Genomic DNA, 57671 nt, shown 5'->3' with positions numbered 1-57671 from the left:
AAGTCGAAGCCGGCCACGCGCGGCTGCAGGTCCACCCGGCGCACTTCGCCTTCCGGGCCATGCAGTTCCCAGCGCTGGCGCGCCTCGTCCTCGCTGATGCTGAGGGTGACGTGCTGGGTCAGCTCTTCCGGCTCCTTCGGGCGGCCGGCGCGGTCCAGGTACTTCGGGCTGGCCACCAGCAGTTCCTGCACCTGGCCGAAGCTGCGCATCACCAGGCTGCCATCGTCGTCCAGGCGCGAGCGCACGCGCAGGGCGACGTCGTAGCCTTCGTTGATGATGTCCACGCGGCGGTTGCTGATGTTCAGCTGCAGCCGCACCTTCGGGTACTGCTCCAGGAACTTGGGCAGCAGCTTGGGCAGCTGCATCTGCGCCAGCGAGACCGGCACACTGGCGCGGACCACGCCGCGCGGTTCCGCACTGAGGCGGTCCACCACTTCGCGTGCGGCCTGTGCTTCGGCCAGCATGGTCTGGGCGTGACGGTGCACGCTGGTGCCGACGTCGGTGACCGCGAAGCGGCGCGTGGAGCGCTGCAGCAGGCGCACGCCCAGGTCGGTCTCCAGCTGGCTGATGCGGCGGCTCAGGCGTGACTTGGGGATGCCCAGGGCGCGCTCGGCCGCGGCGAACCCGCCGTGGTCGACCACCATCGCGAAGTAGTACAGATCATTCAGGTCATGCATACCCGAGTTCCATATCTAGAACAATACGTGGCATTCAACCACCTTTATTCCGCCTTTGCAACAACCTATCGTTCTCTCCGTCGGCGGCAAACCCGCCCTTCCTTCCAGAACATAGGTGACTGCCATGAAGCTTCTGCATCTCGACGCCAGCGTGCTTGGCGACAATTCCGTCTCCCGCCAGCTGTCGGCGGCGGTGGTGGCCCGGTTCAAGGACCAGATCGACGGCCTGCAGGTCGATTATCGCGATCTTGACGCCAATCCGGTACCGCATCTGCGCAGCAGCTCGCTGGCCAAGACCGATGCGGCCGAGGCGACCGATGCTGAACAGGTGATGCAGCAGTTCCTCGATGCCGATGTCGTGGTGATCGGCGCGCCGATGTACAACTTCAGCATCCCCTCCACCCTGAAGGCCTGGATCGACCGCGTGGCCGTGGCCGGCCGCACCTTCAAGTACACCGAGAATGGCCCGGTGGGTCTGGCCGGTGGCAAGCGGGTGATCATCGCCAGCAGCCGTGGCGGCATCTACACCGACTCGCCGGCCGACTTCCAGGAGCCGTTCCTGCGCCAGGTGTTCGCCTTCATGGGTATCAACGAGGTCGAGTTCGTGCGCGCCGAGGGCATCGCCTACTCGCCGCAGCATCGCGAAGATGCCATTGCCGGTGCACTGGCTGCGCTGCCCTCGCATGAGGCGGCGGAAGCGGCAGCGGCGTAACGCGTTCCAGCGTTCAGCGCCCCTCTCTCCTCGTCTGGGCGTTGAACGCGGGCCGGGATTCCCCTCCCCCCTCCCGGCCCACCCCGGCGGCCCCGCAATGCGGGGCCGTTTTTTTGTGGCCCGGTTCCCGCCCGCCGGGCATGGCCCGGCGCTACCACACCGATCGGGTAGCGCCGGGCCGTGCCCGGCGGCATTTCGCTTCCCCGCTGCGCTCGCCGGGCATGGCCCGGCGCTACCGTTACTTCTTCCGGTACTTCGGCACGAACACCTGGTTCACTGCGTCGGCCAGCTGATCCGGCGGCAGCAGGCCCTGGTCGAGCAGGAAGTTGTTGAACGCCAGGCGGTCGAACTTCGCGCCCAGTGCCAGTTCGGTCTGCATGCGCAGCTCCAGGATGCGGGTGTAGCCATAGAAGTAGCTGCCCGCCTGGCCGGGCATGCGCACGGTGTAGCGGTCCAGCTCCTGGGTGGCCATGGCCTTGGACAGGCCGACCTGTTCGATCAGCACGCGTTCGCCGTTTGCACGGTCGGTCAGGCCGAGGTTGAGCATCGGATCAAGCATCGCGCGCGCGGCGCGAAGCAGGCGGAACTGCAGGGCGATCATCTGCCCGTCCAGAGGCTCGTACGGCACCATCTCCGCTTCGGCGTACAGCGCCCAGCCTTCCACGTTCACCGAATTGAACGCGAACATGGTGCGCGCCAGCGAGACGCCCCGCTCGACCATCGCGGTGAACTGCAGCTCATGGCCGGGACGGCCCTCATGCGCGCTCAGGGTCCACGCGGCCGCACCGAAGTTGAAGTCGTCGTACTGGGCGCCGGCACCGGCCGCCGGGTTGCCCAATGGCAGCACGAAGGTGCCCTGCTGTCCGGTGTTGTTCACCAGCGGTGCCGGCAGGAAATGCGGTGCCGGGCTGGCGGCGCTCTCGGCAGCCGAACCCAGGCGCATCTGCATGGCGCGCTTGGGCACGTCGACAATGCCATGCTCGCGGATCAGTGGATCGATGGCGTCGATCACCTTGCGATAGTGGCCTTCGAGCTGGTCGTCGGCGATCTTGTCGGCCTTCAGTGCGCGGATCACGGCGACCGGATCGGTGGGATCGGCGACCTTCAGGCCCTTCTCCTTCACCACCAGCGGCGCCAGCTGCTGCATCGCCGAGCGGGTTTCCATGAACTCCAGCTGGGCACGCTGCATCAGCAGCTTCGGGTCGATGTCGATGCCAACCTGCTTGAGCTGGTATGCGTAGAGCGGCGCCGGCAGGCGCGTGTCGGTACGCGCCTTCGGCAGCACCTCCTTGCGCGTCCAGGCCGCGTACTCCTTCATCTGCCCCGCCAGGGCCCTCATCGCTTCATCGGCACCGCTGATCTGGTACTTCTTCAGCAGCGACTCGATGCCGCTGATGTAGGTCTCGACGTTGTCCAGCGACTGCTGCACTTCGATCTTCGTCGGCTGCAGCAGCGCGCTGTCCTTCAGGCGTTCTTCGTAGCGCTGGCGCGCCAGCGTGGTGAAGGCGGTGCCGCCCGGCGTCAGCCCGGCGTACGCCTTGAGGCGATCAAGCGCCTTGGCCCGGCGCTCGGCCGGCACCTGGTCGGACAGCAGAAGATTGAGGCCGCTGAACACCGTCTGCGGCGCATCGGTCCACGGCAGCAGGTACTTGTCGTTGAGCTCGCTGCCCTCGATGTTCTGGTTGGCGGCGTGGATCATGATCTGCAGGTCCTGGCGGACGTTGGGATCCTTCTCCGTAGCCAGCCGGGTCTGCAGCTCGTCGCGCGCCTTGGCTGTCGCGGCGCGGTAGCGCGCGCCATTGTCCGGGCCGAGGTCGGCCACCTTGTCGTCGTAGCCCGGCACGCCGAAGAAGCCGGTCTGCTCGGGCTGGAACGGTCCCTGCGCGTCGAGCAGGATCTGCGCCAGCGCATTGCTGCGCGCGACCCAGGCGGGGCTGGCAGGCGTGGTGGCCTTGGCGGCCGGTGCGGCCAGGGCCGGGGGGGCGGACAGCAGCTGTGCAGCGGTCAGGGCCAGGGCGACGGCCAGCGCGATCGGCTTCATGAAGCACTCCAGGACAGGGTTGCCCGCACCCTACGCGCTCATGGCGATGGCGACAATCGGTGGGAAGTCATGGCGCCGGTCAGAACGCGGCCGTCATCGGGCAGCCACCGCGCTCGCGGCAGGCCTGCAGTTCACACTCCTGCGCAGCCTCCTCATCGTCCAGCGCGGTCAGATCGAAGGTCTGTTTGTCCGCACCCAGCACATACATCACCGGGTAGTCCCAGACATCGTCGCGGCGGATGCCCTGCACGAACAGGCGACCGTGCGCATGGGCCCCTTCCAGCGACACGGTCAGGCCCACATCGCGCTCACCGGTGATCGCGGTCTGCATGCTGCCCAATGGCAGCGAGCCGGCGCGCAGCGGTTCGCCGAAGGCCTCCACCAGCTCGATGCTGCATCCGGCGCGCCGCATCGCCTCACGCATCGGCGGACTCTCGCGTGCGGCTTCGCCCCAGCGCATCACACTCCATGCCGCGGAACCGCCCAGTACGCCCAGGAACACCACCACGGTCAGTGGCATCGCCCATCGCCAGTGACGGCGCCACCAGCCGGGGGGATGGGCGGGATGGCCAGGAACAGGGGGGGGCAGGTGGTTCATCGGCGGGCTCCTTCCCGGTTGTGACTCAGGGTTTCAGGCAACGTCCCAGGAACGCTTCCGCCACACGGTAGCGGTGCAGCGCATCGGCACCGGACAGGCCATGCTTGGCGCCCGGGTAGGTCATCAGTTCGAAGGGCTGGCCGCGCTTCTGCAGCGCACTCATCAGGCTGGTCGAATTGGTGAACAGCACGTTGTCATCGGCCATGCCGTGGATCAGCAGCAGGGGTGAGCGCAGTCCGTCGATGTGGGTCAGCACGCGCGCTTCGCGATAACCGGCCTCGTTGCGTGCCGGCAGATCCATGTAGCGTTCGGTGTAATGGCTGTCGTACAGCCCCCAGTCGGTGACCGGTGCACCGGCCACGCCGCAGGCATAGCTGTCGGACGCCTTGGCCAGCAGCATCAGGGTCATGTAACCGCCGTTGGACCAGCCCTGCACGCCGATGCGCGCGGGGTCGACCCAGGGTTGCTGCTTCAGCCATGCCACGCCGCGCAGCTGGTCGGTCACCTCCACCGTGCCCTGCCTGCCATAGAGCGCGCCGCCGAACTCACGGCCACGCCGTGGGGTGCCACGGTTGTCGAGCGAGAACACCACGTAGCCCTGCTGCGCCAGGTACTGGTTGAACAGATGATCGCCACGTCCGGGCCAGCTGTCGGTGACGGTCTGGCTGGCCGGGCCGCCATAGACGTACACCGCCACCGGATAGCGCTTGGAGGGATCGAAGCCGGCAGGCTTGATCAGGCTGTAGTTGAGCGGCGTCCGGCCATCGGCAGCGGTCAGGGTGCCGAATTCGACCGGTCGCTGCGCATCGCGATAGCGCGCGTAGGGATGCTTGGGATCGGCCAGATCATTGTCCACCAGCGTCGCGATCTTCTCACCGTTGGCGCGGTACAGCTCGATCTGCGGCGGTGTGGTGCTGTTGGACCAGCTGTCGACATAGACACTGGCGTTGCGCGCGAAGCTGGCGCTGTGCATGCCCGGCGCCTTGGACAGCCGCTGTGGCGCCTGTCCGCCCTGCAGCGGGACGGAGTAGATCTGGCTCTCGCGCGACGTCTCGATGCCGGCGCGGAAATAGGCCTTGCCGGCCGCTTCATCCACAGCCAGGAGTTCATCCACGGGCCAGTCACCGTGGGTCAGCGCGGTGGCCTTGCCCGTGCTGTCGATGCGGTACAGATGCTGGAAGCCGGTACGCTCGGACGACCACAGCATGCTGCCGTCCTGCAGGAAGCGCAGGCTGTTGTGCAGTGGCACCCAGGTGGGGCTGGTTTCATGGGCAAGCACGCGCTGACGGTTTGAGTCCAATGCCACTTCCACCAGATCCAGCTGCCTCTGGTCACGCGACTGGCGCTGGAACGTCAGGTGCTGGGCATCACGCCAATCCACGCGCGCCAGGTAGATGTCCTGTTCCTTGCCCAGGTCGATCCAGCGCGGTTGTGCCGCGGCGGCCGGCGCGATCACGCCCAGCTGCACGCGTACATTGGCATCGCCGGCGGCCGGGTAACGCTGTTCGATGACATCGGTGCGGTCTGCATAGACCTCGTAGCGCTTCTGTACCGGTACCGGTGCTTCGTCGATGCGTGCGAAGGCGATGGCCGAATCATCCGGCGCCCACCAGTAGCCGGTGTGGCGGTCCATTTCCTCGTCGGCCACGAACTCGGCCACACCGTTGCCGATTGTGGCGCTGCCATCACCGGTCAGCTGCAGCTGGCTGCCATTGGCCAGATCGATCACCCACAGGTTGCGGCCGCGGATGAAGCTGACGAAGCCGCCTTTCGGCGACAGCTTGGCGTCGGTGGCAAAGCCTTCGCCGTGGGTCAGCTGGCGTACTGCTGCCGGACCCTGCTGCTTCAGGTCGTACAGGTAGAGCTCGCCGCCGAGCGGGAACAACAGGCGCTGTGCGTCCGGCGACCACTGGTAATCGACGATGCCGGTCATCGCCGCGATGCGCTGGCGCTCGCGGCGGGCCTTCTCCTCGTCGCTGAGGGTCTCGGTGCCCGGCAGCACCACCTTGGAGTCGACCAGCAGGCGGGTCTGGCCGCTGGCGATGTCGTAGGTCCACAGATCCAGCTGGTTGCGGTCGCTGTCCTTGCCGCGCAGGAAGCTGACCTGCGAACCGTCCGGAGCGACCTTGGGCTTCATCAGGGTCGGCCCGGACAGCGGCAATGGACCGGTGATGGCTTCCAGCGTCAGTTTTTCAGCGTGGGCGGCAGTACTGGTGGCGAGCATGAGGGCAAGCGAAGCGAACAGGTGGCGCATGGAGGATCCCGGCAAACGGCAGGTCCGCCACCGCAGCATGTGCGGTGGCGATCAGCCCCCATCCTAACCAAGCCCGTGCGGGAAGGCAGCATGACCTTCTGCCCATGGCAGGGACCGGGCACGGCACATCGGCCGTTGACGGGCGGGTAGCGCCGGGCCATGCCCGGCGAGCGCAGCGGCCTGCGCAGGACCCTCAGCGCTGGCCGAACAGATGCTTGCGCTCATCATCGCTGAGCGGCTTGCCGGCGTTCGGATTGACCTGCTGGCGCAGCGCATACGCCCGCTGGGTGGCCGGGCGCGCGGCGATGGCCTGATGCCAGCGCTTGAGGTTCGGGAAGGCATCGAAATCTGCCGGCAGCGCGTCGTAGGCACCGACCCACGGATAGCTGGCCATGTCGGCGATGGTGTACTCCTCGCCGGCCAGGAAGGCATGCCCGGCCAGCCGCTTGTCCATCACCCCATGCAGGCGCCGCACCTCGTTGTCGTAGCGCTCGATGGCGTAAGGAATCTTCTGCGGTGCGTAGACATTGAAATGCCCCATCTGGCCGCTCATCGGGCCCAGCCCGGCCATCTGCCAGAACAGCCATTCCAGCGTGGCGATGCGCCCACGCGCATCGGTGGGCAGGAAGCGACCGGTCTTCTCGGCCAGGTACAGCAGGATCGCACCGGATTCGAACACGCTCTGCGGCGCGCCGCCGTCAGCCGGCGCATGGTCGACGATGGCCGGCATCTTGTTGTTGGGCGAGATCGCCAGGAAGTCCGGCTTGAACTGGTCGCCCGATCCGATGTTGACCGGGTGGATGCGGTACTCCAGCCCGCTTTCCTCCAGCATCAGGGTGACTTTATGGCCGTTCGGGGTAGGCCAGTAATACAGATCGATCATGGCAGCGGCTCGGGTGCGGTAAGGAACCTGAAGTCTAGTGCGGGAGTTGGCTTGGCACCGTCATGGCGGGCCGGTAACCTCGCTCCTCCCCCGCAACGCACTGTCCTGCATGTCCCCCCAACGCCCCCTCTCCCCGCTGTCCTCGCTGATCTTCGCCTCGCGCTGGCTGCAGCTGCCGTTGTACCTGGGCCTGATCGTCGCCCAGGGTGTCTACGTGTTCCTGTTCGGCAAGGAACTGTGGCACCTGATCTCCCACTCGGCCTCGATGGGCGAACAGCAGATCATGCTGATCGTGCTGGGCCTGATCGACGTGGTGATGATTTCCAACCTGCTGGTGATGGTGATCGTCGGCGGTTATGAAACCTTCGTCTCGCGCCTGCGGCTGGAAGGCCATCCCGACCAGCCGGAATGGTTGAGCCACGTCAATGCCAGCGTCCTGAAGGTGAAGCTGGCGATGGCGATCATCGGCATTTCCTCGATCCACCTGCTCAAGACCTTCATCGCCAGCGGTTCGCTGGGCGGCCTGCCGCTGTGCGCGCCGGAACTGATGAACGTCGCCGCTGCCAACATCGGTGCCGCCAGGTGCTCGACCTTCACCGAGCAGGGCGTGCTCTGGCAGACCATCATCCACTGCGTGTTCATCCTCTCGGCGATCGGCATCGCCTGGACCGACAAGCTGATGTCCAACAGCCACGACAAGGCACAGGCGCATTGAGGCGCTGGCCGGTGGTGGCGCGGACGCCACCGCCGGTCGTCGCTGCCGCCCTTGTACGCAGCGCTGGCGGGGATGCTAGATTGCTTCCTCGCCGTTGCCGGCGGTGGCGTCGGGAAACGCCACCCTGCCGTGCTCGGACCCACGGTCCCGGCCATGCATATCAATGATTTACGTAACGTCGTCTTCTTAGAGGGGAGCAGGATGTCGCACGTCACAACGATCACCGCCGCGCGCCGGTGGCTGCCGGTTGCCTTGGTACTGGCCCTGGCCGCCTGCTCGGGCAAGGAAGAAACGCCTGCCCCTGCCCCGGCAGGATCGCCTGCCGCTGCGGCGCCGGCGACACCGGTAGTGGCCGCCAAGGTGCAGTCGATGGGCACCGAGCAGCTGCGCGAGTCGGCCAGCCAGGCGCTGCGCGAGAACCGCATGTACGCCCCGGCCGGCGACAACGCCATCGAGTACTACCTGGCCCTGCGCGACAAGACGCCGGACGATGCCGCGGTGAAAAGTGCGCTGACCGACCTGCTGCCCTACACCCTGATCGCGGCCGAGCAGCATCTGGGCCGCGAGGACTTCACCGAGGCGCAGCGCCTGGTCGCCCTGATCGAGAAGGTGGATGCCTCCGCACCGGCCCTGCCACGCCTGAAGGACGGCCTGGCCAAGGGTGTGGAGAACGCGGCCAAGCGCACCGAGTCGGAAGCGGAGCGGGCCAAGAAGGACGCCGAGGACCGTACCCGGCAGCAGGCCGAGCAGCAGCGCCTGGCCGAGCAGCGTGCCAAAGAAGCCGATGCGGCCAGGCAGATCGCCGCACAGCAGGATGCCGCCCGCCGTGACAGCGAGCGCGAGGAAGCCGAGCGCCAGGCCGCCGCACGGCGTGAAGCGGAGCAGAAGCAGCAACAGGCCGCTGCGCAGCAGGCCAATGCCGCACGCCAGGCACCTGCCGCCGCGCCCAGCCTGCGTCCGGTCAGTACGCCGGCCCCCCGCTATCCGGCCGACGCCCTGCGCGCTGGCACGTCCGGCGAGGTACTGGTGGAGATCACCGTGGGTACCGACGGCTCTGTGGTGAACGCCCGCGTGCTGCGTGCGACGCCCGCGCGCATCTTCGACCGCGAAGCCATGAACGCCGTGAAGCGCTGGCGTTTCGAGCCGGTCAGCGCTCCGGTCACCACCCGCCGCACTCTGGTGTTCGCGCCGGGCGGCTGAGCCGGGACATCCCCGCCAACGATCACGACAAGGCCCGGTCTGTCCGGGCCTTGTTCGTATCAGCGCTCGCCGTCGATCAGGTGCTGCAGGGCCGGATCGCGTGCCCTCAGGATGCGGAACAGGCCCAACGCATGCAGACCCGGCAGCAGCGCGCGCAGGTCGGCTTCCGCCGCTGCCCGGGAGGCAGGGCTGCCGGCGGGATCCTGCCAGTCGCGGACGCTGGCAAGGAAAGCGCCCACGCTGCCCTTGCGCACGGTGACGCCGTTGGCCACCACGTCGTTCTGATGGTCAGGGAGGATGTCTTGAGGCTGCATGAGGAACTCCTTTCGGCGGGTGGAGTGCAGTGTGGACGCTCCTGTCTGCCGGATCTGCCGTATAACTGCCAGTTGATATGGCATATCAGACATCCCCCGCCCTGATTGACCCGCCCCTGGTCGACACCGCCCGAGGGCCGGTGCTGCTGACCGCGCAACTGGCCCTGGACCGTCCACGCCGGACCGCCCGGCACCAGCACGCCCGCGGGCAGCTGCTGGGGGCGCGACAGGGCCTGCTGCGGATCGAGGCAGGCGACCTGCACTGGCTGCTGCCAGCCGGCCATATGGCGTGGGTTCCTCCCGGACTGCCGCATGCGCTGGCCAGCATCGGCCCGTTCAATGGCTGGAGCCTGTACCTCGACGCGGCGACCTGCACGCGACTCCCGGCACGCCCACGCATCGTGCAACCGGGCGCCCTGCTGCAGGCAGCCGTGGATCGCGCGCTGCGCTGGGCGCCCGCACCGCTCGACGCGGTGCAGGAGCGTCTTGCCGGCGTCATTGTCGATGAGATCGACGCCAGCACACCGCTGCCGCTGGCCTTGCCGCAGCCACGCGATCGGCGCCTGCGGCGCGTTGCTGCGGCGTTGGCGCGTGCACCACAGGACACCCGCAGCGTCGAGGCCTGGTCCCTTGCCATGGGACTGTCCAGCCGCACCCTTGCGCGCCACTGGCGCGCCGAAACCGGCATGACACTCAGCCAATGGCGCCAGCGCCTGCGCGTCCTGCTGGCGCTGCCACGCCTGCTGGCCGGGGAACCGGTGATCAGCGTGGCGCTGTCGCTCGGCTACGACACCCCCAGCGCCTTCATCGCCGTGTTCAAGCGCGAGATGGGGGTGACGCCTGCGCGGTATGCAGAGGGCTGACGTATTCAGCACTTCCTCTGCCTGCCTTCGCGCCCCAGACTGCCTGCTGATTTCAGGATGGGAACAGATGAAGTACGACGACGCCAGCTGGCATTCCGGCGGTGACTTCCCCGCAGATCTTCCGGCTGAGGCCGGAGCCACTCACATTGGCATGTACCTGGCATGGCTGCTGCTACAGGGCATGGCAAATGAAGAGCTCGCCGAGGATGCAGAAGAGGACCTGCAGGCACTGCGGGAGCGCAGAACGACACCCGGCCGGTTCCTGCTGGAATACAGCGATGGCAAATTCGTCGATGACCTGATCAGTGATGAGGCCAACACGTTCACAGCCGCATACTACGACCTCGAAGATGGCCAGTATCTCGAAGACTATGAGGAACAGCTGGGGCCGATGTCCCGGATCTGTACCACGTCGCCGATACCTGGGAAAACGTCGACCGACTGGCCCCGGTGATCGCCCGGCGCTTCGCCGCTTGGCAGGCAAGGCGAACCTGAAAACAGCGAGGCCCGGAATGACCGGGCCTCGTTCCCTATCCGCCGGGCAGGGCCCGGCGCTTCCAGTGGCGGTCAGCCGGAAATCGCCAGGCGTTCGTTGTGGTAGCGGCGCACGGCGGCAAACCACAGCAGTGCGGCCAGACCGAGACTGGCGCCCAGATAGATCGCCCAGACGCTGGGACTGATCACTTCATGGCGGATGACCTTCAGCAGCATCTGGTTCTGCGACAGGAACGGCACCGCGTACTGCCACAGCTCGCTCTTCAGCGGGTAGGCGACCAGTGCGTAGCCGGGCAGCATCGGCAACAGCATCAGCCAGGTCATGTGGCTCTGCGCTTCCTTCATGCTCTTGGCCGCCGCCGACAGGAAGGTCAGCAGCGAGGTACCGATCAGCAGCATCGGCAGCATCACCAGCAGCATCTGCAGCATCGAGCCGACATTCATGTTGAACTGGCGACCGATGTTGCCCGGGGCGATCTGCGCGCTGACCTTGAAAGCCACCAGGGTCAACAGCAGCGACGCGAAGCCGACCACGCAGGCGGCGGCGATCTTGCCACTTACGATCGCGCTGCGTGAGCCGGGCGTCGCCAGCAGGGGCTCGAGTGACTGCCGCTCACGTTCGCCGGCGGTGGCGTCCATCACCAGATAGGCGCCGCCGATGAACGAGGTCAGGGTCAACAGCACCGGCAGCAGCATCGACAGGATCATGCCCCGTTTCGCTTCGGCACTGGCCAGATCCTGGCTGCCCACGTCCAGCGGACGCGCGACCTGGGCATCCACGCCGCGTGCCATCAGCCGCAGTGCGCCCACCTGGCCGTTGTAGGTGGCCAGCGCCGCTTCCAGGCGTGCGCTGGGCACTTCGGCGGCACGCCGGGTGCTGTCCTTGATCACCTCCACCAGCGCCGGCCTGCCCGCGGCCCAGTCCTCGCCGAAGTCATCGCTGATGCGCAGCGCGACGTCGATGTCCTGGTTGCGGATGGCCGCAGCCAGGTCCTTGGGTGCTGCGCTGGCGTTGAGCCCCTGCGCGGCCAGGAAGCGGACCAGGTTCGGTGCGTTGTCCGCGCCGATGGTCGGAATCTGCAGCGGTTGCTCGATCTGCGTGCGCACGCGGCTCTCGGCCAGCTTGCCCATGCCCAGCAGCAGCACCGGGTACAGCAGCGGACCGAACAGCAGGGTCAGCATCAGCGTGCGGCGGTCGCGGGAGAGATCACGCAGCTCCTTGCGCATCACCGTCATCAGGGTCGACATCATGCTCATGCGTGCAGGCCCTCTTCGCTGCCGATCAGTTTCACGAACGCATCTTCCAGATTGGCTTCGCCGGACTGCGCGCGCAGCTCATCGGCACTGCCGGCGGCCATGACCGTGCCCTTGGCGATGATCACGATGTGGTCGCACAGTGCAGCCACCTCCTGCATGATGTGGCTGGACAGAATCACGCACCGCCCTTCCTCACGAAGTCCCAGCAGGAACCGGCGCAGTGCACGGGTGGTCATCACATCCAGGCCGTTGGTCGGCTCGTCGAGAATCACATTGCGCGGATCGTGCACGAGTGCGCGCGCGATCGCGGTCTTGGTGCGCTGGCCCTGCGAGAAGCCATCGGTCTGGCGGTCGAGGATGTCGCCCATGTCCAGCGCCTGCGACAGCACGTCGATGCGCTCGCGGATGCGAGCTTCGGACAGGCCGTGCAGCCGGCCGAAATAGGCGATGTTCTCGCGCGCGGTCAACCGCTTGTAGACGCCCCGCGCATCGGGCAGCACGCCCAGGTGGCGACGCACCTCCACGGGATTGCGCGCGGCATCGATGCCATCGACGCTGATGCTGCCCTGGTCAGGCGTCATCAGGGTGTACAGCATGCGCATGGTGGTGGTCTTGCCGGCACCGTTCGGGCCAAGCAGACCGGTGATGCGACCGTCCTCGGCGCGGAAGCCGACATCGGCCACCGCCTGGATGCGGCCGGTGCGGGTATCGAAGGCCTTGTGCAGGTTGTCGGCGACGATCATGGTTCCCATCCGTTGAACGAGGTGAACGCCGGCACGTAGCTCAGCGTATCCAGGCAGCTGGCATCCAGCGCCTTGGCATCGGTGCTGTCGATGAACTGGCCCAGCAGGCGGGGCATGCAGCCGGCGGAGAGCGTGCCGTGGCCCTGGCCGCGCGCGACCAGTGCGCGCCCCTGCGGCAGCCCCTTGAGCACCTGTGCGGCGTAGCGCGGTGGCGTGACCGGGTCCAGTTCACCGGACAGCAGCAGCGCCGGCACCTCACTGCGCAGCGGTGCGGCATCCGCGGCGGGGGCCGCGGTGTGCGGCCAGACAGCACACGGCGCGAAGAAGGCGCTGGCCACCTCGTTGCCGAACAGGCGCTCGGCATTGGCGGCTGGCGCGTGGTAGCGCGGAGCGTCCTCGCTGCAGATCACCGACCACTGCATGCCGCGGTTGATCTGGAAGCCCATGCTGCGGTTGGCACCGCGTGCCAGCGAGGCGAGCGGCGCGTAGCGGCCCTGCGCAGCCTCGTCCAGCACCAGCGGCAACAGCGAGGCGTACTGCGGAACATAGGAGAAGGCGAACGCCAGCCCCATCACGCTGTCCGGCGTCAGCACGTCGCGCCGCGGCGCGTTCGTGCCGGGGTCGCGGTAGTCAACGGTCACCGGCGCGGCGCGCAGCGTATCGAGCACGCCGCGCAGCTGCTTGCTGGTGTCGCTCGGAAAGCGCTTGCTGCACGCCGGGTCCTTGCGGCACTGGGCCGACTGCAGATTGATCGCGTCTTCGAAGGTATTGGCGAAGTCACCCCCGACCACCAGCTCGTTCGGAACGACGCCGTCGATGACGATGCTGCGGGTGTGCTGCGGATAGGCCGCGGCATAACGCTGGGCCACGCGGGTTCCGTAGGAACCACCCACCAGGTTCAGCGCATCCACGCCCAGCGCCTGGCGCACGGCATCCAGATCGGCAACGGCGTCGCGGGTGGTGTAGAACCGCGCATCGGCACGTCCCTGCAGAGAGCTTGCGCAGCGCTGGGCGTAGTCGCGCAGCAGCGCCTCGCTGGGGGGGGCCTCTTCGTCGAAGGCCAGTTCCTTGCCATCTGCGCCCAGGCAGTTGAGCGGGTTGGAGCCACCGGTGCCGCGCTGGTCGATCAGGAAGATGTCGCGTTGCTTGCGAACCTGGCGCAGGGCGGTATCGACGATGACCGCCACCTCGCTGGCCGCCTGCCCGGGCCCGCCGGCGAGGAAGAACACCGGATCCGGTTGGCCGGAGCCACTGTTGCCCGATTCCAGCCAGGCGATACGGAGGTTGATCTTCCGCCCTTGCGGCTGCGCCCTGTCCTCGGCCACCTGCAGGGTGGCGCACTGTGCCTCGACGTTGGCGCTGGCGCCCATCGTGGTCAATGTGCAGGGCTGGAAGTCGATCTGTCCGTAGCGGCGGCCGGGCGTTTCCGCCGCCGCATCGGCGCTGCCGGAAGGCGCTGCGCCGCAACCGGCAAGCAGCAGGCTGGCCAGCGCGCCGGCCAGTGCGAGGTGGTGTCTTTGCATCGTGCTCGTTTCCCCTGGAAGACGTTCCTGTCGACCACGACGGGCTGCCGCGGAAGATGTGACCCAACTTACACGGGCAGGAGGCTGGCGGCGATGGGCAATCGTCACTGGAAAGCCAGGCCCATGTCGGCCGGATCGAATGCGGCGTCGCATCATGGCGAGCAGCGCAGCCGTCGGCCACGCAGACTCATGGCGAACCCAGGAGATTCCCATGAACGCGTGGTACCTCAGCGGCCTCGATCACCGCCCCTTCCAGCACCTGTTCGAACAGAGCGACCGCGCGCTGGCCGCGCAGGGCATCCTGCGACGCTGGGCCGGGGATCGCGGCGGCCATCCGTGCCGGGTCAGCCTGTCCGACCCCCCAAGTGGCGCCGAACTGCTTCTGCTGCCCCATACCCACCTGGCCACGCACTCGCCCTATCGCGCGTCCGGTCCGATCTTCGTGCAGCGCGGCGCTACGCGCTGCGTCCTGCCCGCCGGGGTCGTTCCGCCCTACGTCGAGCGACGGCTTATCTCACTGCGCGCCTACGACGAGGATGCACTGATGATCAGCGGGCAGGTCTGCCCCGGCAACGAGGTCGGGGTGCAGCTCGATGTGCTGTTCGCCGATCCCGCGGTGGCCTTCGTGCAGTTGCACAACGCAGGCCACGGGTGTTTTTCGTGCCAGGCGGACCGGGTGGATCAGGACGCGCTGACACACGGCGTCGCGTGATCGGCACCACGCACGACGCGTGACCTTCTGCGCATCCGTTCAGGCCTGCGTGAAGCCTGTGGGAAAGGCTTCACGCAGGCAGTCACGGAACGGCACTTCCAAGGTACCGCGCGATGCAACGCACCTCGATACTCGCCGAGGTGCCGCCGACCGTCCGCTGCGCAGCGCAACGCCTGCGGTCACCGTTCCCATCGACGACCACAAGGATGCGCCATGTCAATCCGATCCACACGTGTAGTGCTGGCCAGCTCATTCGCAGCCGCCGGCCTGATCTGCCTGGCCAGCAGCGCATTCGCGCACGGCACCATGACCACGCCGGCCAGTCGCGTCTACGCCTGTTTCCAGGGCAATCCGGAGAATCCAACCAACCCGGCCTGCGCCGCCGCGAAAGCACTCGCCGGCTCGCAGGCGTTCTACGACTGGAACGGCATCAACCAGGCCAACGCCAATGGCAACCATCAGGCCGTCGTACCCGACGGCACGCTGTGCAGCGGCAACAACCCGACCTTCCGCGGCCTGGATCTGAACCGCAGTGATTGGCAGACCACGCCGATCCAACCCGATGCGAACGGCAGGTTCACCTTCGTGTTCAAGGCCACCGCACCGCATGCCACGCGTGACTGGCGATTCTTCGTTACCCGCGAAGGCTGGACACCGGGCAGTCCTCTGCGCTGGGCGGACCTGCAGGAGTTCTGCACACTGGGCAACACCCCGCTGTCCGCCGATGGCACGTACAGGCTGCAGTGCCCGCTGCCACAGCGCACGGGCCAGCACGTGATCTACAACACGTGGCAGCGCGCGGATTCGACCGAAGCGTTCTACACCTGCATGGATGTGCGTTTCGAGGGCGGCAGCACTCCCCCGGCATCGCAGTGGCAGGATGCCGGCCCGCTCACCGCGCGTGGCGATCTGCCGGTCGGCACCGTCCTGGCGCTGCGCGTGTTCAACGCCAGCGGCAACGATGTGGAGCGGGTGGAGGCCACACTGGCCAGCGGCCAGACGGCGGCCGCGCAGTGGCCGCTGGTGCTGGCCCGCAAGGTCAATGGCGCCAGCCAGCACGCTCGGGTGGGCGTACTGTCCAACGGCACGATCACGCCGACGGCGTCGGCGACCGGCAACCGGGTCTATCTGAAAGAAGGCAACCGCTTCCAGCTGGACACCCGGGTACCCGATCCGGGCACGCCTTCGCCGGGCGGCGACTTCGACTACGTGTACCCGGCAGGCATCGGCAGCTATGTGCCCGGGCAGACCGTGGTGAAGGGCAGCGATGGCCGGCTGTATGCCTGCCGCCCGTTCCCTGAAGGCGCGTGGTGCAACGTCAACGCCGACGCGTACCGGCCGGGCGTGGGCGCAGCCTGGCGTGATGCCTGGGTGCCGTACTGAGACCGGCGCGGTCTGCGGGAGGCGGCTGGCGCCGCCTCTCCGCAGCGCACTCACTTGCTGCTGAAGGACTAAATAACAACGGAAAACTTATTTAAAGCATATAAATCAATTACTTATGCTTGAAATAAGACTTTCGACTTATGTGAGCCTTGTCAATTGATCCTCGAGACTCGCACTGCCTTTAGAGCCTTGCAGATCAGATCAGACACCTCAGCTGGAGAGACACCCAGCGCAGATGCCATTTGGCAGAATTCGAGAACGTCTAGACGACGTGATCCAGACTCTATTGAAGAAATGCGCTGTTGGGGCCACCCCAGATGGGCAGCAAGCTGAGTCTGACTGATGCCCAAGATCTCCCGATGCTCCCGAAGCTTTCCGACCAAACGGAGGTACGGGTTCTGATAGATCGTCTTCGTAGCCATCCGGTCCGCCTCAAGGAGCGGATGGAAATCTATGACCGGGGCACGGCATACATGAAAATCATGTAGACGACATCGTGCCGCCTTGGTAGCATCCGGACTGGTTAATTTGCCGGGGATCGAGTGATCTATGGCCGTAGCCAACAGACCCTCCTTCCTTCGTGGCCCGAGCTCGACTCACTTGTCGTATCGCTTGGTCCTTTCTACACCTGCGCCTGGTGTGCGCTTGAACGCTCCACTTCCGTTAGCGCGCCCGTTTCCTCAGACCCTGCTGTCGCCCAGCAACTCCTGCAATTCCTAAAAAGCGCAGGTGTTGTGACCGGTTCCAGTTCAGGCAACGGAGCCGTTAAGCGCTCTCTCTACGAACCGGTCAGTTGGTCCTACGTCGATGACCTGATTCTTCCTGATGACCTTGATGCAGCGCTCAAGGGGATGCTTGATGCTTGGCGCCCGACGCTTGATAAACACGCAAGACTTTGGATCTGGCGCCAGCTAGCGGATCGAGAGGCAAGCGCCTATCTCACATCATTGCTGCGCCGTCACCGTATCGGAGTGCACCGCGTAGATGAAATCCTGAGAAGTCAGGATGAGGAGTGGACTCGTCTGAGCCTGGGGCGGAAACGATACGTGCTCTGGTCATCTGTAAGGGGAGCAGCGAGCCAGTTCCTTAGTAGCGGTGGCAACGAGGACGCCGCACTAGAAGTGCTTTCCCGAGAGATGCGAAGGAGGACGCGCTGGCTGGTAGTAAAGGCGGCCGCGGGTGAACTTCGAAGAACCGACTATTGCTTCCTTCCTGACACAGGTTGGCGACGACCACTGATGATCGATGTAGCGCTGGAAAGCATACTGAAGATAGGCGATGACTACTGGCTTGCAGCTCCATCCTTGGGCGAAATCTAGTCAAAACAGAGGCCCTCGATTACCCACTTCCCTGGCTCAGCTGAACCAAGAATCACGAGACTTGATAGATGCGTCCAATCATTCTTGCACTGGACCTTGAGGGAACACTTATCTCCAATGCCGTCAGTCAAATACCCCGACCCGGCCTGATGGAGTTCCTAAACTATGCCAGCAGCACCTTCAATCGGATCGTCATGTTCACCTCTGTACCCCAAAAGGTTGTTGCAGAGATTACATCCCTCTTGGTGCTGGAGGGACGCGCTCCCGAATGGTCTCAACATCTCCCATACATCGAATGGGACGGTCCGACGAAGGACCTTCGATTCGTTTCGGCAGAACTTGGCGAGGCACTGTTGCTGGATGATCACGGGGCCTACGTGCATCCCGGCCAACACTTCCTCTGGATTGAAGCCCCTCTCTTCGCTGCACCATATTCTGATGGAGACGAGGGGCTGCAGCTGGTGATCCAGCGTCTTGAGGAGCGCCTCAATCCAGGCAGCACAAAGCCCAAGGCGCGGCCTTAGTGGATGGAGTGTGCCGTGGATGCAATCTTCGGACGCCGCAGTGAGACACCGCCAGCCCCCAATACTCGAGGATTCTGTGCACAGAACTAGCTTGTCTCATCCGTTGCAGATTGCGGGACTTTCCGTCGGTGCCAACGGAGGAACCATAGGCGTTACCTTTGCCCCCGGTAAGCATCAGAAAGTTGCAATGACGGGCTCGTGGTGTAGAGATCTCGAGCTCGATCTAGCGTCCGTCTCAGCTTGGGGATGTCGCCATCTGCTTTCCTTGATTGAACCGTGGGAGTTCGACGATCTCGGGATAGGGTCGCTACCCGAACGCGCGCGCGCTCATGGCCTGCACTGGCATGGTCTTCCGATTCGTGATGGAGAAGCGCCGGATCCTCAGTTCTTGGACGAGTGGACACGACTAGGCCCCGTCCTCACTGACGATTTGCTCCGCGGTGACAAAGTAGTCGTTCATTGCAAAGGAGGGCTTGGCAGAGCGGGCACCGTGGCTTCGATGCTACTGCTCGAGAGCAGATCATGCCTAAGCGCTGAAGAAGCTATGGCCAGAGTTCGGAGTGCTCGTCCCGGAGCCGTGGAAACGGCGGAGCAAGAGCGCTTCCTTCTTCACTGGGCTTCTCGGATGCTCTAGAACCGTGTGCGCTGAAGCATCCGTTCTGAACTCTTGACACGGCACTAATCACGTCCAGACCTGTGAACCTCCCAGTGCCGGATCAGCTTCGCCCCGGTGCTCATCGGTGAATCTGAGAACCCGCGGGGAGGTCAGCAATCAGAGGTTTGAGGGGATCTCCCCACGGCAGGCGTATAAGTAGGGAAGGATGAGGAGATCTCCACATGAATGATCTAGACGATTGGCTGTCCAGAGCCTCGGCAGCTACAAGGCCAGACGGCCATGATCGGGCCACCGATAGCCTGGTCCGACGCCTGTCCCAGGAAGCTTCCCCTTCGCAATGGGCCGGTAAGCGAGAGTTCCGCCGGGCACTCGCATGCGCGGCGCTCGCGGCGGTGCTTACCTGCGGAGGAGTAGGCTCCGCCTTCTTTGTCACCCAGGCACCCTCGCGCCCGACATGGGTCGCGGCCCCAGCTTCCATGTCCCCATACGCTCTACTGGTGGAACGCTGATGGCAATCGGACCCCTCATGAGGCTGCCGCTGGCAACAATCGCTGGCGCCATCATTGGCGTAGTGTGCGCGCTGGCTATCGGCTGGATCTGGCACTCGCTCAATCCTGGGCACAGCGATCTCCATGAACGCCTTCACGCCGTGGTGCCTCTGGACGACTCGGAGAAGCAGATCCTCCAGGCCAAGGAACAGCTGTTCGCAACAAGGCGAGGTGAGATCGAAGCGCGCCTGCGGATTGCCAACCGCCAGCTGGCGGACGCCATCGCGGCTGACCCCAAATGGAACCCCCAGGTGGAACGTGCAAGTCGTGAGGTGGAGCGGGCTGCGGGCGATCTCCAGCGCATCACGCTCGAGCATGTGTTCGAGATGCGCGAGGGCTTGAAACCCGAGCACCGGCCGGCCTACGACAAGGCACTCCTTGAAGCACTTCGCACCGACTCTCCCTGAGCCCCACAAACGTTGTGACCATCGAGGACGACAACAACTGGGCAGTTGAAGCTGCGGCGGGTGATGCTGAGGCCTTCGCTCGCCTGGTCCGCCGTCACTCGCCAGCAATCAAGCAGATGGTTCGAGGCATGGGTCTGCCCGAAACCGACGTCGATGATGTCGTGCAGGAGACATTCGTTGCCGCTTGGCGAGGCCTGTCAGAGTACGATCCGACGCGCTCGGTACTTCCTTGGCTGATGCGTATTGGAATCAACAAGGTTCGTGATACGCAACGGTTTCGACGCGTCCGCCACTTCCTGTTTCGGGCCAAGCCTTTGGATGATGAGGAAGGACGCGCCCTGCATTCCGAGCAGGCCGGGCCAGAGCAGGTTGCCGGTTCTCAGCTTGAGCTCGCAGAAGTAAGAAGGGTTCTCAACACGATCGACCCGAGCCTGCGTGAAGCTCTGGTTCTGACTGCCTTCGTCGGCCTTTCCCAGGTTGAAGCAGCTTCCGCCCTGGGTATCAGTCTCAAAACGATAGAGGGTCGCGTCCTGAGAGCGCGGGCCAAACTGACAGATGCACTGAGCCGCGGGAAATAAATTTTCGCCGGATTCGAGGGGAAGGCCGCGCAGGCCGCGTAGTGCAGAAAGACGGCCGAGATTGCGGCCCCACTGCACCGGATCCTCATGAAACCATCATTGCTTGCCCTGACGGTGATGCTGGCCCTGACCAGTATCTCTGCGGCCTATGCCTCGGACGCCCCGAACTTCAGCGCGTTGCTCGAGCAGAGCAGGGCCCAATCCCCCTTCCTTCAGGAAAAGGGGTTCGACACAGCTGCCGCTGCGGGCGAAGCCCGCCAAGCGCGAGCGCTACGTAACCCCACCATTGATGCCCTCGCAGAGAATCTCAACGCTCCCCCCAGCAATGGCGCGAGCCAGCGGCAGACGACCTACACCATCAGCCAGCCACTCGAGATCTTTGGCCAACGTGGGGCTCGAATCCAGGCGGGAGAGAAAGGGCTGCAGGCGGCCGAAGCTCGCCAGCACCAGGCGCAAGTCGAATTCGCCGCAGCCTTGGCTGTTGCCTACGCGTCTTCCGAAGCTGGGCTGATACGGCGCGACATTGCTGCCGAAGATGTTGATCGCGCCAGAGGCGACCTGAAGGCAGCTCAGGCGCTGGTTGACGCAGGAAAGGAGGCCAGCCTGCGCGTAGCACAAGCCCAGGCAGGCTTGAGCTCAGCAGAAGCGATTGCCGCCTCAAGAGAGGCAGAGGCGGCTGCAGCTCTCGAGCAACTGTCAGTACTGGCGGGAAGAGCGGAACCCTACTCAGGCACGTCCGAGTCACTCCTGGTGCGCGAGTGGGTTGCGCCCGCAATTGCGAACGTCGATTCGGCATCTGTCCTGTCTGCGAAGGCAGACGTCGACGCGAGCGATGCGGTTCTGCGCACTGAACGCTTCAAGCGGGCACCGGACCTGAACCTCACCGCAGGCCGTCGCAACTTCGCCGCCGGTGGGGACGCATTGGTCGTCGGCGTGTCTCTGAGCATCCCATTGTTTGACCGGAACAGTGGCGGGATCAGCGCGGCTCGAGCACGGAGCGACGCCGCCCGTGCTCGATTGGATGCCGCACGCCTCCAGAGCCAGGCGGACCGTGCGACTGCGCTTGCGCGTGTTGACGCCGCCAAGCGAGGACTGATCGCTGCCTCCAAGGGAGAGGAAGCAGCCACGGAAGCCTACCGAATGGCGCGCTTGGGATACGAGGCCGGTAGAACCCCACTGGTTGAGCTGCTGCTTAGCCGTCGCACGCTGACGGACGCGAGGCTGAGCGTGGTGGATGCACGACTCGCACGCGTTGCCGCCTACGCATCGCTCGCCGTGGCCAGCGGTCAGATTGCCTTTGGAGACATGTAGATGAAGAGAAGTATTCCGGCTGTTAACACCCTGACGATGATCGGCGTGGCTACCTTGGCGCTTGGCGCAGGATTTGGCATTGCACGCTTATCCGCCCCTTCAGAGACGGTGGTCGACCCCGCGAAAGACGAAGCCAGCGCCAGTGCGCCGGCGGAGGCGGCTCAGGAAGTCGCGATTCCCAAGGAGTATGTTGCCGCTGCGGGGATCTCGGTGGAGCCCGTCACTTCCGCTCAGGTAGCGGCGAACATCACCGCATCGGGTTCGGTCGTGGCAATCCCCGGTGGTGAGGCCGTCGTGGTGGCACGTGCGGCCGGTAACGTCACCGATGTCATCCGGCAGGTGGGCGACAAGGTGAAGAAGGGCGAAGTGCTGGCACGCGTAGCCAGCCCTGATGGGGCCCGTATTGCGGCTGACCTTCGTGTGGCCAGCGCCAGCCTCTCCCTCGCCGAAAAGAACGTCAAGCGCGATGAGTCGTTGCTCGCACAGGGCGTGTTGGCACGACAAGAGGCCGAGGCGAGTCGCGCCGCTTATCTCACAGCGCAAGCAGAAGCACAACGCGCTGCCCTGGTGGCACGCACCGCCAATGTGGATGGAGGAGGTAGCGTCAACGTCATCAGCCCTATCGATGGAACCATCAGCAGCTCGCAAGTGACTCTGGGCGCTTTCGTCGAGCCGCAGGCCTCCCTCTATAGGGTCACAGGTTCCAATGGCGTGGAGATTCAGGCCTCCGTTCGTGCGGGTGACACCGGTCGGATCAAGGCCGGCGACAGCGCGTCCATTACCCGCTCCGACGGAAGCGTCACCTCAGGCAAGGTCCGTTCAGTTGCTGCCGCCGTAGGTGGGCTGACAAGGGCTGCCACAGTCGTAATCACCCCGAGCGCAGAGGCGAACGGATTGGTTGTGGGTGACGGTGTGCAGGTCCGGCTGGTCACCGCTTCCGGATCGGGTGAGGGGCTGTCTGTCTCGGAAGAGGCGGTCCAGAACATCGACGGAAAAGACGTCCTCTTCGTCAGAACCAGTAAGGGGTTCACTGCACAGCCGGTCTTCATTGGCCTCCGTAGCGGTGGTATGGCGCAGATCCTTTCTGGCGTCACTGCGGGAACCCCGGTTGCTACCCGTAATGCGTTTCTGGTGAAGGCCGAGATGAAAAAGTCGGGCGGAGACGAGTAATGATCGAGCAAGTACTTACGGGTGCCGTACGGCACCGCTGGCTGGTTCTGTTCATCACACTGGTGATTGCGGTGATCGGCGGGTGGCAACTGAACCTGCTACCGATCGACGTGACTCCGGATATCACGAACAAGCAGGTCCAGATCAACACCGTCATCCCGACGCTGAGTCCAGTGGAGGTCGAGAAGCGCGTTACCTACCCGATCGAGACCGCGATGGCAGGACTTCGGGGCGTCGCGAACACCCGGTCGTTCTCGCGCAACGGCTTCAGCCAGGTCACGGTGATCTTCGATGAGAGCGCAGACCTCTACTTCATGCGCCAACAGGTCACCGAGCGACTGACTCAGGCTCGGCCCCAGTTGCCGGAGGGTGCCGAACCGCTGATGGGCCCGGTTTCGACCGGGTTGGGCGAAGTATTCCACTACAGCGTTGAATTCACCCACCCAGATGGCAAAGATGCCCCGCGAAATGATGGTAAGCCTGGCTGGCAAAGCGACGGTTCGTTCCTGACTGATCAGGGGGAACGGCTGACGGACAACATGGCACGTCTGGCCTACTTGCGCACAGTCCAGGACTGGATTGTGCGGCCTCAGCTGCGCACGACGCCGGGCGTAGCAGACGTCGACAGCCTCGGCGGCTACGTCAAGGAGTATGTCGTTGAGCCCAATGCGAGCAAGCTCGCAGAGTACGGGTTCTCCTATACCGACCTAGCCGACGCGTTGCAGGATGCCAACCTGTCGGTCGGAGCAGACTACATCCAGAGGTCGGGCGAGTCCTATCTGGTGCGCGCAGACGCCCGCATCCGCTCCGTGGACGAGATTGCCCGTGCCGTTGTGGGCAATCGCAACGGAGTTCCCGTAACAGTGGGAGACGTCGCACGTGTGGTCGTTGACGGTGAGCTCCGCCGCGGTGCCGCCAGCCGCAATGGCTACGAGACCGTCGTTGGCAGCGCACTCATGCTGGTTGGCGCCAACAGCCGAACTGTGGCGGCCGCAGTGGGTGACAAGCTGCAGGAGATCGGCAAGACCATGCCGCCGGGCGTGAGGATTGTTCCCACGCTGGACCGATCCCAGCTGGTTGTCGCAACGATCAAGACCGTCGCCAAGAACCTGGCCGAAGGCGCTCTTCTAGTCGTGGTCATCCTATTTGCATTGCTCGGAAACTGGCGAGCTGCTGTCATTGCTGCATTGGTGATTCCGTTGTCCCTGCTGATCACCGCGATCGGCATGAACAAGCTCGGGATCTCTGGCAACCTGATGAGTCTGGGTGCGCTCGACTTTGGCCTGATCATCGACGGCGCGGTCATCATCGTCGAGAACGCGCTGCGCCGTTTGGCAGAGCGACAGCATGCACTTGGGCGCCCACTCAATCTATCGGAGCGGCTGCATGAAACGATCGCCTCGTCCAAGGAGATGGTCCGCCCGACCGTGTATGGGCAGGCGGTCATCTTCCTGGTCTTCGTGCCATGCCTGACCTTCCAGGGCGTCGAGGGAAAGATGTTCTCCCCGATGGTAATTACCCTGATGCTGGCGCTGGCCTCTGCATTCGTGCTCTCCCTCACTTTCGTTCCGGCGATGGTGGCGGTCATGCTCAAGGGCCACATTTCCGAGAAAGAAGTACGGGTAGTCGCTGCCACCAAGAGCCGCTATCAGCCGATGCTTCGCAGCGCAATCCGCCAACCCATGCCCTACCTGGCCGGTGGTCTTGGCGTCCTGGTGGCCGGCGTTGTGGCCTTTGGCTTTGTGGGTCGGGAGTTCATGCCCACATTGGATGAGCAGAATCTCAACCTGTCCTCCGTTCGCATCCCGTCCACATCGATCGAGCAGTCCGTCGCCATCGACCTTCCTCTTGAGAAGGCACTGATGACGTTGCCGGAGGTACAGACGGTGTACTCCAAGGCCGGTACCGCAAGCCTGGCCGCAGATCCCATGCCGCCCAACGCGTCCGACAACTACGTGATCCTCAAGCCCAAGGACCAATGGCCGGATGGAGTGAAGACCAAAGAGCAGGTGATCGAGAGGATTCGAGAGAAGACAGCCTTTCTTGTTGGTAACAACTATGACGCCACCCAGCCCATCGAGATGCGCTTCAATGAGCTGATCGGCGGCGTTCGTAGCGACGTTGCAGTCAAGATCTATGGCGAAGACCTGACGGCGCTTGCCGGCAGCGCTGACAAGATTGCGAGCGTCCTCAAGAAGATTCCGGGCGCATCGGATGTCCGTGTGGCGCAAACGGGAGGCTTCCCGACCTTTGACATGGCATTCGACCGGGCCGCGATCGCCCGTTACGGACTGACCGTCAAGGAAGTGGCCGACACAGTGTCTGCTGCGCTGGCAGGTCGCATGGCGGGCCAGATCTTCGAAGGTGATCGGCGCTTCGACGTAGTGGTTCGTCTGCCCCGTGTGGACCGCAGCGATCTCGATGTACTGGGAGCCGTTCCGGTCATGCTGCCGCCAGGCAGTCAGGAAGGCCGTCAGTCTGTTCCGCTTCGTGAATTGGTCAGCTTCCGCTTCACGCAGGGTCTGAACGAAGTCAGCCGCGACAATGGCAAACGTCGAATCTATGTGGAAGCGAATGTGGTCGGGCGTGACCTGGGTAGCTTCGTTGACGACGCCAAGGCGGCTATTGGCCAGCAGGTGCAGTTGCCCACCGGTTCCTGGATCGAATGGGGCGGGCAGTTCCAAAATCTGCAGGCAGCAACGAAGCGACTGGCGATCATTGTGCCTCTCTGCTTCATCCTCATTGCGGCCGTCCTCTACATGGCGATTGGCAACGGTTTGCTGACAGGTACGGTACTGACTGCAGTGCCACTTGCTCTGGCCGGTGGATTCTTCGCATTGGCGTTGAGAGGAATCCCCTTCTCGATCTCAGCCGCTGTGGGCTTCATCGCGGTATCTGGTGTCGCGGTGCTCAACGGCCTGGTTCTGATCTCCGCGATCAAGAAACGCCTGCACGAGGGGCTTCCGCCAGATGAGGCGGTCGAACTGGGTGCAATGGAGCGCGTCAGACCGGTTCTTATGACCGCGCTGGTTGCCTCCCTGGGCTTCGTCCCGATGGCGATTGCAACGGGTACGGGCGCCGAAGTGCAGAAGCCACTGGCTACAGTGGTTATCGGGGGTCTTGCCACGGCAACCGTACTGACGCTGTTCGTGCTGCCTGCGCTGTGCGGGCTGGTACTCCGAAGAACTGCGCGCAGGAAGGCCGCGGGCATTGAAGACCCCCTGCCGGTACCCGAAGTCGATTGAGCACAAGCCCCTTCCACGGCTTCACGTCCTGCCCTACGGATCGGATTACGATCCGCAGGGCAGCGGCGCTTTCCACTGTTCCATCTAGAGGTGAGCCATGATCGAGGTCCTACGCTTTCCAACATTCAGGAACCTGTTCGCTGCGCAGGTTATCGCGCTGATCGGCACGGGCTTGGCTACCGTGGCGCTCTCTCTTTTGGCCTATGACCTGGCGGGGGCTGAGGCGGGCGCTGTGCTAGGTACGGCTCTGGCAATCAAGATGATTGTCTACGTGCTGTTGGCCCCTCTGTCCGGAGCGATCGTCCCGGCAAATCTACGCAAACCGGTGCTTATTGCCCTCGACCTGGTGCGGGCGGGCGCGGCGCTTTGTCTGCCGTTCGTCAACCAGATCTGGCAGGTGTACCTGCTCATTGCCTTGCTGCAGTCGGCCTCGGCGTGCTTCACCCCTCTGTTCCAGTCGACGATCCCGGAAATCCTGAAGGAGGAACGCGACTACACCCGAGCACTGTCCCTGTCGCGCCTGGCCTATGACCTGGAGAGCCTGCTGAGTCCCGCGTTGGCCGCTGCTCTGCTGACGCTGATCAGCTTCCACGGCCTGTTCGCTGGTACGTCCGTAGGCTTCGTGATATCCGCCATGCTGGTGTTCTCAACTGCATTCCCCTTCGTTGCTCCTTCCCTGAGAAAGGACGGTCCCTACGCCCGCGCGATTCGAGGAATGCGGATCTACCTGAAGACGCCCAGGCTGAAAGGGTTGCTTGCCCTTAATCTGTGTGCGGCCGCCGGCGGCGCCATGGTGTTCGTGAACACTGTCGTCGTGGTGCGCAACGTTCTCGGCGGAGCAGAGTCACAGGTGGCATGGGCGCTGGCAGCTTTCGGTGGCGGTTCGATGCTGACGGCGCTTGTCCTCCCCAAGGTTCTCGATCGGGTGGCTGACAGGCGTGTGATGCTCTCCGCAGCCCTTGCAATGTGCATTGTACTTGTGACCCTCAGTCTTACCTGGCTGCTCTCGCCCTCCTCCATAGGTTGGCCCATCGTGCTCGCCGGCTGGGCATTGTTGGGGATGAGCTATGCGGGGCTGGTGACTCCTGGCGGCAGATTGCTGCGACGATCAGCGGAATCCACCGATCTGCCATTCCTGTTCGCAGCGCAGTTCTCTCTCTCCCACGTGTGTTGGCTGATTGCCTACCCTCTGGCGGGAACCGTGGGTGCGAAGTTTGGAATGCCAGTGGCGATCATGGCACTGGCAGTAGTCGGCATCGCCGGATTCGTGTTCGCCTGGAGAATCTGGCCCGCCCATGACCCGGACGAGATTTCCCACGGTCACGACGATCTGGCTGCGGACCATCCCCACTGGGCGGAACACGCCTCTTCCAACGGCAAGCATTCACATCGGTATGTCATCGACGACGTGCACCCTCGTTGGCCTGGATGACGGAAACTTGAACAAGGGGCGCGAGAGGGCATTTTCACCGCTCGCGCCCGACGTTGTCATATCGACTTTGCCAGAACAAGCCTCTAGTCTTTGCCCGTGCGATCCCTTCGTCTACCAACCAGCGTGCTGTTGCGCAGCTGCATCTTCATGATGCTGGTGGCGAGTCTGCTCGTGCGACCCGTCCTGAATCATCTGGGTGAGCTGCACGGCTTGCAGCACATCGTGCAGGCTGCGGTGGAACATGGTCACCCCCATGTTGGGGTGAGTGATGCCGCAGACCGTGATCTTGAACACGCGGTTGGATTGCACAGCCTGTTGCACCAGGCCGATCTGACGGCTTCTGTAGGCATCTTGGCCAGCCTTGCTGGACCCGCTCGAGTTGATCTGAGCGATATCCATCCCTGGCACCAGCCAGCGGCAGAGCTTCAGCATCATCGCTCATCCCTGTTCAGGCCTCCTATCGCCTGAGACCCAGGCCTCGTGCTCGCACTGAGCAGAGGCTTGGCAGCGCCCGTCCAGTCAATCCTTACTGGACGTTCGTCGCTGCAAGAAATTATTCATTCGTTCCCCGCCCGGACCCCGCTTACGCGCAGTGATCCGTGTGACGTGCCGTGCGCGCCTTCTGCGCACTCGTAGCACGTTGCGCCGGTTCCCAGTGTCGTAGCGGATAGCTTTGGCGGAGGTCCGCTGACCGCATTCGTAGATCCTCATCATGATCCCCAGTTCTGAATCCGGGACGCTCTCGCGCGTCCTTCTCCAACCCCCACTACTGTCGCACTGGCCGCGAACTCTACTCGCACTGCTTTCCCTGTTCATGCTGCTACTCACAGCTGACGGGGCGTTGGCTCACGCGATCGCCGAAGGCGACAAGGGCTACATCCAGGAAATATCTGGAGTAAATCTGATCGCATTCGCCTATCTGGGCGCGAAACACATGGCCACCGGCTATGACCACATCCTGTTCCTCCTGGGCGTGGTGTTCTTCCTGTACCGGATGAAGCATGTCGCGCTGTATGTGACGCTGTTCGCGATCGGGCACTCCACAACGATGCTGCTGGGTGTGCTGTTCAACGTGGGCATCAACAGCTACCTGATCGACGCAATCATTGGTCTGTCTGTGGTCTACAAGGCCTTGGACAATCTGGGCGCCTACCAGCGTTGGTTCGGCTTCCAGCCAAACACAAAGGTTGCGACGTTGATCTTCGGCCTGTTCCACGGCTTTGGTCTGTCAACCAAGATCATCGAGTACGACATCTCACCCGATGGTCTGTTGCCCAACCTGCTTGCGTTCAACGTCGGCGTGGAGATCGGCCAGATCCTCTCGCTTGGCGCGATTCTGATCGCAATGGGCTACTGGCGCCGCACGCCCAGCTTCTTCAAGCACGCCTACACCGCCAATGCCGCCATGCTCTGCGCCGGATTCATTCTGATCGGCATGCAGCTCACTGGCTACTTCGTTTCCTGACTTTCAAGAGAACTACATCATGTACAACAGTAAGCCCGCCGAAGGCGACCTTCCCACCAGCCGCCAGCTGGGACGCACCACCGCAATTGCCGCCGGCATCGCCATCATCCTCCTGGTTGGAGTGGTGATGCCATCTGAGTACGGAATCGATCCCACTGGTGTTGGTCGGGTACTTGGTCTGAAGGAAATGGGGGAGATCAAGGAACAGCTTGCCGAGGAAGCGGCAGCTGACGCTGCGATGGACGCAAAGGCCGCCGAAGACGAGGCAGCCGCCCTGCTGACGCAGGTGTCCACGCAGAACCGTAAGACCGTTGAAGTTGCTCAGAAGCCTGCCGCGAGTAATGCGGCCACCGCTGCCGAATGGCGGGACGAAGAACAGGTTGTCCTGACGCCGGGCCAGGGCACCGAGATCAAGCTCGTCATGAAGGCGGGCGAGCGCGCCAGCTACCAGTGGTCTGTTGAAGGCGGCGTCGTGAACTTCGACACCCACGGAGACGGCGGCGGTCGAGCGATCAGCTATGAGAAGGGTCGAGGGGAAGCCACCAAGCAGGGGGTGCTCCTGGCTGCCTTCGATGGCAACCACGGATGGTTCTGGCGCAACAGGGGCGAGGAGCCCGTAACGCTTCTGCTCCGCACCGGAGGGGAGTACGAGTTGATCAAGAAGATGTAAACCGCAGCGGTGAGCGGTGGCCGGGTGCGCTTAAGGCCCGGCCACCGCCCTATGTGGGGTATTTCCGATGGGCTGCGCCCAGTTTCGGCCCCTCGACAACCCCAGCCAGCCCCGCTTAAGCTAACCCATATGCGTCTTTCCGCCCGCCACGGCCTTGCCCTCAGGATCAGCTTCTTTGCGCTGATGCTGTTGAGTGTCGTTGCGCGGCCGATGGTGATCCAGCTCAGCGAACTGCACGGATTGGAACATGACATCGCAGCAGCGGTGGATCATGGCCATTCACATGCCGGCGGTGCGGGCGACAATCTGGACCCGGATCACGCCACTGGCGCTCATGCGGTACTGCATCAGGCAGACGCGAGTTTCGCTGGAAGCTTGTTCACGCCCCACGTCTACCTGGCTTCACTACCGCTGGCCGGTGAAGTCCATGCTCTGCGACTTCTGAGGGTGCCTGCAGGGCACCCGGCGTCACCCTTCCGACCTCCGATCGTCTGACGACCCTAGCTGCGCTCTAGCAGCCTGAGCGCGCCTCCCGTGTAGCGGGACGCGGCGCGTCGTTCTGACTTTCTTTCCGGAGGCTTCCGTGAAATTCCGTAGTGTGTGGGCGCTGGCTGTTGCCGGCGCCTGCGGTGTGGCCCTTCCTGGCCACGCCGCCGAAGTGCTGCGCCTGGAGGATGCGGTTGCCCGCGCCCTTGGCACTCACCCAAGCGTGCAGGCAGATGCCGCACAAATAGAGGCGACAAAGAACCGTGCGGCGCGAGAGGGCTTAGCAGCCCCGTTGGTGCTCGGCGGAGAACTGGAGAACGTGGCCGGTAGTGGCAGCGTGCGAGGTATGGACGCTGCCGAGGCAACGTTCCGGGTATCCAAGATTCTGGAACTGGGTGGCAAGCGGGCGGCCCGCCAAGCGCTTGGCGGCGCGGAGGTCGATGCAGCCCAGCGAGAGGCTGATGTGACCCGGGTGGCCATCGCCACACGCACCGCTGGTCGATTCATCGACGTGCTTGCGGCGCAGGAGCATGTCGAGCATGCGGAAGAGCGGATTCGTATGGCCCGCGCGCTCCAGCGAGAGGTGGCCCGCTGGGTCTCTGCGGCACGGAACCCGGACTCAGACCTGAGGGCCGCTGAAATCGCCCTGGCCGATGCAGAGCTCAAGCGTGATCAAGCAGTCCAGCGGTTGGAGGCATCGCGCATGGCGCTTGCGTCTTCCTGGGGCTCTTTCACCGCTGACTTCGACACCGTCGCCGGCGATACAAACATCCTCCCCCCGCTGGATGACTACCAGACGCTGTCCGAACGCCTTCAGAACGCGCCACAGCAACGTGCCTTCGATGCCCAGTCCAGAATTCTTGCCGCGCGCCGCGATGTCGCCGTTTCCAGCGCGAAGCCTGACGTGAGTGTTGGATTTGGACTTCGCCGTCTTGAAGCAACGAAGGACAGTGGCTTGGTCATGTCGATCTCGGTTCCCTTGGGAACCCGGCGTCGATCAGCCTACTCGGTATCCGAAGTCGACTACGAACTGAGTGCGCTCAAGTCACGCCGTGAAGCACAAATGTTGGAGCTCAACCAGGAGCTGTTCGGAGTCTATCAACAGCTGCGCCAAGCGCAGTTGGAGGTCACCTCCGTTCGTGAGCGGCAGCTCCCCAAGGCGGAGCAGGCGATGAATCAGAGCCGTCGTGGCTTCGAGGAGGGTCGATTCTCCTATCTCGCATTGAGCCAGGCGCAGAAGACGCTGTTCGACCTTCGTGAGCGCGAAGTCGAGTCCGCCGCACTCTATCTCCGATTGCTGGTCGAGGCAGATCGCCTCACCGCCTCCGCCCAGGATATCCGCCCATGAATCGTTACGCCCTTCTTATGTTGCTTCCGCTGGCACTGGCCGCCTGTGGCGGTGAAAAGCCGGTTGAGAAAGAAGCCGCAGAGTCCACCGCCGCGGCCGGCGACTACGAGCGCGGCCCCAACCGCGGTCGCATGCTCCGCGATGGTGATTTCGCACTTGAAGTCACCGTCTATGAAACCAACACGCCTCCTCAGTTCCGCCTCTACGCCTATCGAAATGACAAGCCGATCTCACCGAATGAGGTGAAGGCAACAATGCAGTTGAAGCGCCTCGACGGTGAGGTCAATGATTTCACTTTCACCGCCGAAAACGACTATCTCGTGGGGAACGGCGAGGTCGTGGAACCTCATTCTTTCGACGTGAAGGCAGACGCAGTGGTAGGAGGAAAGACACACACCTGGTCCTATCAGTCCTATGAGGGCCGTACCACCATCGAGCCAAGCGCTGCCAAGGATGCGGGTGTGGTGGTGGAAGAGGCTACCGCTGGCACTATCCGCGATACGGTCACGCTGATGGGGAACATCGCGGTCAACACTGGCCGCCAGGCCGCCGTCAAAGCACGATTCCCAGGTATTGTCCGCAGCGTGTCGGTCGAGATGGGCCAACGCGTTTCCGCAGGGCAGACGCTGGCGACGGTTGAAGGCAATGACAGCATGCGCACCTACGCGGTGATTGCTCCCTTCAGCGGCATCGTTCTTGCGCGCAACACCAGTGTTGGTGATGTGGCCGCCGACAACACACTGTTCGACGTTGCCGATCTGTCAGAGGTCTGGGTCGATCTACGAGCTCTGGGCACTGACGCCGAGCGTCTCGCTCCAGGTCAAGCAGTGCGGATCCGTTCCGCCACGGGTGCCTTGGAGACTGAAGGTAGGCTCCAAAGCCTGCTTCCGCTGGCAAGCAGCGGCCAAAGCGTGGTTGCGCGCGTGAGTATCCCCAATGGTGACGGCAAGTGGCGTCCAGGAATGGCTGTCTCGGCCGAGGTCATCATTGCCGAGACACCTGTTCCACTGGCCGTCAAAGAGTCAGGGCTCCAGCGATTTCGCGACTTTACCGTCGTATTTGCGCAGGTGGGCGATACCTATGAGGTGCGCATGCTTGAGCTTGGAAAGCGTGATGGCGAGTGGGCAGAGGTTCTTGGCGGACTGAAGCCCGGAACGCGGTACGTCGCCGAGCAGAGCTATCTGATCCGTGCAGACATCGAGAAGTCTGGCGCCAGCCACGACCACTAAGGATCCATCATGCTAGAGCGAATCATTCGCGCGTCCATCGCGCATAGATGGCTTGTGCTGCTTCTGGTCCTGGCGCTGTCAGGCTTGGGCATCTGGAACTACAGCAGGCTGCCAATCGACGCCGTCCCTGACATCACCAATGTCCAGGTCCAGATCAACACCGAAGCACCGGGCTACTCTCCACTGGAGGCAGAGCAGCGGGTAACGTTCCCCGTCGAGACAGCCTTGGCCGGCTTAGCCAAGCTGGAGTACACGCGGTCCATCTCGCGTTATGGTCTCTCCCAGGTCACCGTTGTATTCGAAGACGGTACCGACATCTACTTCGCGCGGCAGCAGGTGGCCGAGCGCTTGCAGCAAGCCGCATCCCAGCTCCCAACTGGGCTGAAGCCAACGCTGGGCCCGGTCGCCACCGGTCTCGGTGAGATCTTCATGTACACCGTGGAAGCCGAGAAGGGTGCTGAAGAGACCTGGACGCCGATGGCGCTTCGTACCCTCCAGGATTGGGTGGTACGCCCCCAGATGCGACATCTGAAAGGTGTTACAGAGGTCAACACCGTCGGTGGCTATGTGCGGCAGTTCCACATCACGCCTGACCCGCGCAAGCTTCAGGCGTACGAGCTGACCATGCAGGATGTGATGGAGGCCGTGGCGCGCAGCAATGCGAACGTGGGTGCCGGCTACATTGAAAAGAGTGGTGAACAGTACCTTGTGCGCGTTCCTGGCCAAGTGGCGGACATGGACGGCCTGCGCAAGATCGTGGTCGCCAATCGCGAGGGGCTGCCGCTTCGCGTCGGTGACCTCGCAGACGTTCACGAGGGCACCGAACTGCGAACGGGTGCAGCGACCAAAGATGGCAAGGAAGTGGTACTTGGTACTGCATTCATGCTCATTGGTGAGAACAGCCGCGAAGTCGCTCAGCGAACCGCTGCCAAGCTGAAGGAGATCGACGAGACGCTTCCAGAAGGTGTCCGCGCGCATGCGGTCTATGACCGTACGGAGCTGGTCGACCGCACCATTGAAACCGTCAAGAAGAACCTACTGGAAGGTGCCCTGCTGGTCATTGCGGTGCTGTTCCTTCTGCTCGGAAATCTTCGCGCCGCACTGATCACGGCCGCGGTCATTCCTTTGACCATGCTGCTGACCATCTCCGGCATGGTCCAGAACCGTGTCTCAGCAAATCTGATGAGCTTGGGTGCGCTGGACTTCGGTCTGATCGTCGACGGCGCGGTCATCATTGTTGAGAACTGTCTGCGCCGCTTCGGCGAGCGTCAGCACGCCCTGGGGCGTCTGTTGACCCGGGATGAGCGCTTTGCTTTGGCCGCCAGCGCCAGTGCCGAGGTGATCAAGCCCAGCTTGTTCGGCTTGTTCATCATTGCCGCCGTCTACATCCCGATCTTTGCGCTCTCCGGCGTGGAAGGAAAGATGTTCCACCCGATGGCCCTGACCGTCGTTATCGCGCTGACTGGTGCGATGGCATTGTCCCTCACGTTCGTTCCCGCTGCGGTTGCTCAGTTTGTCACGGGCAAGGTCTCGGAGAAGGAAACCAAGGCTATGCGGGGCGTAACCAAGCTGTATGGCCCGATGCTGGAGCGGGCAGTCAGTGCTCGCAAACTGGTTGTGGGTGGTGCAGCCGTCCTCACCGTACTGGCGGGTCTTCTGGCCAGTCGCATGGGCACTGAGTTCATTCCGAATCTGGACGAAGGTGATATTGCGCTTCACGCGCTGCGCATTCCCGGCACTAGTCTGACGCAAGCCATCGGCATGCAGCGCCAGCTTGAAGCGACCATCAAGAAGTTCCCCGAGGTGGATGAGGTTGTCGCAAAGATCGGCACAGCAGAGGTAGCGACCGACCCCATGCCACCGTCGGTCGCAGACACCTTCATCATGCTCAAGGATCGCGACCAATGGCCTGATCCCCGCAAGCCAAAGGCGCAGCTCATTGCTGAGCTGGAGAAGGCTGTCCGAGCAATTCCCGGCAACAACTACGAGTTCACCCAGCCCGTGCAGATGCGCATGAACGAGCTGATTGCCGGTGTACGCGCCGAGGTGGCGGTGAAGTTGTACGGTGACGACCTGGATCAGCTGGCGCAGATCGGCAGCCAGATCGAGGACGCCGCAGGTTCCATCCCAGGCGCCGCAGACGTGAAGTTAGAGCAGATCAGTGGTCTGCCTCTTATGACCATCACGCCTGACCTGGGTGCTTTGGCCCGCTATGGCGTTTCGATCGACGAGGTCCAGAAGACCATCTCTGTTGCGCTGGGCGGTGAGGCGGTCGGTCAGGTCTTTGAGGGTGATCGTCGCTTCGACATCGTCGTTCGTCTGCCCGAGAACCTGCGTCAGGACACCCGGACGCTCGCATCGCTACCGGTAGCCGTCGCCGTCGGGGCCAGTTCCGGCGAACAGAGAGCGTTCGTTCCGCTGGGGCAGCTGGCTAAAGTTGAAGTTGCGCCAGGCCCAAACCAGGTCAGTCGCGAGAACGGCAAGCGTCGCGTCGTCATCACCAGCAACGTACGTGGTCGCGACCTTGGTTCGTTCGTAGAGGAGCTGCGAGAGAAGGTTGGTCAGGAGGTGCAGTTGCCGGAAGGCTACTGGATTGAGTATGGCGGTACCTTCGAGCAGCTCATCTCTGCCAGCAAGCGGCTGTCCGTGGTCGTGCCGGTCGTCCTGGTGATGATCTTCGGCTTGCTCTTCATGGCGTTCGGCTCGGGCAAGGATGCTGCCATCGTGTTCAGCGGCGTTCCACTTGCGTTGACCGGTGGCGTGGTGGCTCTGTGGATGCGTGACATACCCCTGTCCATTTCTGCAGGCGTGGGGTTCATCGCGCTGTCGGGCGTCGCCGTGCTCAACGGCCTGGTCATGATCAGCTTCATCAAGAGCCTTAGGGAACAGGGCACTCCCCTGCACCAAGCGGTAACCGAAGGTGCACTGACCCGGCTGCGCCCCGTGCTGATGACGGCCCTGGTTGCCAGCCTGGGCTTCCTGCCAATGGCCCTAAACGTTGGGGCTGGCGCGGAAGTTCAGCGCCCGCTGGCGACGGTCGTTATCGGCGGAATCATCTCCTCCACGCTGCTGACCTTGCTGGTGTTGCCGGCGCTCTATCGCCTCATCCACCGCGAAGGGGATGAGCGGAAGGAGGACGCAGCGTGAACCCGTCCATCTCAACCCCTCCCAGGAACATGCAGTTGACCATTTCCAAACGAACCCAAGCGTGGCTCTACCTGCTTGCAGCCATCCTTCTGCCTTGCGTTGCTTGGGCGCATGGCGTCAGTGAAGGCGACCAGGCCTTCCTGGAAGACAGTACCGGCCTGCAGCTCATCGCGTTCACGTACCTCGGCGCCAAGCACATGGTGACTGGATACGACCACCTCCTGTTTCTGTTCGGGGTGATCTTCTTCCTGTACCGGATGCGTGATGTCAGCATCTACGTGACGTTGTTCGCGATCGGCCACAGCACCACCTTGCTGCTAGGTGTCCTGGGCGGATTGCATGTGAATGCGTACCTGGTCGACGCAATCATTGGCCTGTCGGTTGTCTACAAGGCGCTGGACAACATGGGCGCGTTCAAGCGCTGGTTTGGGGTACAGCCCAACACCAAAGCCGCCGTGCTGATCTTTGGCTTCTTCCATGGCTTTGGTCTAGCGACAAAGCTGCAGGATTTCTCGCTCTCACCTGACGGGCTTGTCCCAAACATGCTCGCCTTCAACGTGGGGGTCGAGATCGGACAGCTGCTCGCGCTCGCAGGCATCTTGATCGTGATGGGCTTCTGGCGCCGCTTGCCGTCATTCCATCGACAGGCGTACAGCATCAACACCGCCCTTATGTGCGCCGGCTTCGTGCTTGTTGGCATGCAGCTCACCGGCTACTTCGTTTCCTGAATCTACAGAGGTACTCATGTCCATCACGCTTTCCAATCAGCTGCCCAGCACTCGCAAGCTGCTGAAATCCACCGCCCTGGCCGCTGCCGTTGCAGGGGTGATTCTGCTCACCACCGTGCTTCCCGCGGAGTACGGAATCGACCCTACGGGCGTAGGTAAGGTTCTGGGTCTGGACGCCCTAGCCTCCACTGACCAGGTAGAGGCCGTAGCTCCCCCAGTTCCGGCATCTGCTGGCAGCGCCGAAGCCGTCTCGGCGCTGTTCGAGAAGGCCAAGGTTGCCTTCGGGAGCAATGGCAAGCAGGCCTTCGAACCCGCCGCTGTCTCTCTCGCCAGCACTCCTTTACGGCAGGACTCACTGACGATCGAGCTTGCCCCTGGTAAGGGCCAGGAGGTGAAGGCCCATATGGCTCAGGGCGCTGGGATGGTTTTCAGCTGGAAGGCCACGTCTGATGTTGCCGTGGACATGCACGGCGAGCGTCCCGACGTGAAGGGCCCCTGGACCAGCTACGCCGTTGAAGGCGCCCAGCGTCAGGCCGAGGGAACGTTCATTGCTCCCTTTGAAGGTACCCATGGGTGGTACTGGCAGAACCGCGGCAGCACCCCCGTGATCATCGAGGTGCAAATTACCGGCTACCAAGCCGACCTCTACCAGCCGTGACACCCGGCATAACGCCGAAATCAACCTAGGAGAAGCAACATGAAGAATCGTTTTGCCCTCATCAGCGTCCTTTTCGCTTCCATTGCAGCGTCCGCATCGGCCTTCGCACATGATCCGGCGCTTCATGCCGAGTCGGAAGTGAAGGAGGCGCCTAAGGCAAAGCCTGCTACGTGTGAACAGCTGGCTGACCGGACGAAGTTCAAGGTGGATCTTGCCGATCCTCAGACCAAGGCGCTGAAGGACAGGTGCGACGCTCAGGCGCAGTCGGCTGCGAAGAAGAAGTAATTGATTGCGGCGAATGGTCCGGCTTGGGTGAAGTCGGACCATTCGTCTTTACCCTTGAGCCAAGCGAATAGTGCCAGCGTCGTCCTACAAATAGACCTCGGTTAGACCCTCATTCTTCCAACAGGCTCGCTCTCGAATGCTAGCGTTTGACCGGAGGATTGCGATTAGAGCCGCACTCGGGCTTACATTCTCCAAACCCGAGTGCGGCAAAGTTCATTTGCAATCATCGACGTGATCGAACGTGCTGAACCGAACGCAATCTCCTGACCTGATCAACCCGCCTTAGAAGCGCGCGGTCGCGCCCACAAAGAGCGTGCGTGCGCCGCCGTCGTAATTATTGCCTTCTTCAAGCGTGGAAACATCACCCAAGTTCAGTACGCCGACGCGCAAGGTCAGGTTTTCGTTCACATCGAGAGCGGTGACCAGATCCACCGTGGTGTATGCCTTGGCGAAGGTAGGTCTGGACGAAGACACAAGCTGCTTCCCGATGTGTTGCGCGCTGAGGTTAAGCGACCATGCATCGGACACGCTCCAGTTCAGCGAAGTGTTGGCGGTGATCTTCGGCACCACTAGCAGGCTGGCGCCGGTGGTGCGGTTCTTCGATTCCAACATGCGTGTGGCGTTGGTGGTCCAGCTCAGTCGCTCGTGCAGCGGCACGGTCACACTGGCTTCCACGCCTCGCGTGCGAGCCTTCTGGATGTTCTGCGCCACCGTCCACCAGAAGCCGTTTACGAAGCTAGTGTTCTGGCCTGGGATCTCGCGCAGCGGCACCTGTTCGATCTTGTCGTCGAAGTTGGTCAGGAAGTAGGTGGCCGATGCGGACCAGCCGTTCTGGTCGAAGCCCACGCCAAGCTCATAGTTGGTGCTGGTTTCCGGTTTCAGGTTCGGGTTACCGGCCATGTAGCAGCCGGTCGTGCCGTCGGCGTTGATCAGCCGGCTGTTCCAGCCTTCCGGGGTCAGGCTGCCGCAGCCGCGTCCCAGAGACTGGGTGGCCGCACCAGCGGTGCCCTGCTTAAGATTGGGCGCGCGGAACCCTTTGGAGACACCGCCGCGTACTGTCCATGCGTCTGCCGGGTGCCACACGCCGTAGATGCGCGGGCTCACGTTGTCGTCGTAGTTGTCGGTGTTGTCCCAGCGCACGCCCAGAGTCAGCACGAAGCGCTCGTGCAGGGTGATGTGGTCTTCGGCGAACAAGGCCCATGAGTCCGCTTCACTGGTCGGGCTGATGCGGCTGCTGCCGGTCCAAGTCACAGGTACGGTACCGATGGTGTCGCTGTTTTCCAGCTGCTCGCGCTTCCACTGACCACCCACGTTCAGGCTGTGCTCGAAGCCCCAATGGAAAGCGGTGGTGAAGGCAGTATCGAACACCGTTTCCTTCGAATGGTTGCCCACCGCACTGCCCTTGTCTTGGTAGTCGTTCCGCACAAGGGTGGTCTTGGAGGTGGTGGAGTCGCCGTAACGGCCATCATGGCCCAGCACGTAACCGGTCTGTACCAGCTTGGACAGACCCCAGGCATATACATCACCGCTGCCGGTGTTGCGCTGCACGCCGCGCGACCCTTCTATGGTCAGTGCGTGGTCATCGTTGAGGCGCCAGTGGAACTGCAGGTTGGCATTCTCCGCCTTGCTGCCCGGAGTCTGGCCCTCAAGGCGATCGGACTTGCGGTCGGTCACGTTGGCCCCGATGCGGATCCCCAGGTTGTCGGTCAGTGGGCCGCTGAAAAGGGCACCCATCTGCGTGGTATCACCGCGGGTGGATGAATCGGGCACGCTGTGGTTCAAGGTGACCGAGCCGCCCCAGTGGTCGGAAATCTTGCGGGTAATGATGTTGATCACGCCGCCCATCGCATCCGAACCGTATAGCGACGACATCGGGCCGCGCACCACTTCTATTCGTTCGATCATGTCCGGCGACAGCCAGTTCAGATCCTGCGGACCCAGGTCGTCGCGGTAGTTCACGCCGGAGGAGTTGCCCTGGCGGCGGCCGTCGATCAGGATCAGCGTGTACTGCTCGGGCAGTCCACGCAGGCGGATCTTCGACTGCGCTCCGGACAGTGCATAGCCACCGGTCACTCCAGGGACGGTACTCAGCAGCTGGCCGATGCTGGTGACCGGCTTACGCTCGATCTCCTCGCGGCTGATAACGCTAATGCTGGCTGGCGCATCCCTGATCCACTGCTGGGCACCGGTGGCGGTAACGACCAAGGTGTCCAACTGCTTGACGGAGGAGGCATGCGTCAAAGCTTCAGCGCTGGCATGCGAAGAAAGGGCCAGACCAATAGCAACTGTCAGCGTGGGAAGAGCAAGTCGTGACTTCAGGTATGTGTGCGACATCTCGGGGTAATCCGGTAACGGGCATTATTGCTGGGGAATGGCTGCCTCGCTTGATTCCGGAAAACGCCCATATCGGGTCGAGGGCTGGCTTGCGTCTTGAGGTCAGGTATCAAACTGTGGCCGACCGATGCTGTCTGGGCAGCACCTCAGCTGGACTGGCTCATGCTCCAAGTCGTCCATACGCCGGTCCGCAAGGTCCGCGGTTGCTGCAAGCAATAGACAATCTGCGAGGCTACATCCTGCGCGGCCATGAATTCGCTCAAACGGGGATCGTCGGCCGTGCGACCGTGACCCACGGCAAAAGATGTATGAGTACCTGCGGGGCAGATGGCACTCACGCGAATCCCATCTTTCCTTACTTCTCGGTCCAAGCCGCCCGCAAAAATGAGCTGGGCGGCCTTGGTACCTGCGTAGACGGCTTCGTCCGCCCCACTGCGATGAGCTGCGACGCTCGATACGATCAAAATATCCCCGCCACCAACGCTACGAAGATGAGGGAGGAAAGCACGTACCGTGAGGACCGTTCCGAGATAGTTGATTTCACACATTTCGATGACTTGATCATCGCTTGCGTCAGCGACTCCGCCGTAGTAGCCAACCCCGGCGTTGGCCACTACCGAATGTACGCTTCCAAAGTGATCAATGCCGCAAGATGCGAAGGCACCCACGCTATCCGGATCGCGCACATCCAGACGCATCCAGTAGGCGCGATCAGCGCCGAACTCATCCTGTAGCCGCTTGAAGTCACCTAAACGCCTGGATCCTCCAAGAACGCTTCCACCACTGCGTAAGATCATCTCCGCCGTTGCCAGTCCGATCCCCGAACCGGCGCCAGTAATGGCAACGCAGCGGTTTCTAAGGCTGTAACTTGCTTCTGTCAAGGTCTATCTCCTACGTTCGTTGGCGACCAGGTGTAGTTGAGTCATGAAAGGAGTTGGGGTCGTCTGTGACGCAAGTTAGGGGCGTGCAGCGCCACCTTCGGCCCCATACACCTGGCCGTTCGCATAACTGGCGTCGCTTGCCGCAAGTTGGACGAAGATTGAACCCAGCTCAGCAGGCTGACCTGCGCGTCCTAGCGGCTTGTCCCCCCCGAAGTTCGGAATCTTCTCGGATGCAGTCCCGCCACTGATCTGCAACGGAGTCCAGATAGGACCTGGAGCAACTCCGTTTACCCGAATCCCCTTAGGGCCAAGCTGCTTAGCCATCGAGCGAACGTAGCTAACCTGCGCACTCTTCGTCATCGCATAGTCGACCAGGTAGGGGGACGGATCGTAGCCCTGCTCAGACGTAGTAACGATGATGACGCTTCCAGGCGGAAGAGACACACGCAGTGCCTCTTGGGTCATCCATACCATTGCATTGATGTTGGTAAGGAAGGTGTTCTCGAGGTGTTCGTCGGTAATCTTTAGAATGTCCGGCTCCTGCTGCTGATACGCCGCGTTCAGCACCAAGGTGTCGATCGAGCCCAACGCCGATGCCGCCTTGCGCACAAGATCCAGGCAAAAGTCTTTGCTGCGAATATCACCAGGTAAAGCGTATGCCTGACGGCCGGTTGCGCGTATCAGCGCAATAACTTCACGCGCATCTTCCTCTTCTTCAGGCAAATAGTTGATGGCCACATCGGCACCCTCGCGGGCGTATGCAATGGCAGCGGCCCGACCGATTCCTGAGTCTCCTCCCGTAATCAGTGCCTTGCGGCCTTCAAGGCGCCGATTGCCTCGATAGGTTTTCTCACCGTGGTCCGGCAGCGGACGCATCTTCGACGCAAGCCCCGGCCAAGGCTGTTCTTGGCGCGGGTAGGGTGGCCGAGGATATGCCTGCCGAGGGTCGATCAGGCCGGCTCGCGGGCGGCCCTGACCCTGCGCCTCCGAGAGTACCGCAGCGGGCACAGCACCGAATGCCGAGGAAGCAGCAATTCCGCTGGCGATGGCCACACTGCTTCCCGCAATAAACTGTCTGCGGCCGATGACCGGCGTGGCTTCATCGTCGTGCTCAGGCAAATCACTATTCGAATTTGACATGTTCATCCCAGTTGATTGGTCACTCTGGCCCAAGCAAATTTGAGTACAGCGACCGTGGAGGAGACGCAACTTTACTGCGGCGAACATGCGCAAGTAGCAATTTTATTGCTGAAGTTCTTTCAATTCAGAAATGATCGAAAGCGTCGACGGCGCAGCTTCTTGCCATGCCATCCTCGGCGATAATGGGGAAGCATCTGCACTGCGTTCGATCCATAAATCATGCTTTGTGCGGCGGATCATTGGCACGTTTAGTAATCGATACCCGGGTGAAGTGTCTTGAAAGGTGATCTAGAGAGAATAAGCATTTCAGATCTAGCTGCGTTCATCGAGATCGCTCGGCATGGATCAATGCGCGCCGCCGCCCTCGAACTTGGCTTATCTGCCTCAGCTCTAAGTCACGCCTTAAAGCGGCTGGAAGATCGACTGGGTGTGCGTCTCGTTAATCGTACGACCCGTGCGCTTTCGATCACCGTTGAAGGACGCGAACTGGAACGCTATGCAGCCACTGGCCTAGATACAATTGGAGAGGGTCTAGCCGCGATTCGGGCTCGGAAGCAGTCAGAGATCCAGATGCTCAAGATCTCGCTATCACACGATGCGGCGCGCCTCCTACTCTGGCCAGTGCTGTGGAGCTTTCAGCAACGCTGGCCTAACGTCCATCTTGATCTAGTGATAGAAGAACGCCTGGTGGACTTAGTAGCGGAAGGCTTTGACGGCGGCATTCGATACGGTGACCGAGTGCCAGAGGGGATGGTTGGTCTGGAGCTTACACATCCGCTTAAGTGGGTGGTCGTGGCAGCGCCCAGCTATCTGCAACATGCTGGGAGACCTGAGAATCCAAGCGATCTGCGGCGGCATGTTTGTATTGAGAACAGAATCGGCGACGGCTCAATCTATCGCTGGGAACTTGGCGACGGTGATCGTATGGTCAAGGTAATTCCCAGCGGAATGCTGAGGGTGAGCAGCACCGACTCTCTGCTCGCTGCAACGTTGCAGGGATTGGGGTTGGCATACTGTCTGGAACTCAGAGTGCAGGACGAAATCTCGTCCGGCGCACTTGAAGTTGTGATGCCAGACTGGGCATCAATGGGCGCACCATTCATGCTGTACTACCCCACTCGTCGCCAATCCCTGCCCGGCCTCAAGGGGCTAGCGGAGGTAATTCGGACACAGATGATCGATGCATGCTAAAACATGCTCCAAACTATGGAGTTGGGATCGACATGAATGGTCTGCCAACGTACTCCATCACCAGTTCGATACCGGAGTGCTCTCCAGACTCTCCCTCTGGATCACATATGTAGGTTGCTGTGAGGCAATGAGAGCGCTTCTTGCCACCGGCATCAGACAGAGCCAGTCCGGAGGACTCCGAGAATGGATGCCCTGGACTCGCTAGTTCCATAAGCACCTCGTCCATATGAGTGGGTATCGGAATGCAGTCCCTTCATATGGAAGCGTTCAATTGCCAACCACTGTTGAGGCGCTGAAGTTGCGGTCCTCCGCTGTGGTTGGCTTTAACATTCCTAAACGCGGATGAGACCAAAAACCCTACCTTCAATACTGCCACATCAGCACGAGTTCGAAGCCGAATTTACTGAAGAATGATTGGCACTGCCACGACGAGGCGTTGAGCGGGCTCGGACAGATCTCACCTCTTGGACCATCAGACTGAATCCGCACAAACTTCAAAAGAAGAACTTAATTGGACGCTGCGATTGGCCAATTCCATCTGATTTGAACCTACACTCTGTTCGAGAGCATTCAGAGGGAGTTGCAATGCAGTTCATCGTCGACGGGCCAGACATCCCAGAAGCACTTCTACAGGCACACGAAGAAGGACGAGTAGTCTTCTTCTGCGGCGCCGGAGTCTCCTACCCGTCAGGACTACCTGGTTTCAAAGGACTGGTTGAGCAAATCTATGCGTCGAATGGGACATCATTCACGGACATCGAGCGTGCCGCCTTCGATCATTCAAAGTTCGACGCGACTCTCGATCTACTTGAAAGGCGACTGCCTGGGCAGCGATTGGCGGTTCGGCGCGCCCTAGCGAAATCGTTGAGACCCAAGCTTCGTCGGAAGGGAGCAATTGACACCCAAGCAGCGCTTCTTCGGTTAGCACGAAGCCGGGATGGCGCGTTGCGGTTGGTGACTACCAACTTCGATCGAACCTTCCACGCGGCGGCGAAGCGCATGGGCCAACCATTTCCGGCCTATCCCGCTCCAATGCTGCCGATCCCTAAGAGCAGCCGCTGGGATGGGCTTGTCTTTCTGCATGGCCTGCTTCCGGAGAGTGAGGATGATGCAGCACTCCATCGACTAGTGGCCACCAGTGGTGACTTCGGCTTGGCTTACTTGACCGAACGCTGGGCCGCGCGGTTCGTCAGCGAACTTTTTCGCAACTATGTCGTTTGCTTCATTGGATACAGCATTGACGATCCGGTCCTCCGGTACATGATGGACGCATTAGCAGCAGATCGAATGCTCGGTGAGGTTACCCCGCAGGCGTGGGCGTTCGGAGATTGCGAAGCCGGGAAAGAGCATCTGAAGACTATTGAATGGGAAGCTAAGGGCGTTAGACCTATCCTCTACAGGGTTCAGCCTGCTACCCATGACCACTCTGCGTTGCACGACACAATCAGGACTTGGGCAGATGTCTATCGCGATGGAGTTCAAGGTAAAGAGGCCATTGTTGCGAAGCACGCCATGGCCCAACCTCAGGACAGCACGCTCCAGGACGATTTTGTTGGACGAATGCTGTGGGCTCTTTCAGACAAGTCAGGCCTCCCCGCGAAGCGCTTCGCGGAGTTCAATCCAGTTCCCCCGCTTGAGTGGCTCCTCGAGGCATTTTCCCATGAGCGATTCTTGCAGAGGGATCTAGCCCGCTTTGGCTTCTCCTCGGTTAAGGAGGAGGATGCAGAACTCAGATTCAGCTTGGTTCGTAGGCCTGCGCCTTATGATCACGCTCCTCCTATGACACTGGCGTCTTCTGGAAGTATGGCCAGCCGATGGGATGGATTGATGTTCCAGCTCGCACGCTGGCTTGTGCGTCATCTGGACGATCCACGATTGATCATATGGATTGCAGAGCGTGGCGGGCAGATGGATAGTCGCTGGATCTCTCTAGTCGACTCCGAACTTGAGCGTCTGGCCACACTGGAACGGGATGGCAAAGTCTCGGAGCTGGATCTTATTCGCCTGGACGCCCCAAAGGGTGTGCCCGATCCAAAGATGCGAACTCTTTGGAGAATCGTGCTCGGTGGCCGACTCAAGACCCCACTGTCAGGGGGGCTGCTATATCGTTGGATCAAGCGTCTTAGACGTGAGGGACTGAACACGTCTCTTCGGATGGAACTTCGTAGCCTTCTCAGCCCAAAGATCACACTAAGGCGTCCATTTGTTTGGGACGGCGAAGTGGCCGATGGTGCAGACGAGACAGTGCGAATTAAGCAGTTGGTTGACTGGGACCTTGTGCTTGCGGAGGACAATGTACATGCGGTCCTCCAGGATCAGTCTAAGGGTGAGTGGGAGAAGGCACTCCCGCTCCTGCATTCGGACCTACAGCAACTGCTCTGTGACGCGCTGGGCCTTCTTCGAGATCTAGGAGAGGCAGATGACCTTGTCGATAGATCCTACTGGGACCTTCCATCAATCACGCCCCATTGGCAGAACCGGTCCTTCCGAGACTGGGTTAGCCTGATTGAACTGCTACGCGACGCTTGGTTAGCAGTTCGAGCTACGGATGAGTCGAGATCCACGCTCATGGCTCAGGCATGGTTCGAGATCCCGTATCCCACATTCAAGCGGCTGGCATTGTTTGCGGCCAGCCAGGACAATTGCATCGAGCAGGAGCAGTGGGTCGATTGGCTGCTACTGGATGAGGGGCGGTGGCTGTGGTCGCAGTGCACCGCACGCGAAGTGCTGAGGCTTCTTGTTCTCCAGGGGTGAATTCTAGACAACGCGTCTCAAGCACGCTTGGAGAATGTCATCTTGGCAGGACCTCCCCGCGAGATGTATCGCGATGATCTGGAGTCCGAACGCTGGGATCGCCTGGTTGCTCGCGCAGTATGGATTCGTCTAGCGAAGCTGGAGTCCTCGGGCCTACATCTTGGTGTGTCTGCAGCAAGGCGCCTAGCGGAGATATCCATCGCGCATCCTGAGTTGAGATTGGACCCTAACGAGAAGGACGAATTCTCACACTGGATGAGCGGCACCGGAGATCCGGATTTCGAGGACGGCAGAGAGGTCGATGTCGCCCCTCGCACTCGCAAGGAGCTAGTTGAATGGCTTGAATCGCCGAGGCCTGCCCATAGACCGTTCTATGAGGACACTTGGCGGGATGTCTGCCGTACTCGCTTCTTCCATAGCCTTGCCGCGCTCTGCGACCTCGCTCACCAAGACGTCTGGCCCGCAGTTCGGTGGCGCGAGGCGCTTCAGGTTTGGTCGGACGATTCAATGGCAGCCCGCTCCTGGCAGTACGCATCGCCTTTGGTACTGCTAATGCCTGATGAAGTTCTGTCCGAGATCGCACCTGCAGTAGCGTGGTGGATGGAGGCCACTTCAAGAAGCGGCGCGAATCGCGAGAACCTCCTATTGACTCTCGCCGGTCGAGTGCTTGCGCTTCCGATCCCCTTGAGTAGTGGCATGACAAGGAACGGCGAGCCAATCGATAACCCTGTCTCGGAGGCGATTAATCACCCCATTGGGCATGCCACGCGCGCCTTGCTCAATCTATGGTTCAAGAGGGCGCCCAACGATGGAGACCTACTTCCCCCTGAACTTAAGGCGGCATTTTCCGCCATATGCGATGTTGAAGTAGATCGATTCCGCCATGGCAGGGTGTTGCTCGCATCTAGACTCATCGCCCTGTATCGCGTAGACCGGGCGTGGACCGAAGCGACGCTACTACCGCTCTTCGATTGGTCCAACCCTGTCGAAGCGAAAGCAGCCTGGGAAGGATTTCTTTGGTCACCGCGACTGTACCAGCCATTGATGGTGGCATTGAAGTCGCAGTTCCTATTGACGGCCGGTCACTACGCCGACCTTGGTGAACACCGAGGACAGTTCTCTGCTTTCCTAACGCACTCAGCCCTAGGGCAATTGGAAGGCTACTCTCGGGACGACTTTAGATCTGCATTGGGCAAGCTTCCACAGGATGGACTGGAGAAGTCCGCACAATCGCTCTCCCAAGCACTGGAGGCCGCAGGCGATCAACGCGAAGACTTCTGGAGAAATCGAGTCCAACCCTTCTGGCAGGAGATTTGGCCAAAATCGCGCAATCTAGCTACACCCAGCATTGCTGCCTCCTTAGCTCGACTCGCCATCGCGGCCCGGGTTGAGTTCCCTTCCGCATTGAAGGCGGTACGTGACTGGCTTCAGCCGGTAGCGAATTCGGACTACATCGTCCATCTTCTACTAGAATCTGGCCTTTGTAGCCAGTCGCCAACTGAGGCTTTAGATTTGCTGGGTGCCGTTGTTGGATCCCAACAATGGGCGCCTCTAGGACTGAATGAATGCCTAGCTCAAGTAAGGGCCGCCGCTCCCGACCTAGAGCGAAACAACCAGTTTCATCGACTTGAGGAGCTGGTGCGAACGCGCTCCTAAGAGTTCTGGCGGGGCATCATTCGAAGCTTGCGAGATGCCCTATTACGAACTCGCTTTTCTCCTTCTCCCGCTCTCGATTCCAACCACCCTTGAGCCCGCCTCGCGCTGCTTCTTGATCTGTGACTTCAGCTCAGAAATCTCCTTCTTCAAGGCGGCGATCTTTGCATCTCGCTGCACCACCTCGATCGAGTACATGTTCTTGAACTGCGCAGAAATACCGTCGTACCTCTCTTTCCATCCCAGCCTTTGTGAGTAGGACTTTCGTCTGGCGGCCTTCACGCTCGTAGGAACGTCCACTCGAAGTTTCGTGAGCCAGGCCTGCACCTCGAGCTTTGTGGTGCCGGCATGCTTCTCTCCGTGCAGCGATACCGCTGTTACCTTTGCCCGCCGACACAGCTCTGCAACATTCAGCCGACCAGAGTTCCGTGGATACACTCCGTCGTTCTCCGATATCTCCCTGTCAATCTCGGCCATAGTTGATCGAAGGCGTGCAACGAACGCCTCCGTCCGCTCCTTTCCAAGCTCGGCAAGACTCTTCTTTTGTCTCATTTCAGAAGTACCACATTGGGTACGAGGCGCGTCAGCAAACTGCTCTTCGAGAAGTATTCGTCCACCTTCTTCCACCTGCCGAGCACGGACTTGATCTGCCCCCGGAACTGAGCAATGAGCATAACGTCATCATCCACGAAAGCGTGCTCTAGCAACTCAAGATTGTACTGAACTGTCTCGATGGCCTGAACAACGCTTCTGGACGCCTTATCCTCGTCGTCAGGGAGAATCAACTGATTCTCACATGCAGGATGACAGTAGTGTGGATTAGCCTGACCATGCCCCTTGTTGCAAAGGCCTCCATCGGTGAAGTTCGTACACACTATTCCTGGTGCGACAACTGCCCAAGAAGAGCCCTCAGCAGTCATCGCGCGGGCGAACTCCCTGATGTTCTGCGGATCAAGGGCGGACTTACCCAGCCGGCGCGCGAACAGCGCCACACGCCCCCGTAGCTTCTCTGCGCCGGCCCCCTGAACCTCATCAGCCTTATTGATCGCCTCCACTCCCTTTAGAATAAGCATCTCACGTACAACTTGCTGTACTTCGGAAAGAATTCCTGGATCCGAAAGTATGTAGCGCATGATTGTCATTTGTTCATCCCTGTGCCCAAAGACATCCATCAAAATCTTTGGCGCATGGACAAGCGCTAGAGCAACAATTCGAGCGAGGGTCTTTCGGAATCGATGCGGGTTCATACCACCATCGGTGAGCCAGCGCTCCAGGCCAAGTATCTCCACGAAGCTATTGAACACATGCGCAAGGCTCGGCACCTTATCTGGATATCTTGGGGAAACCCACAGGCCGTTCCCCTTTAGGCCGTGGTGCCGTCGAAAAATGTTCGCTAGGCGCTCTTGCTGCAGAATCGCTTGAATGGCAATTGACGGCGCTGGCGCTTCACTCTGCCTCCCTCCGGGATTCTCAAACTTCCAGGTTCTGAACTCGTAAACACTGGAACCACCTCGCTTGCCAAGCGAGCCGATCTGCATCGTTAGCAGTTCACCATGTCGGGGACCGCCAGAAAGAGCCACCGGAAAAGCGTGTGCACCCTGTAGAACCACTATCAGGCGCAAGGCCTGGGGTAACGTCCGAGGCGGCCATGCGACGGTTTTTCCACTTCGCCCGGATTTCATCGAAAATTGAAGCGGGGCATCCCTAAGCGGCTCCCCGTCAGGCCCCCGCCATTCCCATGACCGGATCACAGCATTGCTTACGCGAGCAGCTCGGCGACTGGGAGATGGCGAGGGACCGTCTTTCAGATCACGAGTAGTTTCAGTAGCGGCGAGTGCGGCCTCTACGGCATCCAACAAAGTAGGACCAACGACTTCGATCATCACCAGTGCCATCGAGCCTGCTTCAGAGACGAACTCATCTGAGTATGGCTGATGAGGTTTCGCTATGCTGACCGGGATTGTATGCTCAGGTTCACCCGTTCGATCTCGCGCAGCCTTCATTCCATGAACCGTTGGACGCATGGGCGCGGGGCCATCGGGAAGACACCCCAGTCGGTGGTAGTACTCAACCACCCCAAGGCAGTCAGAGTACTTCTGCGTCAGGCCAGCGCGTTCGACCAGGCTCCAGAGTCTCTTGGAGCTTGGACGTACATTTGTACGCTGGATCGCCCTCTTAAGATTGGCAATGAGCGTCCGGATCGTTGTGTATCTATACACCTTCCCGGTTTTGCCTGGAATTATCGCCATCGTGATCGCCAGCCTCATAAGCTCTCGAACTACGAAGGGTGAGTGCTTCCCCTTGCACGTCTTGCCCCTTCCAGAATAGAGCCTTAGATCGAGATCAGAGGTCCGTAGGCCAGACTGATGTTCGTCGTCAATACGAAGAACGCCCCAGTTGTCCCCCATTCCAACAAGCTTCTGAAGCTGCTTCAGCTTTGCCTCCGGCGCCAACCTCAGCTCATTCGGACTAATCGACAGTAGCGACACCTCCACGTCAGGAGCTAGGAGTTCATGGTTGCCTGCTACTAGAGACCGGTTGACCATTTTCATCAGTGCTGCCCTGCGAAGTAGATTGGCATGTGCTCACCGGAGGCTATCCTTGCCGCCCACTTATCAATGGCGAACTTCACTGCATCTGCTGGCCATTGAAGAACGGTTAGGCGAAGCCGCGCCAGGTCACTTGCATCTGATCCAGCATCGAACCGAACCATTCCTACGGAGGTCCGAACTGCCTCTAGCTCTGCCACACGCCGGCAGATGAAGTCCAGGCTGTCCGTGAACACAAAACAGTTGGGGCAGCCGCTGGAAGCACACCTATGCTGCTGGACGCATAGAGTGCATCCATCTCTCGGATTGCCTGGATCAATGACTGCTGGCGGGCTGTAAGGATCTGCACATCCGCTTCCGTCGTAGGTCTTATGACGGCGTGCTTGATTCAGCTTTTCGATCTCGGCTTCACTGACGTCCAACTTTGCGAGCTTCGCCCTCGTCAAGGCTACGTCGAACACACGATTGACCCGAAGCTGGGAGAACAAGTCATCAATCACTTCGGACACAAGCGAGAAGGATTCCTCAAAAGAAGATCTTCGGTAGCCATAGTGCCTAGTGGTCATGAGGTTCTTGTGACCAAGTAGTACCATCATTACCCAGTTCGAGTATTGAGAATCCTTGAAGATCGCAGCCGCGGCGACATCTCTGAACTGTCCAATTGACATGGTCTCGGAAGCTGTACGGGTGCCGTCATCGAGTTGCTCTATCAGAGAGGCGAGCCAGTTGTTTGCAGTTCGAGTTGTGCGGGGATTTACTACATACACCCCTTGTCGCCGTCCGCGCACTGTTACGCCCACCCATGGACTACGAGCGACAACGTCTGGGAGAGGGCACAGGCGCGGGTTTCTTTCGATATGGCCTCGAAGCCCTTCTGTCCGCTTCAGAAGAAGCTCAACTAACGAATGACAGCCCGTCGCATCGCCTACCCGTGACACAGTCCATTGCGCGGTCCCTTTGGCCCGGTCCTTAGGCGCATAGATCCATGCATGCTGCTCATCATAGACTGCCGTCCAGTCGCTCAAGTTCATGGATGCTGCGGTTGCGGGGTTCCAGGCGCTCCGCGCTACAAAGAGCAGGAAGAAAATTGAGACATCTGCGCTAGTAGGATAGGTTCCGGCAACCAGATCGTGCCAGCCGACCTCGCTTCCTGATCGTTCGTGGTCATCGGGGTAGTGCGCCCACCAGCTTGGGAGTCTTTTGATGCGCTTGCCGAAGATCGCCAACAACTGAGATCGCCGAGGCACTGGATTTCCCGTCAGCCTTATGAGCGCGCGATAGGTCGCGTGCGCATCCGCTTCCGTACATACGAAGTCGGGGGCATTCATGAACTCAGGATTCTCTCTGTACAACTCGATCAGATCGCGTCCTTGAGGAATGAGTCTGTCCGTTCTCCTCCACCGCTGTAGAACCTTCAGTGCCTCCGCTCGTAGCAGCCTAATGACGGCCAATCCGTGCTCTTCGGATGGGGTCTCGCGGCGATTCGAGGCTATCCTGAAAACTGGAAGTACTAGCTCTGGAAGTTCATGGTAGCTAATCGCGGTCTTTATAATCGCGCGGACGACGGCAGCTCTGCTGTCCATAGTGGCATCCCATGCACCCTCCGGACCCGGGCTTGTGTAGAGGGCAACGTGCCGGGATGTCAGATCGCGAAGTCTAACCACCCGTTTGAATGGAATTCCATTTGAGGCCATGTATCCCTCAAGTGCATCGAGGAATCTCCAGAAGGACACCAGTGCCCCCCTTCTTGCAGCTGCACCGTCTGATGCGATGCCTTCAATACTCGCGCTCAGCGTAGGCCATAGATCGCGCAGCAGCTCCGGCCTACCAGTGAATCCCCCCTTCCAGGAATGCCTGACTGCGGCAATGGGCGGGGCATCACTTGCACCAGTCGCCAGAATCGAGAAGTCATAGATCTTCCCCGTGCTAATGAGGTCCGGATGTGTACAGGGCACCACCCATTTCCCAGGCATTCCCCCTGTATCTTCACGCGCTCTCACGTCAATGCCTCGTCGATGATCGCATTCCAACGAATTGCTGGATGCCCTCGATCACGACCAATTTTGGCTACCGCAGCGCGCAAGTATTGCATCGTCGTGCGCTCATCAACGTGCCCCATAAGCGGACTGAGAAGCATCTTTACCTGTCCGGCCATGAGCCCATGCAACCAACCGAAGTCAGCACCACTCAGCTCTGAGTTGCCTGCGAGGGCCAACTGCGCCCGCGTCAGGGCGCAGATCTTCTCCACCGCAAAATGGTGCCTTCCTGTATGAGGGTGCCATCCTTTGGGACAATGCCGATCGGAAGTCCAAATCCGGCGAAGCATCTCATTGCTCACAGGTCGGTTCACACCTTCTCCAAGCCACAGACGATCTGTCCGCTTGGTGTGTTTCCTATCACCAATGTGATATCTCGTCAGCTGGGTCGGTCGAATCACCGAAATGTAGTGCCAGATCCTTTCGGCAAGATCTAGTGGCACAAATACCGTACGCCATCTTGTGCCAAGGTCTGACCCAGGACTGACCTTGCCTCCCTTAGTGCCATACTTGAGCACTAGCGGAACCTCACCAGCCAATATCCAGTCGGGTTGCCAGTTGGTTCTCTCGCTCGTTCTTTTTGCTGGAAAACAGGTGACCCGTAGTTGATTGGCTTCCGAGATCCTGAGGCCAGAACGGATGATCAGCTCGAAGATCAGAATTTTTACGGGCGCACGCACCGAAATCGACTTCAACCACATCTCAACCTCCCTGTCAGGAGGGAGGATGATCGGAGCTTCCGGCGCAGTTAGAGACCCGATCCGCACAGTCTTTGAGCGCAGTGTTCCGCTTTGCGAGCTTGTGGGCGATATGTAGGTGTATGCAACTTTTCTTACAGGTATCTGCATGGGCAGGCGATAGCCGCGCTCGCTGGCCCAGGTCAGAAATAGACACGCCTCATTGACGTAGAGGTTAACTGTAGCGGGATCCAACTGCCTCCCACTCGGGGAGCCGTCTCCACTCAGGAGTGCCGGCTGATACTGATGAAGGATATTCTCGTTGTAGGAAATTTCTCGCCAATCAGTGGCTTGGTCTATGCACCATTCGAGAAAAATAGAAAGCCTTGCGGCCATGTTTCTTCGCGAGCGCAAGGTTGGGATGGGCCCGTAAAAGAGCTCACTCTCAGCTTTTGCTTTTGATCGGTCGCGAGGAAGTTGCCATTCCCCGTTGCTGCGCTCATCGAGGTAGCGGTTGGCTTCAATTGGGTATGAGCCATCGTCACCGATCAGAATCGGTACATGCTGCAACTTAGGCGCGTGTGCAAAGGCTCCCTCAGGGGGCATAACCACTTGCATCGGATTGACTCCGAGCTGACCTGCAGCGGACGGTACGCCCGCTGTTCGCCAAGGTCAATAGGCCACTTAAGCCTTTGAAGGGGTTGAACTTACGTACTTCTCGCGGCGGATCTGCGGGTTGCCCAGCCCGGCCGCCTTGAGCAGCTCGGCGCAGGCATCGACCATGTCCGGGTTGCCGCACAGGTAGGCGATATCGGTGGCCGGGTCCGGCGTGAAACCAGCCAGGGCCTGCTGCACGTAGCCATGATGGACGTCGGCGTGGGCCTGTTCCGGCAACTCCCGCGACAGGCACGGAACATAGCGGAAGTTCGCGTGTTTTTCGGCGAAACTGTAGAAATCTTCGCTGTACAGCAGTTCGCCCGGGCTGCGTGCACCCTGCAGCAGGACGACCTGCACGCCGCGTTCGGTCATGGCCCTTTCCAGCAGTGGCAGCATCGAGCGATAGGGGGTCACGCCGGTACCGGTGGCGATCAGCAGATAGCGCGCGTTGTGATCGCCGGGGTTCAGGCAGAACCGCCCGTACGGGCCGGACGCGCTGATCTGGCCGCCGGTTTCCAGCGCCTCGAACAGCGCTGTAGCGGCGCCGCCGGGCACGAAACTGACCGCGATATCCACGGCTTCGCCGGGCCCCAGTGCGTGATCATGCAGGGTGGCCAGGGAATAGCTGCGCTTGGTCTCGGTGCCATCGGCGTAGCTGAAATGGACCTGGATGAACTGGCCGGGCTGGAAATCCAGCGGCTGGCCATCGTCGCGCACGAACTGGTAGTGGCCGACGGTCGGGGCCAGCATGCGGCGGCCGACCAGCTTGAGGGGGAATTGAACAGGCACGACTTTTCGGGACAGTGTGTAGCCGGGGCAAGCCCTCGGGGTCTTCTATAATAGCCCTTCCCCGCCCCTCTCCAGCGCCAGCCCATAGGCGCGAAGGCTTCGAGCTTGGCATCCCTGAACGATACGGCGCCCGCCCTGCGCGTGCGCGATCTGCGCAAAACCTACGACAACGGAACCCAGGCCCTGAAGGGGGTCTCGCTGGAGGTCGCCCCGGGCGACTTCTTCGCCCTGCTGGGCCCCAACGGGGCTGGCAAGTCCACCCTGATCGGCATCATCAGCTCCCTGGTCAACCTCAGCGAGGGCCAGGTGGAGGTGTTCGGCAGCGACCTGGTGCGCAACCGCAGCGCGACCATGCGCCTGATCGGCCTGGTGCCGCAGGAGATCAACTTCAACCTGTTCGAAAAACCCTTCGACATTCTTGTGAACTACGCCGGCTTCTATGGCGTACCGCGCGAGGAAGCGGAGCAGCGCGCGGAAGAGGAACTCAAGCGTGCCCATCTGTGGGAGAAGGCGCAGGTGATGAGCCGCACCCTGTCCGGCGGCATGAAGCGCCGGCTGATGATCGCCCGCGCGATGATGACGCGTCCCCGCCTGCTGATCCTGGATGAGCCGACCGCGGGCGTGGACATCGAGATCCGCCGCGACATGTGGCGGGTGCTGAAGGAGATCAATGCGGCTGGCACGACGATCATCCTCACCACCCACTACCTGGAGGAGGCCGAGTACCTGTGCCGGCATCTGGCGATCATCAACCACGGCCGGATCGTCGAGCAGGGGCCGATGCGTGCGCTGCTGGCCAAGCTGGACGTGGAAGGCTTCCTGCTGGACATCGATGGCGATCTGCCGGTGCAGCTGCCGGCGATCGAGGGCGCAACCCTCAGCGCGCCCGACGCGCACACCCTGGACATCGACATGCCACGGGCGATGGATCTGAACCGCGTGTTCGCCGCGCTGAATGAAGCCGGCATCCGCGTGCGCTCGATGCGTACCAAGAGCAACCGCCTGGAGGAGCTGTTCGTGCGCCTCACCGGCAACCAGGAGAAATCCGCATGAGCACCACCGAGCTGACCGACGGCCAGCGCAACCGCGTCGCGCTGCTGACCATCGTGCGCCGCGAAGTGACCCGGATCATGCGCATCTGGGGCCAGACGCTGGTGCCGCCGGCGATCACCATGACCCTGTACTTCCTCATCTTCGGCGGCCTGATCGGCTCGCGCGTGGGCGAGATGGGCGGGTACAGCTACATGCAGTTCATCGTGCCCGGGCTGGTCATGATGAGCGTGATCCAGAACAGCTACGGCAACATCAGCTCGTCCTTCTTCGGCGCCAAGTTCGGCCGCCACGTGGAAGAGCTGCTGGTGAGCCCGATGCCGAACTGGGTGATCCTGTGGGGTTACGTGGCCGGTGCGGTACTGCGCGGCCTGATGGTCGGCGTGATCGTGCTGATCATCGCGATGTTCTTCACCCCCGTGCGCATCCCGCACCCGCTGGTGACACTGACCACGGTGCTGTTGGGCGCCACCATCTTCTCGCTGGCCGGCTTCATCAATGCCGTGTACGCGAAGAAGTTCGACGACGTGGCGATCGTTCCGACCTTCATCCTGACCCCGCTGACCTATCTGGGCGGCGTGTTCTATTCGGTGAAGCTGCTGCCGGCCTGGGCTGAAGCAGCGACCCATGCGAACCCGATCTTCTACATGGTCAACGCGTTCCGCTACGGCCTGCTGGGCAGCAGTGACGTGCCGCTGTGGGTCGCGTACGCGCTGATGATCGGCTTCGTGGTGGTGCTGACGGCGGTGGCGCTGTGGCTGCTGCGCCGCGGCGTGGGCATGCGCAGCTGAGCGCCGATCGCCGGGGTCGCGATCCCCGGCACACTCGCAACATTGGTTCCGCAGACAACGGTGAACGTGCAATGCGCATCCTGATTCTCGGCGCCGGCGGTACCGGCGGTTACTTCGGCGGCCGCCTGGCCCAGGCCGGTGTGGACGTGACCTTCCTGGTCCGCCCTGCCCGCGCCGGGCAGCTTGCACGCGATGGACTGGTGATCCGCAGTCCAGTCGGCGATGCCGCCTTCCCGGTGCAGCACGTGACAGCCGATGCGCTGCCCGCGCTGGCCCGCGAGAGGCCCTTCGACCTGGTCATCCTCAGCTGCAAGGCCTACGACCTGGACAGCTCGATCGAGGCCATCGCGCCGGCGGTGGGCCCCCGCACCACCGTGCTGCCGATCCTCAACGGGCTGCATCACTACAACGATCTGGATGCACGCTTCGGCCGCGAGGCGGTGCTGGGTGGGCTGTGCTTCATCAGTGCGACCAAGGCACCGGACGGTGCGGTGGTGCATCTGGGAAAACCCGCCAAGCTCACCTTCGGGGAACGCGACGGTGGCGCACTCTCGGCGCGCGTGCGTGCCTTCGCCGCCGCCTGCACGCAGGCCAACCTCGATCACCTGGCCAGCGAACGCATCGGCCAGGAGCAGTGGATCAAGTACACCTTCCTCACCGCGCTTGCCGCGGCGACCTGCCTGTTGCGCGCGGACATCGGCACGATTGTCGCGACCGATGATGGCACGGCCATCGTGCAGGGCCTGTACGACGAGTGCCTGGCCGTGGCGGAGGCGGCCGGTGAGGCAGTCCCGGCGGCAGCGCAGGACACTGCGCGCGGCACGTTGACCCAGGCCGGCTCGGCATTGAAGGCCTCGATGTTGCGTGACCTGGAGGCCGGGCAGCAGGTGGAGGCCGGCCACATCGTCGGTGACATGCTGGCGCGTGCACGCAGCGCCGGCCAGCAGGGCGTGCTGCTGCAGGTCGCCTACAGCAGCCTGCAGGCCTACCAGGCGCAGCGCCGGGCGTGAGCCTGACGCTGCCGGCCGGTCCGTTGCCCGGACGGGTGCTGATCCTGGGCATGGGCTGGAGCGGGCGCGTACTGGCGGCTCGCCTGGAAGCGCTGGGCGTGCAGGTCGCCGGCACCGTACGCGATCCGGCCACGGCAGCCGTGGATGGCCTGCGCTGCCATCGACTCTGCGCTGGAACAGCACCTGCACCCGCGCTTCTGGATGACATCGCGCGCGCCGATGCGGTGCTGGGCAGCATACCGCCCGATGCCGACGGCGACCCGGCAGTGCGCATGCTGCGCACGGCACTGGAAGACAGTCCCGCATTGCAGTGGGTGGGCTATCTGTCGTCAACGTCGGTGTACGGCGACCGCCAGGGCGGCTGGATCGATGCGGACAGCGTGGCCGACGCCACCGGGCCTGCGGGCCTGCAGCGCCTGCGCGCGGAGTCGCAATGGCGCGCACTGGCCAGCCGGCGCGGCATCGCCTCGGCAGTGTTCCGGCTGCCCGGGCTGTATGGTCCCGGCCGCAACGCACTGGTGCAGCTCGCGCAGGGACGTGCCCGCCATGTGCTGAAGCCGGGCCTGTTGTTCAACCGCCTGCATGTGCAGGACCTGGTGGCGGTGATCATCGCGGCGATGCGG

At 61.9% G+C, this 57671-nt stretch carries 51 protein-coding genes (2 of these 51 running past the window's edge); 32 read left to right on the top strand and 19 right to left on the bottom strand.

Annotation, left to right across the window (positions count from 1 at the left end):
* Positions 1 to 677 carry the 5' portion of a LysR family transcriptional regulator gene (locus tag N5J29_RS10395; protein ID WP_053520355.1) on the bottom strand. The gene continues 316 nt to the left of window position 1, outside the view, so only the first 677 of its 993 coding nucleotides appear in the window; it begins with the start codon at positions 675 to 677; its stop codon lies off the left edge, out of view.
* 124 nt (positions 678 to 801) lie between these two features.
* Between N5J29_RS10395 and N5J29_RS10390 the strand changes: the two genes are divergently transcribed.
* Positions 802 to 1389 carry an NAD(P)H-dependent oxidoreductase gene (locus tag N5J29_RS10390; RefSeq protein ID WP_074899233.1) on the top strand — a complete coding sequence of 196 codons (588 nt, stop codon included), beginning with the start codon at positions 802 to 804 and terminating at the stop codon, positions 1387 to 1389.
* 238 nt (positions 1390 to 1627) lie between these two features.
* Here N5J29_RS10390 and N5J29_RS10385 read toward each other — a convergent pair whose 3' ends face one another.
* The 4 genes from N5J29_RS10385 to N5J29_RS10370 all read right to left on the bottom strand — a co-directional run bounded on the left by N5J29_RS10385 (position 1628) and on the right by N5J29_RS10370 (position 7165).
* Positions 1628 to 3430: a DUF885 domain-containing protein gene (locus tag N5J29_RS10385; protein ID WP_164150494.1), complete on the bottom strand. Its 1803-nt coding sequence runs from the start codon at positions 3428 to 3430 to the stop codon at positions 1628 to 1630.
* Between the two features lie 79 nt (positions 3431 to 3509).
* Complete coding sequence (locus N5J29_RS10380) at positions 3510 to 4028, bottom strand: cytochrome c oxidase assembly factor Coa1 family protein (protein WP_053519580.1); 519 nt, start codon at positions 4026 to 4028, stop codon at positions 3510 to 3512.
* A 25-nt stretch (positions 4029 to 4053) separates the two neighbouring features.
* On the bottom strand, positions 4054 to 6282 hold the full coding sequence (locus tag N5J29_RS10375) for a S9 family peptidase (RefSeq protein WP_164150492.1): 2229 nt from the start codon (positions 6280 to 6282) through the stop codon (positions 4054 to 4056).
* Positions 6283 to 6475: 193 nt separating this feature from the next.
* Positions 6476 to 7165: a glutathione binding-like protein gene (locus N5J29_RS10370; protein WP_164150489.1), complete on the bottom strand. Its 690-nt coding sequence runs from the start codon at positions 7163 to 7165 to the stop codon at positions 6476 to 6478.
* 109 nt (positions 7166 to 7274) lie between these two features.
* Between N5J29_RS10370 and N5J29_RS10365 the strand changes: the two genes are divergently transcribed.
* The gene (locus N5J29_RS10365) at positions 7275 to 7880 is read left to right on the top strand and encodes a TIGR00645 family protein (protein WP_053519577.1); all 606 of its coding nucleotides are present in this window, start codon (positions 7275 to 7277) and stop codon (positions 7878 to 7880) included.
* A 201-nt stretch (positions 7881 to 8081) separates the two neighbouring features.
* A complete protein-coding gene (locus N5J29_RS10360) occupies positions 8082 to 9080 on the top strand; it encodes a TonB family protein (protein ID WP_164150487.1) in 999 nt (332 codons plus the stop codon).
* Between the two features lie 59 nt (positions 9081 to 9139).
* On the opposite strand, the gene N5J29_RS10355 is transcribed toward N5J29_RS10360, so the two are convergent.
* Positions 9140 to 9394, bottom strand: coding sequence for a hypothetical protein (locus tag N5J29_RS10355; RefSeq protein WP_053519575.1), 255 nt, complete (start codon positions 9392 to 9394; stop codon positions 9140 to 9142).
* Positions 9395 to 9471: 77 nt separating this feature from the next.
* On the opposite strand from N5J29_RS10355, the gene N5J29_RS10350 reads away from it, so the two are divergent.
* On the top strand, positions 9472 to 10257 hold the full coding sequence (locus tag N5J29_RS10350; RefSeq protein ID WP_164150485.1) for a helix-turn-helix transcriptional regulator: 786 nt from the start codon (positions 9472 to 9474) through the stop codon (positions 10255 to 10257).
* 67 nt (positions 10258 to 10324) lie between these two features.
* Positions 10325 to 10711 carry a hypothetical protein gene (locus tag N5J29_RS10345; RefSeq protein WP_239519737.1) on the top strand — a complete coding sequence of 129 codons (387 nt, stop codon included), beginning with the start codon at positions 10325 to 10327 and terminating at the stop codon, positions 10709 to 10711.
* A gap of 113 nt (positions 10712 to 10824) precedes the next feature.
* Here N5J29_RS10345 and N5J29_RS10340 read toward each other — a convergent pair whose 3' ends face one another.
* The 3 genes from N5J29_RS10340 to N5J29_RS10330 are packed head-to-tail and all read right to left on the bottom strand — an operon-like array spanning position 10825 to position 14275.
* Positions 10825 to 12009, bottom strand: coding sequence for an ABC transporter permease (locus tag N5J29_RS10340; RefSeq protein ID WP_065174299.1), 1185 nt, complete (start codon positions 12007 to 12009; stop codon positions 10825 to 10827).
* Complete coding sequence (locus N5J29_RS10335) at positions 12006 to 12752, bottom strand: ATP-binding cassette domain-containing protein (protein WP_065174298.1); 747 nt, start codon at positions 12750 to 12752, stop codon at positions 12006 to 12008. The genes N5J29_RS10340 and N5J29_RS10335 overlap by 4 nt, the downstream gene beginning before the upstream one ends.
* Positions 12749 to 14275 carry an alpha/beta fold hydrolase gene (locus N5J29_RS10330; protein WP_111187200.1) on the bottom strand — a complete coding sequence of 509 codons (1527 nt, stop codon included), beginning with the start codon at positions 14273 to 14275 and terminating at the stop codon, positions 12749 to 12751. Before N5J29_RS10330 ends, N5J29_RS10335 begins: the two co-directional genes overlap by 4 nt.
* Positions 14276 to 14486: 211 nt before the next feature.
* Here N5J29_RS10330 and N5J29_RS10325 point away from each other — a divergent pair, with 211 nt between their 5' ends.
* Positions 14487 to 14987 carry a DUF1203 domain-containing protein gene (locus tag N5J29_RS10325; RefSeq protein WP_053519570.1) on the top strand — a complete coding sequence of 167 codons (501 nt, stop codon included), beginning with the start codon at positions 14487 to 14489 and terminating at the stop codon, positions 14985 to 14987.
* Positions 14988 to 15200: 213 nt separating this feature from the next.
* Entirely contained in the window at positions 15201 to 16370 is a 1170-nt protein-coding gene (locus N5J29_RS10320) for a lytic polysaccharide monooxygenase (protein WP_164150483.1), read from the top strand.
* 152 nt (positions 16371 to 16522) lie between these two features.
* On the opposite strand, the gene N5J29_RS10315 is transcribed toward N5J29_RS10320, so the two are convergent.
* Entirely contained in the window at positions 16523 to 16792 is a 270-nt protein-coding gene (locus N5J29_RS10315) for a helix-turn-helix transcriptional regulator (protein WP_075075810.1), read from the bottom strand.
* A 120-nt stretch (positions 16793 to 16912) separates the two neighbouring features.
* On the opposite strand from N5J29_RS10315, the gene N5J29_RS10310 reads away from it, so the two are divergent.
* From N5J29_RS10310 to N5J29_RS10270, 9 genes are all read left to right on the top strand, one after another.
* Positions 16913 to 17689 (top strand): hypothetical protein, encoded by a 777-nt coding sequence (locus N5J29_RS10310; protein WP_125899104.1) that lies wholly within the window; start codon positions 16913 to 16915, stop codon positions 17687 to 17689.
* A 68-nt stretch (positions 17690 to 17757) separates the two neighbouring features.
* Positions 17758 to 18213, top strand: coding sequence for an NIF family HAD-type phosphatase (locus N5J29_RS10305; protein WP_032961321.1), 456 nt, complete (start codon positions 17758 to 17760; stop codon positions 18211 to 18213).
* 19 nt (positions 18214 to 18232) lie between these two features.
* Complete coding sequence (locus N5J29_RS10300) at positions 18233 to 18847, top strand: cyclin-dependent kinase inhibitor 3 family protein (RefSeq protein WP_162838411.1); 615 nt, start codon at positions 18233 to 18235, stop codon at positions 18845 to 18847.
* 508 nt (positions 18848 to 19355) lie between these two features.
* Positions 19356 to 19784 (top strand): periplasmic heavy metal sensor, encoded by a 429-nt coding sequence (locus N5J29_RS10295; protein WP_087786541.1) that lies wholly within the window; start codon positions 19356 to 19358, stop codon positions 19782 to 19784.
* 14 nt (positions 19785 to 19798) lie between these two features.
* A complete protein-coding gene (locus N5J29_RS10290) occupies positions 19799 to 20362 on the top strand; it encodes a sigma-70 family RNA polymerase sigma factor (protein ID WP_049400889.1) in 564 nt (187 codons plus the stop codon).
* A gap of 87 nt (positions 20363 to 20449) precedes the next feature.
* On the top strand, positions 20450 to 21673 hold the full coding sequence (locus tag N5J29_RS10285; protein ID WP_008266451.1) for a TolC family protein: 1224 nt from the start codon (positions 20450 to 20452) through the stop codon (positions 21671 to 21673).
* Complete coding sequence (locus tag N5J29_RS10280; protein ID WP_032961315.1) at positions 21674 to 22843, top strand: efflux RND transporter periplasmic adaptor subunit; 1170 nt, start codon at positions 21674 to 21676, stop codon at positions 22841 to 22843.
* Positions 22843 to 26088 (top strand): CusA/CzcA family heavy metal efflux RND transporter, encoded by a 3246-nt coding sequence (locus N5J29_RS10275; RefSeq protein ID WP_008266162.1) that lies wholly within the window; start codon positions 22843 to 22845, stop codon positions 26086 to 26088. Before N5J29_RS10280 ends, N5J29_RS10275 begins: the two co-directional genes overlap by 1 nt.
* A 97-nt stretch (positions 26089 to 26185) precedes the next feature.
* Positions 26186 to 27520 (top strand): MFS transporter, encoded by a 1335-nt coding sequence (locus N5J29_RS10270; protein ID WP_008267238.1) that lies wholly within the window; start codon positions 26186 to 26188, stop codon positions 27518 to 27520.
* Positions 27521 to 27631: 111 nt separating this feature from the next.
* Here N5J29_RS10270 and N5J29_RS10265 read toward each other — a convergent pair whose 3' ends face one another.
* Positions 27632 to 27955 (bottom strand): hypothetical protein, encoded by a 324-nt coding sequence (locus N5J29_RS10265; protein ID WP_008264507.1) that lies wholly within the window; start codon positions 27953 to 27955, stop codon positions 27632 to 27634.
* A gap of 379 nt (positions 27956 to 28334) precedes the next feature.
* On the opposite strand from N5J29_RS10265, the gene N5J29_RS10260 reads away from it, so the two are divergent.
* From N5J29_RS10260 to N5J29_RS10220, 9 genes are all read left to right on the top strand, one after another.
* Positions 28335 to 28985 carry a HupE/UreJ family protein gene (locus N5J29_RS10260; RefSeq protein WP_223224807.1) on the top strand — a complete coding sequence of 217 codons (651 nt, stop codon included), beginning with the start codon at positions 28335 to 28337 and terminating at the stop codon, positions 28983 to 28985.
* Positions 28986 to 29004: 19 nt separating this feature from the next.
* Entirely contained in the window at positions 29005 to 29655 is a 651-nt protein-coding gene (locus N5J29_RS10255; RefSeq protein WP_008264806.1) for a hypothetical protein, read from the top strand.
* A 129-nt stretch (positions 29656 to 29784) separates the two neighbouring features.
* A complete protein-coding gene (locus tag N5J29_RS10250) occupies positions 29785 to 30150 on the top strand; it encodes a hypothetical protein (RefSeq protein ID WP_075075811.1) in 366 nt (121 codons plus the stop codon).
* Positions 30151 to 30238: 88 nt separating this feature from the next.
* A complete protein-coding gene (locus tag N5J29_RS10245) occupies positions 30239 to 31489 on the top strand; it encodes a TolC family protein (RefSeq protein ID WP_075075812.1) in 1251 nt (416 codons plus the stop codon).
* Positions 31486 to 32718, top strand: a complete 1233-nt coding sequence (locus N5J29_RS10240) for an efflux RND transporter periplasmic adaptor subunit (RefSeq protein WP_040006894.1) — start codon at positions 31486 to 31488, stop codon at positions 32716 to 32718. Before N5J29_RS10245 ends, N5J29_RS10240 begins: the two co-directional genes overlap by 4 nt.
* A gap of 9 nt (positions 32719 to 32727) precedes the next feature.
* Complete coding sequence (locus N5J29_RS10235) at positions 32728 to 35865, top strand: CusA/CzcA family heavy metal efflux RND transporter (RefSeq protein WP_049400892.1); 3138 nt, start codon at positions 32728 to 32730, stop codon at positions 35863 to 35865.
* 29 nt (positions 35866 to 35894) lie between these two features.
* On the top strand, positions 35895 to 36593 hold the full coding sequence (locus tag N5J29_RS10230; RefSeq protein WP_008264906.1) for a HupE/UreJ family protein: 699 nt from the start codon (positions 35895 to 35897) through the stop codon (positions 36591 to 36593).
* Between the two features lie 16 nt (positions 36594 to 36609).
* Positions 36610 to 37251, top strand: coding sequence for a hypothetical protein (locus N5J29_RS10225; RefSeq protein ID WP_032961297.1), 642 nt, complete (start codon positions 36610 to 36612; stop codon positions 37249 to 37251).
* A gap of 39 nt (positions 37252 to 37290) precedes the next feature.
* On the top strand, positions 37291 to 37536 hold the full coding sequence (locus N5J29_RS10220; protein WP_008267212.1) for a hypothetical protein: 246 nt from the start codon (positions 37291 to 37293) through the stop codon (positions 37534 to 37536).
* A gap of 282 nt (positions 37537 to 37818) precedes the next feature.
* On the opposite strand, the gene N5J29_RS10215 is transcribed toward N5J29_RS10220, so the two are convergent.
* From N5J29_RS10215 to N5J29_RS10205, 3 genes are all read right to left on the bottom strand, one after another.
* A complete protein-coding gene (locus N5J29_RS10215) occupies positions 37819 to 39870 on the bottom strand; it encodes a TonB-dependent receptor (protein ID WP_080347466.1) in 2052 nt (683 codons plus the stop codon).
* Positions 39871 to 40016: 146 nt separating this feature from the next.
* Positions 40017 to 40751 (bottom strand): SDR family NAD(P)-dependent oxidoreductase, encoded by a 735-nt coding sequence (locus N5J29_RS10210; RefSeq protein ID WP_075075813.1) that lies wholly within the window; start codon positions 40749 to 40751, stop codon positions 40017 to 40019.
* A 75-nt stretch (positions 40752 to 40826) separates the two neighbouring features.
* On the bottom strand, positions 40827 to 41891 hold the full coding sequence (locus N5J29_RS10205; protein WP_008266446.1) for an SDR family oxidoreductase: 1065 nt from the start codon (positions 41889 to 41891) through the stop codon (positions 40827 to 40829).
* Between the two features lie 276 nt (positions 41892 to 42167).
* On the opposite strand from N5J29_RS10205, the gene N5J29_RS10200 reads away from it, so the two are divergent.
* From N5J29_RS10200 to N5J29_RS10190, 3 genes are all read left to right on the top strand, one after another.
* On the top strand, positions 42168 to 43082 hold the full coding sequence (locus tag N5J29_RS10200; RefSeq protein WP_032962204.1) for a LysR family transcriptional regulator: 915 nt from the start codon (positions 42168 to 42170) through the stop codon (positions 43080 to 43082).
* Between the two features lie 585 nt (positions 43083 to 43667).
* A complete protein-coding gene (locus N5J29_RS10195) occupies positions 43668 to 45836 on the top strand; it encodes an SIR2 family protein (RefSeq protein WP_197573146.1) in 2169 nt (722 codons plus the stop codon).
* Positions 45837 to 46388: 552 nt separating this feature from the next.
* Positions 46389 to 47492 (top strand): hypothetical protein, encoded by a 1104-nt coding sequence (locus N5J29_RS10190; protein WP_197579984.1) that lies wholly within the window; start codon positions 46389 to 46391, stop codon positions 47490 to 47492.
* 42 nt (positions 47493 to 47534) lie between these two features.
* On the opposite strand, the gene N5J29_RS10185 is transcribed toward N5J29_RS10190, so the two are convergent.
* The 5 genes from N5J29_RS10185 to N5J29_RS10165 form a co-directional block, all read right to left on the bottom strand.
* Entirely contained in the window at positions 47535 to 48041 is a 507-nt protein-coding gene (locus N5J29_RS10185; RefSeq protein ID WP_049459868.1) for a hypothetical protein, read from the bottom strand.
* The gene (locus tag N5J29_RS10180; RefSeq protein ID WP_125899103.1) at positions 48038 to 50041 is read right to left on the bottom strand and encodes a hypothetical protein; all 2004 of its coding nucleotides are present in this window, start codon (positions 50039 to 50041) and stop codon (positions 48038 to 48040) included. The genes N5J29_RS10185 and N5J29_RS10180 overlap by 4 nt, the downstream gene beginning before the upstream one ends.
* On the bottom strand, positions 50041 to 52038 hold the full coding sequence (locus N5J29_RS10175; protein ID WP_125899102.1) for a hypothetical protein: 1998 nt from the start codon (positions 52036 to 52038) through the stop codon (positions 50041 to 50043). The genes N5J29_RS10180 and N5J29_RS10175 overlap by 1 nt, the downstream gene beginning before the upstream one ends.
* Entirely contained in the window at positions 52035 to 53369 is a 1335-nt protein-coding gene (locus N5J29_RS10170) for a site-specific integrase (RefSeq protein WP_125899101.1), read from the bottom strand. Before N5J29_RS10170 ends, N5J29_RS10175 begins: the two co-directional genes overlap by 4 nt.
* A 66-nt stretch (positions 53370 to 53435) precedes the next feature.
* On the bottom strand, positions 53436 to 54197 hold the full coding sequence (locus tag N5J29_RS10165) for a ferredoxin--NADP reductase (RefSeq protein WP_164150478.1): 762 nt from the start codon (positions 54195 to 54197) through the stop codon (positions 53436 to 53438).
* 84 nt (positions 54198 to 54281) lie between these two features.
* Here N5J29_RS10165 and N5J29_RS10160 point away from each other — a divergent pair, with 84 nt between their 5' ends.
* The 4 genes from N5J29_RS10160 to N5J29_RS10145 all read left to right on the top strand — a co-directional run.
* Positions 54282 to 55250, top strand: coding sequence for an ABC transporter ATP-binding protein (locus tag N5J29_RS10160; RefSeq protein WP_164150561.1), 969 nt, complete (start codon positions 54282 to 54284; stop codon positions 55248 to 55250).
* Complete coding sequence (locus N5J29_RS10155; protein WP_053519566.1) at positions 55247 to 56038, top strand: ABC transporter permease; 792 nt, start codon at positions 55247 to 55249, stop codon at positions 56036 to 56038. The genes N5J29_RS10160 and N5J29_RS10155 overlap by 4 nt, the downstream gene beginning before the upstream one ends.
* 71 nt (positions 56039 to 56109) lie before the next feature.
* The gene (gene panE / locus N5J29_RS10150) at positions 56110 to 57048 is read left to right on the top strand and encodes a 2-dehydropantoate 2-reductase (RefSeq protein WP_053519584.1); all 939 of its coding nucleotides are present in this window, start codon (positions 56110 to 56112) and stop codon (positions 57046 to 57048) included.
* On the top strand, positions 57045 to 57671 hold the 5' portion of the coding sequence (locus tag N5J29_RS10145) for an epimerase (RefSeq protein WP_065174293.1). The gene runs 306 nt beyond the window's last position; 627 of the gene's 933 nt are visible here — the first part of the coding sequence; its start codon is at positions 57045 to 57047; its stop codon lies off the right edge, out of view. Before panE ends, N5J29_RS10145 begins: the two co-directional genes overlap by 4 nt.

Source organism: Stenotrophomonas sp. GD03680 (assembly GCF_029844625.1).
GTDB lineage: Bacteria > Pseudomonadota > Gammaproteobacteria > Xanthomonadales > Xanthomonadaceae > Stenotrophomonas > Stenotrophomonas maltophilia_P.
The sequence above is the reverse complement of the archived record's forward strand: the minus strand, read 5'-3'. Positions and strand labels throughout refer to the sequence as shown.

Excerpts from the sequence above, each read along its gene's own strand:
- N5J29_RS10155 (WP_053519566.1), top strand. The coding sequence starts at position 55,247 with ATGAGCACCACCGAGCTGACCGACGGCCAGCGCAACCGCGTCGCGCTG.
- N5J29_RS10370 (WP_164150489.1), bottom strand. The coding sequence starts at position 7,165 with ATGATCGATCTGTATTACTGGCCTACCCCGAACGGCCATAAAGTCACC.
- N5J29_RS10285 (WP_008266451.1), top strand. The coding sequence starts at position 20,450 with ATGAAACCATCATTGCTTGCCCTGACGGTGATGCTGGCCCTGACCAGT.
- N5J29_RS10220 (WP_008267212.1), top strand. The coding sequence starts at position 37,291 with ATGAAGAATCGTTTTGCCCTCATCAGCGTCCTTTTCGCTTCCATTGCA.
- N5J29_RS10335 (WP_065174298.1), bottom strand. The coding sequence starts at position 12,752 with ATGATCGTCGCCGACAACCTGCACAAGGCCTTCGATACCCGCACCGGC.
- N5J29_RS10350 (WP_164150485.1), top strand. The coding sequence starts at position 9,472 with ATGGCATATCAGACATCCCCCGCCCTGATTGACCCGCCCCTGGTCGAC.
- N5J29_RS10280 (WP_032961315.1), top strand. The coding sequence starts at position 21,674 with ATGAAGAGAAGTATTCCGGCTGTTAACACCCTGACGATGATCGGCGTG.
- N5J29_RS10255 (WP_008264806.1), top strand. The coding sequence starts at position 29,005 with ATGTACAACAGTAAGCCCGCCGAAGGCGACCTTCCCACCAGCCGCCAG.
- N5J29_RS10195 (WP_197573146.1), top strand. The coding sequence starts at position 43,668 with ATGCAGTTCATCGTCGACGGGCCAGACATCCCAGAAGCACTTCTACAG.
- N5J29_RS10270 (WP_008267238.1), top strand. The coding sequence starts at position 26,186 with ATGATCGAGGTCCTACGCTTTCCAACATTCAGGAACCTGTTCGCTGCG.
- N5J29_RS10360 (WP_164150487.1), top strand. The coding sequence starts at position 8,082 with ATGTCGCACGTCACAACGATCACCGCCGCGCGCCGGTGGCTGCCGGTT.
- N5J29_RS10180 (WP_125899103.1), bottom strand. The coding sequence starts at position 50,041 with ATGAAAATGGTCAACCGGTCTCTAGTAGCAGGCAACCATGAACTCCTA.
- N5J29_RS10205 (WP_008266446.1), bottom strand. The coding sequence starts at position 41,891 with ATGTCAAATTCGAATAGTGATTTGCCTGAGCACGACGATGAAGCCACG.
- N5J29_RS10265 (WP_008264507.1), bottom strand. The coding sequence starts at position 27,955 with ATGATGCTGAAGCTCTGCCGCTGGCTGGTGCCAGGGATGGATATCGCT.
- panE (WP_053519584.1), top strand. The coding sequence starts at position 56,110 with ATGCGCATCCTGATTCTCGGCGCCGGCGGTACCGGCGGTTACTTCGGC.
- N5J29_RS10240 (WP_040006894.1), top strand. The coding sequence starts at position 31,486 with ATGAATCGTTACGCCCTTCTTATGTTGCTTCCGCTGGCACTGGCCGCC.
- N5J29_RS10325 (WP_053519570.1), top strand. The coding sequence starts at position 14,487 with ATGAACGCGTGGTACCTCAGCGGCCTCGATCACCGCCCCTTCCAGCAC.
- N5J29_RS10320 (WP_164150483.1), top strand. The coding sequence starts at position 15,201 with ATGTCAATCCGATCCACACGTGTAGTGCTGGCCAGCTCATTCGCAGCC.
- N5J29_RS10230 (WP_008264906.1), top strand. The coding sequence starts at position 35,895 with ATGCAGTTGACCATTTCCAAACGAACCCAAGCGTGGCTCTACCTGCTT.
- N5J29_RS10185 (WP_049459868.1), bottom strand. The coding sequence starts at position 48,041 with ATGAGACAAAAGAAGAGTCTTGCCGAGCTTGGAAAGGAGCGGACGGAG.
- N5J29_RS10315 (WP_075075810.1), bottom strand. The coding sequence starts at position 16,792 with ATGGCTACGAAGACGATCTATCAGAACCCGTACCTCCGTTTGGTCGGA.
- N5J29_RS10170 (WP_125899101.1), bottom strand. The coding sequence starts at position 53,369 with ATGCAAGTGGTTATGCCCCCTGAGGGAGCCTTTGCACACGCGCCTAAG.
- N5J29_RS10380 (WP_053519580.1), bottom strand. The coding sequence starts at position 4,028 with ATGAACCACCTGCCCCCCCCTGTTCCTGGCCATCCCGCCCATCCCCCC.
- N5J29_RS10305 (WP_032961321.1), top strand. The coding sequence starts at position 17,758 with ATGCGTCCAATCATTCTTGCACTGGACCTTGAGGGAACACTTATCTCC.
- N5J29_RS10190 (WP_197579984.1), top strand. The coding sequence starts at position 46,389 with ATGCCTGATGAAGTTCTGTCCGAGATCGCACCTGCAGTAGCGTGGTGG.
- N5J29_RS10365 (WP_053519577.1), top strand. The coding sequence starts at position 7,275 with ATGTCCCCCCAACGCCCCCTCTCCCCGCTGTCCTCGCTGATCTTCGCC.
- N5J29_RS10385 (WP_164150494.1), bottom strand. The coding sequence starts at position 3,430 with ATGAAGCCGATCGCGCTGGCCGTCGCCCTGGCCCTGACCGCTGCACAG.
- N5J29_RS10295 (WP_087786541.1), top strand. The coding sequence starts at position 19,356 with ATGAGGCTGCCGCTGGCAACAATCGCTGGCGCCATCATTGGCGTAGTG.
- N5J29_RS10330 (WP_111187200.1), bottom strand. The coding sequence starts at position 14,275 with ATGCAAAGACACCACCTCGCACTGGCCGGCGCGCTGGCCAGCCTGCTG.
- N5J29_RS10275 (WP_008266162.1), top strand. The coding sequence starts at position 22,843 with ATGATCGAGCAAGTACTTACGGGTGCCGTACGGCACCGCTGGCTGGTT.
- N5J29_RS10250 (WP_075075811.1), top strand. The coding sequence starts at position 29,785 with ATGCGTCTTTCCGCCCGCCACGGCCTTGCCCTCAGGATCAGCTTCTTT.
- N5J29_RS10355 (WP_053519575.1), bottom strand. The coding sequence starts at position 9,394 with ATGCAGCCTCAAGACATCCTCCCTGACCATCAGAACGACGTGGTGGCC.
- N5J29_RS10300 (WP_162838411.1), top strand. The coding sequence starts at position 18,233 with ATGCAATCTTCGGACGCCGCAGTGAGACACCGCCAGCCCCCAATACTC.
- N5J29_RS10260 (WP_223224807.1), top strand. The coding sequence starts at position 28,335 with ATGCTGCTACTCACAGCTGACGGGGCGTTGGCTCACGCGATCGCCGAA.
- N5J29_RS10340 (WP_065174299.1), bottom strand. The coding sequence starts at position 12,009 with ATGAGCATGATGTCGACCCTGATGACGGTGATGCGCAAGGAGCTGCGT.
- N5J29_RS10390 (WP_074899233.1), top strand. The coding sequence starts at position 802 with ATGAAGCTTCTGCATCTCGACGCCAGCGTGCTTGGCGACAATTCCGTC.
- N5J29_RS10235 (WP_049400892.1), top strand. The coding sequence starts at position 32,728 with ATGCTAGAGCGAATCATTCGCGCGTCCATCGCGCATAGATGGCTTGTG.
- N5J29_RS10345 (WP_239519737.1), top strand. The coding sequence starts at position 10,325 with ATGAAGTACGACGACGCCAGCTGGCATTCCGGCGGTGACTTCCCCGCA.
- N5J29_RS10215 (WP_080347466.1), bottom strand. The coding sequence starts at position 39,870 with ATGTCGCACACATACCTGAAGTCACGACTTGCTCTTCCCACGCTGACA.
- N5J29_RS10225 (WP_032961297.1), top strand. The coding sequence starts at position 36,610 with ATGTCCATCACGCTTTCCAATCAGCTGCCCAGCACTCGCAAGCTGCTG.
- N5J29_RS10375 (WP_164150492.1), bottom strand. The coding sequence starts at position 6,282 with ATGCGCCACCTGTTCGCTTCGCTTGCCCTCATGCTCGCCACCAGTACT.